Source organism: Vibrio sp. McD22-P3, assembly GCF_021568915.1.
GTDB classification, from domain to species: domain Bacteria; phylum Pseudomonadota; class Gammaproteobacteria; order Enterobacterales; family Vibrionaceae; genus Vibrio; species Vibrio mediterranei.
The window spans coordinates 57672-115342 of the sequence record NZ_JAKGTN010000003.1; the positions used below are offsets into that span (position 1 = coordinate 57672).

Below are 57671 nucleotides of genomic sequence, written 5' to 3' on the forward strand. Positions count from 1 at the left end.
TCGCTCTGCGACAAACGCAGGCATTACGATAGGGATAAACACAAGCTGAACAAAGCCATAGGCAAGGTGAGCGGAGAACCAAAGCTCAATACCCAGTTTATTACATATTTTTTTTAGCATAATCAATCTGCGTTTCCCATTTAGCTTCCCTCGTTCAATCGAAAGAAGATAAAATTTCAACCCGCATCCTTCTAATTAATATTTCAGCCATCGTGGCTGCAATCACACTGATAAGTTTTCAAGAAGTGAATTATTAAAATTAATAAAAAATCTTTTGTTAAAAATATTATTAACAAAAAAACACCTAATAGGATGATAGTCATTTACTTGATAACTGTTACTTAAGTTAGCTAGAGATACTCCTTTTGGATATACCTTAAATAGGTACAAAGTAGTATTATATATTGCTCTATGTCTCAATATCATTTTCCTAAAATAGTATCGATAATTAATTGCAAATAGCTTTGTTTATTTGTTAACTATGATGTTTTTGAAATGTTAATTTATATAAATTACTTTCAATGCCAGGTATTGGCTCTATCTATGTGATATTAAGTTGGATTAAAGTAGGTTCTATTAAATGATCGGATGGAAACAGCTGGTATAATTAATGGAAAACCTAACCAATAGAGAAGTAATGTAGGTTTATGTAATTAGTAGACGGGAAGTTTAGATAATAAAAAGGCTTAGCAATAAGCTAAGCCTTTTAAATAGAACAGCTCATATGACAATTGAGAGGTTTCTATTCCTGATACGTTAAAGCTTACGCTTTAGCGGTTTTCTTTTTAGCGATTTCTGCTTTGGCCTTCTTAAAACGTTCTGGAAGGATTTGAGTAGCGAATACGTCCTCAACTGTTTCTGCACGCTTAATGAGTTCAGCTTGACCATCTTTAACAAGCACGGTTGCTGGACGTGGCAGTGAGTTAAATTGACTCGCTTGAGATTCAGCGTAGTGACCCACATCCATAATTGCTAGCACGTCTTTTGGCTCTAATGCAGGCATTGTTGCAGCGCTTTCCCAGATTGAAGGAATACAGATTGGACCCGCAATTTCTGTTGTTTCCTTAACAAGAGGTTGTGTCATCTTGTTTGCTGGTAGTACAGGGTTCTTCGACTCTTGAGACTCTACTAGCGTTGCTAGATAGGTTGATGCATCAACCATAGTGTAAGTGTAATCCATCTCTTGGTCGTCCTTTACGACGTATACAGATGTCAGTAGAGTACCAATGTTACCTGCAATGTAACGGCCAGGTTCTAGCCATAATTGTGGAACTTCGAAGCCTTCTTTAGTGAACTCTTCTAGCATACCTTCACAGACGATTTTTGCGTAATCTTCGATAGTGTTGGAGTTCATCATGTGCTCTTTGCTACGACACTCTGGCTCACGTTCACGAGGCCAACCACCACCTAGGTCCACTTGGAAAGGTTGTACACCACATTCACGAGAGATCTCGATTACGTTACGTGCATACTCACGGTATAGCGCATCCCAACCTTCAGGCTGCTTAGAGAAGCGACCTAGGTGAGTATGGAAGCCGTAGAATTCGAAGATATCGATTTCTTTAACGCGGTTGATGATTTTTTTCGCTTCTTCTTTAAGTAGACCGAATTTAATCCACTTCATCGCACCGATAAAGTTAGGGAACGGGTAGGCGTCTGGTTCGAAGTCGTTGAAGAAATCTTCAGGGATGACTTTTAGGCGTACCGCGATACGTACTTTCTCAGCAGGCTTCACTTCACGAGCGATACGCTCAACAATCTCGATCTCTTCGTAAGAATCTAGGTGGATAGCGTAGCCGTATTCAATGGCTTTGCGGATGGCAAGCTCAGGCTTCACTGTACCGTTTAGTGCGATAGTTTTTGGATCAGCGCCCGCAATGTGAGTCGCTTCAACTTCACCGGGACCGAAACAGTCGCCACCAACACCTTCCTCATTACAGATAGCGCGAACCGCAAAGTTTGTGTTCGATTTGATAGCAAACATAACGTTTACAGGTTTTGGCCAGTAGTTCCCGAAGGCGTTTTTCACACGGCGTAAGTTACCACGCAGTGTGTCTTCGCTTAGAACGAATAGCGGGCTGCCGTATTGCTCAATAAGGTCAGTCGCTTTACAACCACCAATCAATAGATCGTCGCCCTGTGTGGTTAACTCGTCAGTTGGAGTCAATAGGTTGTTTAGACGCTCAGCGTAGTTTTGGTTAGCTTTGTGCTCTGCAAGTAGTTGTTTTTGTTCTTCAAGAACAACGCTAAGGTTGTTTACACTTTCTTCTAAGCGGTTTTGAATTGTCATCTTCGACCCTTACTATTTAGTCAATGATTATCATGAAGTTACATTCGATTTATTTACTGAGTTTTGGACTCTACAAAGGCTCGAATGCGGTATTGATTTGTTGCTGTTGAGTATATTCTTGGACGTTGTCCCCAAGCACATCACTCAGCGTCAAAAAAACTTACGCTAGCGAAAAATAACAACTTGCATCAGGAAGCAAAATCATTCCTCTGGTGAATGAATGTGGCTTTCTGACTTTGGTGTTGAAGTGGTTATTAGAGCGTGACAATCCATAAATTCCACTAATAAAGGCAAGAACCAGTAATTGTTACCTATTCGCTCTAAAGTAAATTACTCGGTTACTTTGTAGTGTTACCTAAGGCTAGGACAGTAAAAAGTCTATTTTTCTACGCGAAAATATAAGTTGTTTTTGTGATGAAGATCGCCAGTTATAGCCCTGGTTGATACTTCATTGTTTTAATTATTCATCGTCAAATCATTGTTACCGTAAAACGGTCAAAAAAACTGACTCTGAGTGAAGTTTATTTCGACGATACCTGAGATAGATTAATTCCATCCTTTGAAAGGGTTAAAAATAGTCTCAATTTATTGCTCCACAATAATTGATTACTCCCTTTGATGAATATTTATCGAAGATAAAAAGAAGGTTGTTTCCTTCTTCTTAATTAAAAGGTATCGCCCCTATGTACAATAAAGATTTCTTTATTCAGCAAGCTAAAAAGTTCGGCAAGAAGCAACGTATGGTTGTTGCGGCAGCGCACGATGATGCAACGCTTGATGCAGCAAACAATGCATTCCAAGAAGGCATGGCAGACGTCATTCTTGTTGGTGAGCGCGCGTTAATTAACGAAGCAGCGGCGAAAGCAAATGTTGACCTAGCCAACTTTGAGATCATCGAAGCCGACGGTCTTGAAGAAATTGCAACCGCATCAGTTTCAGCTATTGCAGAAGGTAAAGGCGACCTACTAATGAAGGGTCTTATTGACACTTCTGTTCTACTTAAAGAAGTCCTAAAGAAAGAACACGGCCTTCGTACTGGTAATGTACTTAGCCATGCTGGCGTTCTATTCAAAGAAGGTGGCGACAGCTTCCACGTATTTACTGACGCAGCGATGAACATCATGCCTACGCTTGAGCAAAAAGCGGGCATCATCAAAAACGCTGTGAGCCTAGCGCACTCTGTAGGTATCGAAGAGCCTAAAGTCGCTAATCTATGTGCGAAAGAGAAGCCATACGACAAGATGCCAGCGACGATGGACGCGGCAGAGCTTCAAAAAATGAACCAAAACGGTGAAATCGAAGGTTGTATCGTTTCTGGTCCTATCTCTCTAGATATCGCGGTATCTCAGTACGCTGCAAACCTAAAAGGTTATGAGTCTCCAGTAGCGGGCAACGCCGATATCCTAATGGTTCCAAACATCGAAGTAGGCAACGTGTTTGCGAAAGCACTTCAGTACATGGCTGGATTTAGCATGGCGGGTGTTCTACTTGGTGCTCGTATTCCTGTTGTTCTTGTGTCTCGCGCTGACGGCGAAGCAGAGAAGACAGTCTCTATCGCGCTTGCTTGTTCTGTTGCTGCAATGAGCCAACAGAAAACAGCCGCAGAAGCGTCTGCTTAATCATAAATAGCAATAACTAAATTAGGTTTATAAGTGATGAAAATTCTAGCTATCAACCCTGGCTCTACCTCTACAAAAATCGGTGTTTTCGAAGGCACTACTGAGCTGTTCGAGAAAACACTACGTCACAGTGCTGAAGAGTTGGCACCGTTTGGCGCGGTTGTTGCTCACCAGAAAGCATTCCGTAAAGAAGCGATCCTAGCGGCACTAGAAGAAGCTGGTGTTAAAGCGTCTGAACTAGGTGCTATTGCATGTCGTGGCGGTGTTCTTAAGCCAATCGCTGGTGGTACTTACAAAGTTGACGATGCAGTCATCGCTGATCTCCTTGAAGCACAAATTCAACACCCAGCAAGCCTCGCAGGCATCATCGGTAAAGAGATTGCAGACGAGAACGGTATTGAAGCGTTCTTCACTGACGCACCAGTGACTTATGAGTTATCTGAGCTAGCGGCTTTCTCTGGTCACAAAGCCATTAAACGCAAAGGTCGTTTCCATGCGCTTAACCAGAAAGCGATCGCTCGTCAGTTTGCTGAACAGCAAGGTAAGAAATACGAAGACGTGAACGTTATCGTGTGTCACATGGGTGGCGGTATCACAGTTGGTGCTCACATGGGCGGTCGTACTGTTGACGTAAACGACGCGGTTTCTGAAGGCCCTTTCACTCCTGAGCGCTCTGGTGATCTGCCAACTCGTGAGCTAATTGACATCTGCTTCAGCGGTGAGTACACGCATGCTGAGATGAAAGCATTCATCCAAGGTAAAGGCGGCGCCTTTAGCTACACAGGTAGCATTGATATGCGTGAAATCGAAGAGAAAGCGGAAGCAGGCGACGCTGAGTTCAAACTAGTCACTGATGCAATGGCTTACCAAGTGTCTAAGCAAATCGCGGCAATGGGCGCGGTATTCGGTGGTGAGAAAGTTGATGGAATCCTGCTAACAGGTGGTATCGCTTACAGCAAATACATCACAGCTGAAATCACTAAGCGCGTTGAGTTCATTGCTCCGGTAACTAAGTTCCCAGGTGAAGTTGAACTAGAAGCACTTGTACTAGGCACACTGCGTGTGGCTAACGGCGAAGAAGCGGCGAAAACATACGCTTAATGAATTAAAGATTAGGGCAGGTCATCAACCTGCTCTGTAGAAGTGGCTCGCCACTGAATACTTTACAGAAGGTAATTAAAATGTCATTCGATATCAATAACGCACAAGGTGTATTCGAAACTGTTGAAGCAGCAATCGAAGCAACTCACAAAGCTCAAGTTGAATTCTACGCTAACTCTACCAAAGAAGGCCGTGAAGCTATCCTTACTGCTATCCGTGGTGCGGTTCTAGCTAAAGCTGAAGACTTCGCGAAAATGGTTCGTGAAGAAACTAAACTAGGTCGTGTTGAAGACAAGATCGCTAAGCACCAGCTAACTGCTGCTAAGACTCCGGGCACTGAAGTTCTAGAAACTAAAGTATGGTCTGGTGACAACGGTATCTCTCTAGAAGAGCGTGCACCATACGGTGTTATCGGTGCTGTTACTCCTGTAACTAACCCAACTGAAACTATCGTTAACAACGCTATCTCTATGCTAGCGTCTGGTAACGCGGTAACGTTCAACGTTCACCCATCTTCAAAAGTTGTTTCTGCGGTAATGATTGACATGATCAACAAGACTATCGTTGCAGCAGGCGGCCCAGCTAACCTAGTTACTATGGTTAAAGAGCCTACGCTAGAAACTCTTAACGAAATCGCTAAGTCTCCACTAGTAAACATGCTAGTAGGTACTGGTGGCCCAGGTCTAGTTAAAGCAATCCTACAATCTGGTAAGAAAGGTGTAGGCGCTGGCGCGGGTAACCCACCTGTAATCGTAGACGCTTCTGCTAACTTAGACCTAGCTGCGGCAGGCGTTTACGGCGGTGCATCTTTCGATAACAACCTACTATGTATCGGTGAGAAAGAAGTCTTCGTTGAAGATTCAGTAGCTGACGAGTTCCTAGCTAAGTTAGAAGCAACGGGTGCTTACGTTCTTTCTGCAGAAGAAGCTGAGAAGCTAACTGCACAAATCCTAACTATGGATGAAATCGATGGTGCTAAGCCATGTACTGCGCAAGAAATTGCTCGCGTATGGCATCCAGTTAAGCAACACGTTGGTCAAGACGCTGGTGAGATCCTTAAGTCTATCGGTGTTGAGTCTGAGACTCGTCTAGCGGTTATGGTTGTTGAGAACGACCACCCACTAGTACACGTTGAGCAAATGATGCCAGTACTTCCAGTTGTTCGTTGTGCGAACATCGACGAAGCTATCGAACGCGCTGTTGCTGCGGAACGTGGTAACAAACACTCTGCATGTATCTACTCTGGCAATATCGAGAACGTAACTAAGTTCGGTCGTGCTATTAACACAACTATCTTCGCACACAACGGTCCAACACTATCTGGTGTAGGTTACAACGCTGAAGGTACTTCAACGTTCACAATCGCTGGTCCAACTGGTGAAGGTATTACAAACGCGTACTCGTTCACTCGTGCACGTCGTTTCGCAATCGCTCAAGGCGGTCTGCGCATCGTTTAATCGGTTTACCCCAATCGAGAAACGAAAAAGCCGAAGCATTTGCTTCGGCTTTTCTCGTTTATGAAAGTGGATAGTTAAAACAAGTCGTAGATACCTTCTTCGATGCCATCGATCAGTGCTTGTCTTGTCTCTACCGCATGATCGTTCGGGCGTGACATCTCGCCAAAGCTCTCAAAATACATGCCGTTCGGATGCTTCACGACCACTAAATGTTCTTGGCGTAATTCTTGTTTTACCAATGTCTCAGGAATGATCGCCCAACCTAAATTATCGATAACCGCATCCAATACTTCTTGGTAATTAGAAAAGCTCATTGTGCTACTCGAAATAGGGCGAAAATCTTGATGAATCTCTTCAAACAGGTGAGAAAGCACGATTTGCCGATGGGCACTGATGTCGGTACTGGTTACGTTGGTGAGTTTAGCCAATTCATGCTTAGGGGAACATACCGCCATCATTCGAATACGATGCAGAGCACGAACCTTAACTTGAGGGTCATCGCCTGAGCTAAAGACCAAACCATAGCCAAGATCTACGTGATTTTCGCGAACGAGTGTCGGGATATCGGCACTGGAGGCTTTGATTACGGTCAGGGAGACATGTGGAAATTCATCAGACAAAGCAACAAGTTGTTTTCGCCAGAATGAAGACGGTAGTGTGTCGTCATAGGCGATGCGTATTTTGTCACTGTCACCTTGTCGAAACTGCTCGGCTTTTGAGTACAGACTTTCTGCCATATTGAGGATGTTTCGACAATCGGGCAGTAAAGCACTTCCCGCGTCATTTAATACCAGACGATTACGAGTCCGTTCAAACAGCTCTACACCCAATTCATCTTCTAAACTGGATAGCGCCATACTTAGTGAGGTGCGCGTTTTACCCATAATATTAGCAACTTTGGTCAATGAACCATGCTCTGCAGTTAACGCAAACACTCTAAGTTTGGTGAGATTCATAAGGCAAACTCCTACCTTAATAATTAGCGGCAAAGTATATACCCAACACGACTGGGTAGATGACAACTATTCTTTCTGTCAGCATGATTAGAGTATAACAAACTTGACGCTGAGAGAAGTGTGGGCTTAACACTGGAGGCTTTGGGCTATTACGACTTTGTAGGTAGGCTGATATTATCATCACTATAAATAAGCCCAGTATTTTTATGGTTAACAACGGGTCAAACAGAGTGTTTACTCAGTTGATAATTTACCTAGATTTGGCGTGGGCTAGCTATTCGCTCAGTAGAAAACGGATCTTTTTGCTGTGGTTTAATTTATTACCCACAACACTAAGGGTAATGATCTATTGAGGTCTGTGATCATGTTGAAAAAACTTGGCTTAGAGGGCTGGTTTGCCGCGCACTTTGCTTATGGCATTGTGCAAATCGTGTTTATTCCTATGTTAATGCCTTCCTTTATTCTTGCTCGTACTGGTAGTGCGACTCAAGCGGGTCTGGCAATGGCAGTATTTGGTATGGCGGGTCTTGCCGCTCCAATTATTGGAGGCCTCGCTGATAAGTACAAAGCGCATCGACATGCACAGCTTTTCGGTATGATCTGTTATCTGCTTGCTGGGACAAGTTTTGTCGTCGCGGGTGAAAGCTTTCCATTGATGTTAGTGGGTGCTGCATGTTTCGGTGTTGGCTCAGCTATTCTTCTTATGCTCAACCCTGTTTTTATTACGTTTGCGGGCTACGATACAAAAACTGAAGCGATGAAGCTTGGCCGTATGGCTCAAACGCTTATCATTGGTGCTTTATTATCTGGTGTAGCCTTGGCATATATCACTGATTTAGGTTGGTCTTACGAACAACGTTTTGGCGTTATGATGGCGATTGTTGCTGTGCTGTTGGTTATAACCATGTTTACCAATAAAACCGCAGCTCAACGAGTACTAGATAACGCAGAGGCGAGTGCCGAAGCGGATATCGGTGGCAAAGAAGACGTTGGTCTAGCAAAATCACTATTCTCAAATTTCGGTTTGTTCCTACTTGCCGTTGGTTTGCTATGTGCGGGACAAGGGGCATTTCAGGCTCAATATCCGAACTTACTAGAAAACGCTTACGGTGTCGCGCAATCTCTCTCTGCTGCTAACCTATCGGTGGCGTCAGTTGTGGGCCTGTTTATCTTAATCGTGGCTGAGCGCTTTGTGGCACGTTACGGCAACCTTAGCTTGTTCAAAGTGTCAGCGATTGCTTCTATCGTCGTGATTGGTTTGCTTTACGTGATAGCTGAAGCCGGAATGAGTGTGCACTACATTATTACCCTAGGCTTGTTCCTGATTTATCTGCAAGGTATCACTATTACCGATATGATTTCACCAGCGATTGCTGCTCGCTTGACCGTAGTAGGTGGCGGTCTGACTCAAGGCTTAATGATGTTCTTCATCTCATTAGGTTTTGCTGCTGGTAGCGTTATCAGTGGTGTTGCTGTAGATGGGTTTGGTTGGGCGGCGTTGCCATTTGCTATTTTAGCCCTGACGATTGCTGCATATGTATGTATTGTCATTGTTGGCGCGAAACACAAAGCGTCGGTAAAGCATAAGCAGCAACAAGCTGCAGCGTAAACGCAAAATCAAAGTAAAAAAGCTTGGCGATGGCCAAGCTTTTTCTGTTTCTATCTGCTTAAGAAAGGTGAGCTTTCTCATCGATACCGCCGGCACCTTTAAACCATTTGGTTAGATGCAGTTTTAGATCCTTCAACTCATCCGGTCCAATAAGTGCTAAGCCAAGATCTTCTGCACGAGTAATATCGTTGTGACGTAGCGGTCTAAAACTAACCAACATGGCACGGGCTTGCAGGCCACCTAACAAGTCACGCAGCGATTCCAGTTTGTATAGAGTGTCGTCACCATCGTCGCGCATACCTTTGGTCTTACATTCAATAATATGCAATTTATTGTTTACAACGGATGCGACATCCAGTTCGTTGCGAACTTCTCGCTCACCAAGCTGACGGTATACTTGAACATTCAAAGAACGGTCTTGAATGGTCGGTAAGTCGTCTTGGATTTGTTTGACCGTGCTATGAACTAGGTTCTCTAACCATTCCCCATTGGAAAAGCGACGTGCGTCTTCACTGATAAAGGTCAAAATGCCGTTGTCATAAGTCGCTATTTCAGATTCTACCAAATCGCTAAGTAGCATATTGAGTTCGCGATAACCTTGTTGTTTTTCGGAAAGCTCAACATCGAGTTTCTGTTCTTTTCGGCACGTGGTTGCCAAGTAGTTTAGCGTCGCTAGACCCGGACCTAATTCCAGTGCGTTACTCGCCCATTTTTCACCCAGCTCATAAAGTTTTCTGTCAAGTTGTGGGGGAAGATCGTAGTCAGTAAATTCACCACGAGCACCAAAAATCGTGAGGTAATCACCAATGGTGATATGATCTTGTACCTGCGCATCAGTTGCGCCTTCCGGGTATAACCAGCACATCTTATCGCTGTTCGGTTCAACAACGAAGATTGGCCAATGGAAGGTACGGAATACTTCATAGACAGAAAGCAGTCGATGTCTTAAGCCGCAACTGGCATTCAATTTAACTTCGACATTCTTTTCTTTAAGTTGCTTAGCTAAACCGAGAATGGATTGTTTGATAACAGACGTATTGACGATATTGGGAATTTCATAAAATTCTGCAGTAATGTCGCGCTCCGCCAATACTGAGCTCAAACGCTCATACATTTCAAATTGGGATTCGTCACCAATAAAGATGATGTGACGACTAACGGTTCGGTCATCCAGTAAAGGAGTTACCAAACGAATGGGATCTTGATCAATTATGCCTACGTGAACGGCCATTATAGCTTCCTTCAACTATTGGCTTGCTGAAGAAAATGAGAGCATGACATTCGTCATTGATATCGAAACTTGGGCTTTCAAAATCAAAGGTCATGGAAAAGTGAAGCAAGCCATAATTCAGATATAATGCCGTTACTTGTAAAAAACAAGAGCAGGTCTCAACGAAACCTGCTCTTCAGGGGAGAATTTACGTGTTTCTTACACGAAAACTAAAGTTTGAAGCGGTGTACTAGTTCACTTTGCTGATTGGCTAGGCTAGTTAAGCTTTCACTTGTTGCCGCGATTTGCGACATGGCTTGATAGCTTTCATCGGCGATATGATTGATTTCTTCGATGTTTTTAGCGATATCTACGGTAGTTTCACTTTGCTCGCCTGCGGCTTGAGAAATATGCGTACTCATTTGGCTGATTTCGATGATCAACGCTTGTATCTCTTCCATGGCTCCATTAGCGGTAGAGGCTTGCTCAACCGATAGTTCCATATCCTTCATACAGCTTTCAATGACTTGTCCTGCACTCTTAGAGCTGGTTTGTAAGTTACTGATCATAGTTTCGATTTCAGTGGTAGATTCAGTGGTCTTCTGAGCTAGTACGCGAACTTCGTCTGCCACCACTGCAAACCCACGTCCTTGCTCGCCTGCACGTGCTGCTTCAATAGCAGCATTGAGGGCGAGTAGGTTGGTTTGCTCAGCGATGTTGCGAATGACATCTAAAATGCTGCCAATTTGGCTGCTCATCTTCTGAAGTTCGCCAACCGCTTCAACCGATTCATTAAGACGAAGCTCCAACTGATTGATGGTGCTGATATTGGTACTCATGATTTGACGACCAGATTCAGAGGCCGATTCGACTTGATGTACCTTCTCTAACGAGTTTTGCGCACTGTTTGCCACTTCCTGTACTGAATGAGACATTTCGGTCATTGCCGTCGCGACGTTAGCGGTTTGCTCACGCTGCGCACTAAGTTGGCTTTGCGCACTCAAAGACGTGCTTTGGTTGTTGCTTGCAGTATCAGTGAGGTTGTCCGATGCATCATTCAGTTTGACCAACACGTTGTGCAGGCTGTCTGCAAGCGTATTAATGTGGTTGCCTAGACGACGGAACTCATTGTTGTATTTCACTTCAATGCGCTGCGTCATGTCGCCTTCGGTTAAGCTTTCTAGTGTTTTGAGTGTGCTGTTCAGTGGTTGACGTACACTTTGCGCAATGTGGTAACCAATACCGACTGCAATTAAGACAACGACCACACCTATACCAATGGCTTTTATTACGCCTTCGTCATAGATAGTGCCTGCTTGTTCAAGAGATTGGTTTAGATTGGCTGTCGCAGTTTCGGTGAAGCCGTTAAGTGTCGCCATCGCACCGTCTACTTCCAGAGCCAGGTTTTCGATGTTTTGATACAGAGCGGCTCTGGCGATCAAATAATTATTATGTTGGTCTAACACGCCGCCTTTCTGGCCGACATCTTTGGTAAATTGTTCCACAGAGCTCTCAAACACTTTCTTCAACTCTGGCATTTGCGTAACTAAGCCGCGGTAAGCGTAGTTAAGGTGAGTGACGGCTTTGCGGTTTTTATTAACGGCTTCTTGAACGAAGACGGTATCGCTGCTGGCTAGTGCATCTGAAGTGATGAGTTCGGCGTCTTTTAGTTTGATAAAGTAACTTTTTGCCATCACTTTGACAGAAATACTCGACGCGTCATCTACATACTCTTTCATACCAACAGAAAGGTCTGAGTGGAGTTTTTGGAATCGTCGTGTGGAGAGTTGAACTTGTTCTTGAGCTGAGAACATGGATTGGTAGTTATCCATTGCTTCTTGAGCTTCTTCGCTATAGCGAGCTTGAACCTCACGCAGTTCGCCAATTCGGTTTTCTAGTTCAGGGAAACCGGCACTAGCGCTAGCAAGTTGTTCTAAGTCACGACCAAACTCTTCCATTGAAGCGGAAAACTCTTCGCGACGGATAGTCATTCTTTCTTCGTTCTGCGTAGTGAGGAAATCTTTGAAGGATTTGTCCGCAGACAACAATTGCACACTGGTTTGATTCGAAAGAGAAACTAGTGGGAGAGAGGACTTAGAAACAGAGCCAAAATACTGATGAATTTGGTTCATGCCACTGAGCATAATCATAATGGTGATAACAAAAAGAATGACGATGAGCGTGAACCCAGCGTACATCCTCCGTATAACGGAACCCTGCATATATCTCTCCCTAGTAATGTTGCAGCAATACAAAAATCATACAAAATTTAACTGGACGCTTTGCGCTAAACCTTGCACTATCCGTCCACTCGTAACATCAGGTCGGAATTGAGGTTTGGCGCTTTTGTCTCTTTATCGTTACAAATAACAAAAACTGAAATATATATGACTTGTCGTGCTACGTTTTATGACGCACTCGTCAAAAATGTAATAAAAGCCAAGGTTTTGGCGTGAAGTGTTATCTCAAAAAAGTACTTCTAGCGAGATAGAGGTTGAGAATCGAACAATAGTGAAAACAACAAGCTATGTTGGCTTTGCTTTAAATTGTGATTCTATAGACCTTAGTGCATACTTCTAAAGTAAGTATGTGCTGGCGATCCTGTGTCAGTATTATTGGTTTGGTAATTGGAGAACTTCATGGCTGAAGAAACCATTTTTAGCAAAATTATTCGTAAAGAAATTCCTGCCGATGTGTTGTATCAAGACGATCTTGTTACCGCATTTCGTGATATCAATCCGCGTGCTCCAAGCCACGTGTTGATCATTCCAAACAAACTGATTCCCACTGTTAATGAAGTTGAAACTGATGATGAAGCAATGATGGGACGTATGTTCACCGTTGCAAGGAAGATCGCCCATGATGAAGGTATTGCAGAAGATGGCTATCGTTTGATCGTCAACTGTAATTCTCACGGCGGTCAAGAGGTGTACCATATTCACATGCATCTCGTTGGTGGTCGCCCACTTGGCCCATTGTTGATGAGCTAATTTCGAGAGGCTTTGGCAACTTAGTACTAACGTAATTGTCAAAGCCTCACTAAAGGTATCTATTCTCTTCAAAACATATGTTAATACGTAGCGTTAAACACGCACTCATCGTCGTACTTGCTGCATCACTTACCGCTTGTGCGGGACTAAGTGCAGGTAATCTGTTTAGCCATTATACCCAGCAGAATACGGTGGTGTATCAAGCGGTGAAAACTGGCCAATATGAAAAAGCGCAGGCTGCATTGCCTCAAGCTGAAGATGTCGTTGCGGGTGATATCTTGGATAATTTTGAGCGCGGCAGGGTCGAGTTCTTAAACCAATCCTATCCGCAAAGTAAATCAGCGCTTGAAGTTAGTGATAAGGCCGTTAGAGTTCAGCAAGATAAGGCGCTTATCTCTATTACTGACACTGCGACTAGTGTTGGTGCTTTAGCGGTCAATGACAATATTACTGAGTATGTACCGCCAGATTATGAACTCGGTTATTTACACCTGTATCTAGGGCTCAACTATATTCAAAAAAACGACCTAGAGGGTGCTCTGGTTGAGGTGCGTCGAGCAAACCAAGTTCAACAGCGTGCTCGCCAAGCGCGAGAGAAAGACTTACGTTCTGCTGAAGCTGAAATGAAGCAGAAGGGGTTATCACCTAATTTAGGGTCGGTGTTGTCGCGTTATCCTGATGCGGGAAATCAACTGAAAGCGATTCAAAATGGCTATTTGTTGTTTTTGTCAGGCTTGATGTATGAAGCTTCGAATGACCTCAATGGGGCCTATATTGACTATACTCGCGCACTTGCCGTTGCACCAGATAACGAAGCCGTTATCGACGCGGTAATTCGTGTGGCTAAACGCTCAAGTCGGAATCAAGATCTTGCGAAGCTTAAAAAGCAATATGGTGATCGACCAGGTGTTAAAGCTGGTGAAGGTCGTGTCATCCTGCTCGAAGAGCAGGGGGTTGTGAGCGCCATGCAATCTTGGAATCTGACTTTGCCAGTTTATGACAGCCAAGGTAATACTGCGTTGTATACTGTGGCACTGCCGTATTATGTTCCAGCGGTGATGCCTAAATTTTCGAATATTATGTTGGATGGTAAGCCCCTGAAGTCGGATGAATTAGTGGATACTAATTTAATGGCGCAGCAGCAGCTTACCGAGAATATGCCGACCATCTTGTTGCGACAAGCACTGCGCGTGTATGCCAAAGACCAAATTCGTAAGAGTACGGCGAAAGACGATGATGTCGGTAACCTTATCTTCAACGTGTGGAACACCTTGACGGAACAGCCTGATACTAGGAGTTGGCAAACATTACCGGGTGTCGTGAACGGTGCAAGTCAAATCGTTAAAGCGGGCAGCCACAAAATGACGTTAGATGGTCAAGACTATACTTTTGATGTGAGAGACAGACAAACCACTTTGGTTTGGGTGTCGCGCCAGGGCGGCAATGCCACCATTTGGCATAAACAATTAGGAAGAATGTAATGAAAAAATGGTTAGTGAGTATTGGTGTGCTGTTGACGCTGTTTGGCTGTGCTTCAAGTAAAACCTCAGGGATCAAAATCGAAGGCCAAACTCAGGCTGTGCTTTATGGTGACGCACAAATGGGTAAAAAATTCTCTATTGATGATATTTCGACCATTGATACCAATGGTCATGCGAGAGGCGTGGTGCGATTGTCTAATACGACATCTACGGACCAAATCATCCAATATCGATTCTATTGGTATGATGCGCAAGGACTCGAAGTAAATACTAAACAAGCCCCTTGGAAAAGAGCCATCTTACGCGGTGATGAAACTATTACCCTATCTGAGGTGTCTGTAAATCCTAATGGTAAAGAATTCCGTGTGCAATTGCGCGGAGCGGATGAGTAATTTCCACCCGTTGGAAAGTAAGTAAGACTAAGGAAACAAAATGAAAAAAAGTATTATTGCTTTGTTGGGTTTGGCTGTCATTCTCGGTGGCTGTTCAAATAAAGTAAGTTACGGCGACGCGCAAGCTACTGAAACGACAACAATCGATTTCGGTTCAACTGACCTACAGAAGATCGCTGGTGATATGGTTGATAGCATGCTGATGTCTGGTTCAGTTGCGGCAATCACGCGCGACAGTCGCCCAATTGTATTTGTTGAACGTATCAAGAACAAAACAACGGAGCACATTGATACCGAGTCTATCACTGACAGCATCAGCACCAAAATGCTGAACTCTGGTAAGTTCCGTTTCGTAGATATGGATCGTGTTGAGTCTGTACGTGAACAGCTTAACTTCCAAAACAATGATGAGCTAGTGAACCAAAGCACAGCTATCCAATTCGGTAAAATGGTTGGTGCGCAATATATGCTTTACGGTAACCTAAGTAGTATCGTTAAAGAAGCGGGCAGCGATAAAGACGTATACTACAAAATGACAATGCGTCTTATGGATCTAGAAACGGGTCTGATTGAGTGGGCTGACGAAACTGAAATTCGTAAGCAAGAGTCTCGTTCAGTACTAGGTCTATAACAAGCGCTCAATGCTTAATTGGATTGATGCGGTCCAGCAATCACCAGATTTGGCTGGATTATCTTCCTTGTTAAACGAAGTGCCCTTAGGGGCACTTCCGTTATCTGGCGGCCTGACAAATCGGGCGTGGCGTGTATTGACTCCATCTCATGGTTGGGTGATTTGGCGTGCCAACTCATCGCTATGTCAGTCATTTGATATCAGTCGCGACAATGAAGCTGAGGTTTTGAACTCGGTTGCCGGACACCTCCCTACTAACAAAGTCATCGCTCGCGGCCCAAAGGGTATCGCGCTCAGTTGGTGTAATGGCATTCCTGTTAGTCAGTTAGACGATCATTCAAAGGTTATCGCGCTTCTTGCGAATATCCATACCATTCAACCTATCAGTCAGGTACGACGTTTTGATTACCAAGAAAAAGTGGATCATTACTGGTCTCAGCTTGACGATTCTGTTCTAAAGCGGCGCTTTCGTCCGATCTACGAAAGCCTTCGAACGCTACCAAAATTAAGCTGTGCGCAACAAGCGCTTTGTCATTTTGATTTTGGCATTCATAACTTAGTGCAGATTGAAACGGGCCTTGCGGTAATTGACTGGGAATATGCTGCAATTGCCAGCCCCGTTCTGGACCTAACAATGACCTTGGATATGCTTCAAATGGATGTCGTTACAGGAATTGAACTCTACAAACAGCACCAGCCCACGATAGATAGTAGATCTTGGCAAAAGGATGTGGAGATTTGGCAAAGACACTCGCAGATGATGGCTATGCTCTGGTATCTACTTGCAGCGCAGGTGTGGCAAGATGATGGTTTTTTAGTCGAAGCTGAGGCTATTTATCTACGATTATGTTGAGGGGATCACTGTTTAACGTTATCTTTTCTGAAAAATCATCTTACCCCCTATGAAACTAGGGCTTTCGTGGTAGATTTAACGAAAGCGTACCAATAAGGACGGATTGAGAGGTACTATGATTATTTATCTTCACGGCTTCGATTCAACAAGCCCAGGCAACCATGAAAAAGTGCTTCAGTTGCAATTCATTGACGAAGACGTTCGTTTCGTCAACTACAGCACACTTCACCCCAAGCATGATATGCAGCACCTTCTTAAAGAAGTGAACAAGCTGGTTCAAGAGTCAAAAGATGAAGCGCCGATTATTTGCGGTGTAGGTCTGGGAGGCTACTGGTCAGAGCGCATAGGCTTCTTATGTGGCATTAAACAAGTTATCTTCAACCCCAATTTGCACCCTGAAGTAAATATGCAAGGTCGTATTGATCGGCCAGAAGAATATGAAGACATTGCCACTAAGTGTGTTGAAAAGTTCCGCAGTAAAAATGCGGGTCGTTGTATGGTCATTTTGTCCAAAGAAGACGAAATTCACGATAACCAAAAAACGGCGGATGCCCTTAAAGATTATTACGATGTAGTGTGGGATGAAACTCAAACACATAAATTCAAAAAGATCTCTCAGCACCTTCAAACAATGAAGGCGTTTAAAGAATCGTAATGTAAGAAACGTCCGAGTGGCGTGTACTACTTTTTACAAAAGCAGCGGATTTCGCTGCTTTTTTTTGTTCAATACGGTAACAACTTTCACACAACATTAAGATTTTATTATGGTACGCCCAGTTAATTTAGGTTGGTTACTCTTACAAGGTCATTCTCACACTCTTCAGTAGCCTGCCTCACGCTCGTATTAGACGAAAACGGAGGAAGCAGTGGTTTCTACTCATAAAGTACTCAGTTTAGCGATAGTTGTATCGCTCAGCTTTAACGTCCTCGCCGATGAAACGTCGGCTGACAGTGACGCTTTTTCATCGCATTGGTACCTAGGAGGAAAACTAGGTGTAATGAAATACCAAAATGCCTGTGAAGAATGGGCGGTAGATTGTGATGGAACTGATGTTGCGTTAGGGGGCTTTATTGGCTATCAGGTTTGGCAGCACTGGGGACTAGAATTAGGCTACCTCGATTTTGGTGAAGCGAAAGCTTTGTATCCAGAAGGTGGTAAAGTCAACCAATATGCGGGTTCTATGTCAGGCATAGAAATGTCAGTTGTAGGTCGTATTCCTGTGACCGACAATTTGGACGCGTTTGCAAAAGCGGGCACACTCTACTGGCAAGGTAAGAATAGCGGACCAACCAGAACTCTAACAGATGACGGTTGGGCTCCAACAGCTGGTGTCGGCTTGGAATACCACTTCTCAAATCATTGGGCGGGCAGAGTAGAGTACCAATATGTCAATGCGCTTGGCAGCGACAAACTTGGTGGAAGTAACGGGCATCTAGCTACTTTAGGTATTGTGTATCGATTTAGCTCGGCAGAAGACTCCAAGCCAGAGACTCAAACCGAGGCCAAACCAGTTACTCCAATAATAACAACGCGCTTGCCAGAGCTGCATTCTTCGGTTCTCTTCGCATTTGACTCCGAAAAAATCGAGAATGTTGAGGCGCTTAACCCTATTGTCTATCGATTAACTCGCTATCCTGAAACTCGTGCAACCGTATATGGTTACACCGATTCTACTGGACCGAATGAGTACAACCAAAGCTTGTCCGAGCGTCGAGCAAATGCGGTTTATGAGTACCTAAAACATGCGGGCGTAAGTACTGAGCAACTAAGGGTTGCTGGTTATGGAGAAGACTCTCCTGTTGTTCCTAATGACACAACGGAACATCGTCATATGAACCGAAGAGTGACCGTTCATATCGAAGAAATGACTACCCCGTCTAGTACTAATCAAAACTAAAGAGTGACTCATGCAGATGACAAAAACACTTTATCGCTTATGTGTGTTATGGATGACATTCTTTTTGGCGGCATGTAATGGAGATAATAGTGGCTTTCCAACCAGTGAGTGCGGTGGGCCAGATAATCCGTGTGCACCTTATATTACCAGTATCGCTGTTGTGCCACCGGTCAAGGCGATAGCGAAAGGGACACAGTATCAGTTTCAAGCAATAGCGAATTATTCTGACGGCAGCGTTCAAGATATTTCAGCGTTGTCACAGTGGAGTATTATCGATTCCTCTATTGCGACGATTGTCGCTGATGGCACACAAGGCGGACTTGTTGGCGGAAAGCAAGTCGGAATTACGACGGTCAACGCTCAGTATCAAACCTACCAAGCTTCATCGGAACTAACGGTTACCTCTGCGGTTTTGGATTCGTTGTCTATCTCTCCTGTAAACAAGACGGTTCCAGCAGGTATCGCGGTTCAGTACCAAGCGATGGCGCTCTTCTCTGATGCAAGCCAACAAGATGTGACTAAATTCGGTAACTGGCAAAGTGGCACTGCTAATGTTGCAACGATAGGTTCACAAAGCGGTAATGCGGCCACGTTATCTCAAGGTACAACTCAGATCAGTTTTAGCTATCAAGGTAAGTCGGTACAAACGGATTTGAACGTTACCAATGCGGTTGTATCGAGTTTACAGGTCACCCCGAAAAATCTGGCGAAGCCTGTGGGTACCACAGGTAAATACACTGCGACCGCGTATTATTCAGATGGGCATAGTGAAGACGTAACGCAATTAGCCACATGGAATTCGTCAAATGGTAGAGCAGTTTCAATTGTAGTAGATGGCACAGATGGCACAGATGGCGGCTTGGCGACGGCGAACGAGATCGGCACAACCCAAATAACCGCAAGCTATCAAGGCATCGCATCATTCTCGAAAACGAGTAATACCATTTCCGATAGTACAGCTGCGACCGTGACTCAGGTTTCCGTTACCGATTTGGTGGTGACACCAGCAAAAGCCAGCGTAGCGGCGGGTAATATTCAGCAGTATCAGGCGTTCGCTTTATTTAGTGATGGGACAAGTCGAGAGGTAACTGAGCTGGCAAGTTGGCAATCTTCCAACAACAGTGTGGCATCTATTAATCAAAAAGGACTGGCAGATAGTTATCAGAGTGGTGATGTTGTTGTGACGGCTACTTATGCCAGCCAACAGGCGGATGCTTTATTGAATGTGACTCAAGCTCAACTAACAGAGCTGGTGGTAGCTCCAAACAAGGTGACTATACCTGCAGGGCATCAAACTAGGCTACAAGCTTTTGCTGTGTATAGTGATGGGTCATCGAATGATGTAACTCTGCAATCGGTTTGGGCATCGATGGACCAGAGTTTAGTAAACGTTGAAACCGGTAATATAAGCGCCGGAACGGTACATGGTTTAGCTTTAGGCCAAGCGGGTGTCACGGCGAAATTTGGCGGTATGGAGCAGAGCAGCATGATCACGGTAAGTAATGCAACGCTAACTTCGGTATCCATATCACCTGCTAATTCGACGATTCCAAAAGGAACGACACAAAGTTATGTGCTTACTGCCCAGTATTCAGATGGAAGCAAACGAGATATCAGCACTTTGAGTAGCTGGCAATCGAACAATACTGATATCGCTACCATTAACGCCTTTGGCGTGGCACAAGGAGAGGAGCAAGGAACTAGCCAGATCAGCGGATGTTATTTAGGACAGTGCGCTACCGCGAACCTTTCTGTCACTCAAGCGGTAGTAACAGGGCTGCAAGTGACGCCTGCTAGCGCCACTATTGCAGATGGTCAGAGTCAGTACTATCAAGCGACTGCGTTTTACTCTGATGGGACAAGTAAAGTAGTGACTCAGATAGCAACTTGGACTTCTTCGGATATCAATATTGCTACTATTTCTTCTACAGGAATAACAGGGGGAAAAGCGACGGGTGTTGAACAGGGAAATGTTGTTATTTCAGCTCGTTACGGGGGGCAACTGAGTCAGGCAACGTTGACTGTAACAGCTGCAACGGCAGTTAAGTTAATTGTGTCTCCGGCCATTACTAAAGTTCCTGCGGGATTGAGCTTACCGTATCATGCGGATGCGCTCTACACAGATGGAACCTTGCAAGATGTCACCTTGCTGTCTGTTTGGCAAAGCTCGGATAACGATGTTGCTTCTATAGATGCTTCTGCGAATGCGGTGACGTTTATTGCTGGTCAAACGACAATCAGCGCGCAGTACTTGGGTCTTAATGGTGAAGCAAGTTTAACGGTTACCGCGGCGGTAGTTGATCACCTAGAAGTGACGCCAAATGCCGTTACAGTACCAAAAGGCACAAATGGGCATTTCGAGGCAACGGCCATCTATAGTGATGGAAGCAGTATTGATGTGACATCTAGCGCTAATTGGAGCAGCTCGGATTCAAGAGTGGTCAATGTTGATAACAGCTCCGCTAACGCGGGGATAGGTAGTGCCTTGAACATTGGTAATGCAGTCGTCACTGCTACCTACTCTGGCATGAGTGATACTTCGAGTGTCACCGTCGTTGCCCCAAGCTTGGTTGAACTTACTATTAGTCCTCAAAATGAGACCGTACCACTGGGTTTAGAAGTACAATATGAGGCCCATGCTCGCTATTCAGATGGTACTAGTAAGACTGTAACTTTAGAATCCAGTTGGCAAAGCAGTATGACGACGGTAGCGACAATTAGTACTGATGGGATGGCTTCAACCGTTTTTACAGGGGAAACCCAAATCAGCGCGACTTTTGAGTCAATTACCGTGTCGACATCGTTGATAGTTACCGAGCCAATTTTGATGGAGTTACAGGTTACGCCAGCTACAGCTACCATTAACATTCAAGATCTACAGCAATATAAAGCAACAGCGGTATTTTCAGACAAAACCGTGACGGATGTGACGAATGGTGTGACTTGGACGACTGCTGATGATGTGGTTGCCCATGTAGATAACGCGCGCTTTAGAGAAGGATTAGTCACAGGTTTAAACTCTGGACAAACGTCAGTCATCGCGACCTATTATGGTAAAACGGCAAACGCGGAAGTAGTGGTTGGTAGCCTGACCTACTTAGGCGTGAACGTTGAGCCTGCCGATTCCATGGTCAAAGTAGGGGATACAAAGCAACTTACTGCTTATGCAGTATACAAAGACGTTAATACTAATAAGGTTTCATTTAAAGATGTAACAGCGCTAAGTGATTGGCGGGTGCAACAGAGAGATAAACTTGCCGTGAATACGACGGGGTTGATAGAAGGAAAATCTGCGGGTCACAGTGAAGTGTATGCGATCTATCAAAACATCGAAGGAGCAGGTCAGGTTAGTGTTGTTGACACATATATCAGACAGCTAGTCGTTACGCCGGACAATGAGACAGTTCCAGAAGGAACTGTAGGACGATATAAGGCGATTGCTAAATATCATCAAGGCTTGCCTGATGAAGATGTAACTTCAAAAGCGACGTGGTCTTCTAGTGACCCTACTGTGATTCAAGTGGTCACCACAGGGGAGTTAGGAGGTAATGGTGAAGCGTTATCCGCAGGCAGCACGCAGATCAAAGCTGAGTTTGATGGGGTTGAGGATGAGGTGACTACCACGGTTGCTCCTCTAGTTCTAGCACAAGTCGCAATAGAACCAAGACAGGACATCCTCTATTCGGGAACACCATTCCAATACCATGCTATTGCATACTATCAAGGTGGGTCGAGCAAAGATGTTACCTTAGATGCTGAGTGGTCGAGCAGCGATACCACTGCCGCGACGATTGAATCCGGAAATGCCAAGGCGGGTTTAGCGCAAGGTGTTTATGAAGGAGGGCGCGCGACGATTACGATGTCATACCAAGGCATGACAGATTTTGTTGAAACGCAAACCTATCCTGCCACAACGACAAAGGTAGAAATTGTGCCACAAAATATCACGGTTGCTACCGGTGATACTGTTGAGGTAACTGTTAATGTCACTTTCTCTGATGGTCGTGTTGAGAACTACGCCAAATATGTCTCTTGGAGCAGTTCAGACATGGATGTTGCATACCCATCCAAGCAATATGTCAGTGGCATTTCGGCGGGTACTGCTACCATCACTGCATCATTTGAAAATGTCACAGGTGATGCATTAGTTACGGTAACGCCCTAGGTATTGACCTTGAATTATGAAGTTAAAAACGGCTCCTTTGAGGAGCCGTTTTTAGTGATGGAACTATCGATTAACAAATGGCCATTTAATTCACTTAACAAAAATAATTCCATTGAATAGTTGCGGACATTGATTTGCCCTATATAATAAAACCATTCTACATTATTTGATAAATATCAAAAAAAGTTGAGAGCAAGAAGAGAACTTGCCCTAAGATGTTCAAACAAAGACGATTTTGAACAAATTTGTGAAGTGAAACCATGATTGTACCGCGCTAGGGGCTGCCACTTGGAGTCTATATTTGCGCATAATGACCAAATTTTAAGCATTTCGCCTTGGGCGGGATGTAAGACCATTTTCTAACTTTCAAATTTCACTTTTTAGGAGAGCCATTGTGACTAATATTGTCGTTGTTGGTGGTGGCGCAGGCGGACTTGAGCTTGCGACCAAATTAGGCCGAACACTTGGACGTAAAGGGCGCGCCAATATTACGCTTGTTGATCGTAAAGCAAGCCATTTATGGAAGCCACTTCTGCACGAAGTAGCGACCGGCTCATTGGACGAAGGGGTTGATGCGCTAAGCTATCGTGCTCACGCGAAAAACCACCATTTTGACTTTCAAATGGGCAGCCTGAATGAGATTGATCGTGAGCGCAAAAGTATTACGTTAAGTGAATTGAGAGATGAGCACGATGAGCTATTGATGCCAAGCCGCGAGATCGCTTATGACATCTTAGTGCTTGCGATTGGCTCAACATCAAACGACTTCAATACTCCTGGTGTTCGCGATAACTGCATCTTCTTAGATAGCCCAGAACAAGCACACCGTTTCCGTACAGAAATGAACAATGAGTTCCTAAAACTGCATGCGAAAAATGGTCACGGCACTGTCGATATTGCGATCGTTGGTGCTGGTGCAACAGGGGTAGAGCTGTCTGCCGAACTGCACAACGCAGTCAAAGAGCTTCGTACTTATGGTTTCGGTGATCTGGATTCGAGTAAGCTGAACGTAAACTTGATTGAAGCGGGTGAGCGTATTCTTCCAGCGCTTCCTCCACGTATTTCAAGCGCAGCGCATTCTGAACTGACAAAACTGGGTGTAACCGTTCGCACTGCCACTATGGTGACTCAAGCGGACAAAGATGGCTTAACTACGAAAGATGGTGAAAAAATCCCAGCACAAATAATGGTTTGGGCGGCAGGAATCAAAGCGCCAGACTTTATGAAAGACATTGCCGGTTTGGAAACTAACCGTATCAACCAGTTAGTAGTAAAAGACACACTGCAAACCACGCGTGATGATGATATTTTCGTTATCGGTGACTTGGCTCAATGTACCCAAGCTGATGGTAAATTCGTACCACCACGTGCTCAAGCTGCACATCAAATGGCGAGCCGTGCGTTTAGTAACATCGTTGCTAAACTGACAGACAGAGAATTAAAGCCTTACGTATATAATGATCACGGCTCATTAGTATCATTGAGCCGATTCTCAACGGTAGGCAGTTTAATGGGTAACCTAACCAAGGGCTCTATGATGGTGGAAGGCCGAATCGCTCGTGTGGTTTACATTTCGCTTTATCGTATGCACCAGGTGGCGTTACATGGTGTATTAAAGACCGGATTAATGATGTTGGTTGGTCGTATTAACCGTGTATTGAGACCAAACTTGAAATTGCACTAATACCTAGTAACAACGAGAGGTGCTGAAAAGCGCCTCTTTTTTTATCTCATATTCACTGGTTCAGCGGGTGGGAGGAATGAGGGAATAGACTAGTCCTGCTTTTGGTTTACCATCAAAAACAAAGCGATTCTGCGCTAAACATTCGTAGGTTGCTCCGATACGTTCAGCAAGTCTATGGCTAGCGGAGTTGTCTGGGTCGCAAACAATTTCTAGGCGAGTGAGTAATAAATTAGCAAAACTGAATTCCACCAACGCATCGAGCGCTTCCAAGGCATAACCCTGCTTTTGAGCATCATCTCTTAGCCAATAGCCAAGACTTCCCATATTGAAGGTATGATAAAACTCATTGAGCGCCACCATACCCAGAAACTGTTCGGTTTTTCGGTCAAACAATGCAAAGCCAAATGCTACGGCTTTCACCCAGTTAACTCGAGTCGCTCCAATGAATTCCATCGCTTCATGTTGAGTAAAGTCTTTATGACACCAATCTATCCATTGATGCAACGAGGGAGATTCTTGGATTGCAATTGCCAGTTGCTCGGCATCGTTAAGATCCATTAATCGAAGGCATAATCTTTTTGTGTAGATGGTGTAATGCGTATTCATAATGCCTTGGAACGGAAGAAGAAATGAAAAAAGGGCCGTATTTCAGGCCCTTTCTGGATTAGTTCTGCACTCTTCGAACTTGGATGATCATGCCCATTAACGGATGGTCTAGGTAGTGTGTTTCACTACTTCTCATGCGACGTTTCTGATCAAATCGATAGTCCTTAAGAAAGGTTTGAACTTCACGTTGAGGCTCTATGGCCTCTAAGTTGCCAGCAATGACGTTACTGTCTTCAGTCCCCGTCGCTACAGAATTGTCTGCAGACGGTTCCATCGGTTCTGTTGCCGTGACGGAATCAGTAACAATCACCTCTTTGGTGCTTGGCGAGCGAAGGTCTAGTTGGGCTTCTGCATACAAGTAATGCTGCACGTAAATCTGTAGTTTACCGTCAAGCTCGTACAACGGTTTGTCAATGGCCACTTCCGTTACGCCATCAACCGGGCTTGTGGTGTTGCTGTTGCTGCCCTTTTCTGTTCCATCGGCATTAAAACCAGCTGAGTAATCTTTCCCTGCACGAATATGGAAGATTGGAGCAGAGCCTCTACCGTTATCGCCTTGACGCCATGCTTTGTGCATAAGCACCGTATAGCCTGCATGATTTTTTAGTTTTGCCGCTTCATCATTCAATTGGTATGAAGAGTAAGGCAGCATCTGAACGCCTTTCGACGCGCGATAACTGGCATCGTTCATTGAACCAGCGCGGCTAAAGTCTATTTGCGGCATAGTGTTTGGCCAAGACTCGTTTACTTTTTCAGGGTTTACCGCACGTTTGAAAACGATCACTTCTATATCAAATTGTCTCTGCGCCAAACTTGGCATAGAAACCAATAGGAGTAGCAGTGGGATCAGTTTTTTCATTGTTTCTCCATTGATTGCCACTATCATTGAGTGCAATCCCATTATATCAATTAATACAGGACGTTGCTGAAACATTTCACGGTGAAAAATCGTTGCAGCTGTAAGCAATTATGCGTTCGGAAGTTGATTGGCTTCAAACTCGTCAAGCATGTTATTGAGGTAGCTTAAGCGTTTACGCCTATCGGTTAACGCTTCCATAAACTTGAACTTAGTTGGCCCTTCCATCGCAAACTTTGTTGGCTGCGCTTGAAGTAGTTTAACCAAGAAGGCTGGGTTAATGTCAGCATCCGGATAAAATTCAATATAGCCACCTTTATCATGGGCTTCTACTTTTTTAACTTTCAGCGCTCTACCACGAAGCTTCATTTGTGAGACGGCAAGAAGGTGTTTGGCAGCATCCGGCAGCAGGCCAAATCGATCAATAAGTTCCACTTTTAGCTCGTCGAGCTCTTCGTTATCTACAACGCTTGCGATTCGTTTATACATGGATAGACGAGTATTGATATCCGGAATGTAGCCATCAGGGAGCAAAGCGGGGATACGTAATTCCACTTCGGTTTGTTCGCGAAGTAGATCGTCCAAAGAGGGCTCTTTGCCTTCTTTTAGCGCTTCCACGGCTTGCTCTAACATTTCCATATAGAGTGAGAATCCAACGGACTGAATTTGGCCACTCTGTTCATCCCCTAAAAGTTCTCCAGCGCCACGAATTTCAAGGTCATGAGTCGCTAGAGTAAAGCCGGCCCCAAGATCTTCTAGCGAGGCGATAGCGTCTAATCGCTTCACTGCATCTTTTGTCATGGCTTTTGGATGAGGAGTCAGCAGATAAGCATACGCCTGATGGTGCGAGCGACCCACACGTCCACGAAGCTGGTGAAGCTGCGCTAAGCCAAGGTTATCAGCACGATCCATGATGATGGTGTTGGCAGTTGGCACGTCGATGCCCGTCTCAATGATGGTCGTACATACTAGTAAATTAAAACGTTGATGATAGAAATCATTCATAACTCGCTCTAGTTCACGTTCACGCATCTGGCCGTGGGCAACTGTGACGCGTGCTTCGGGGACTAACTTTTCTAAGTCTGCCGCTACCTTTTCAATGGTTTCAACCTGATTGTGGAGGAAATAGACCTGACCACCCCGCATGATTTCACGAAGTATTGCTTCGCGTACAACACTGTCTTCGCTTTGACGCACAAAGGTCTTAATGGCAAGACGTCTCGCTGGCGGTGTAGCAATGATGGAAAGATCGCGCATGCCACTCATGGCCATATTCAGCGTTCGTGGAATAGGCGTTGCTGTTAAGGTCAAAATGTCGACATCGGCTCGCATCGCTTTCACTTTTTCTTTTTGTCTCACACCAAATCGATGTTCTTCATCAACGATGAGTAGGCCAAGATCTTTAAACCGAATGTCACTAGAGAGCAGTTTGTGGGTGCCAACGACAATATCCACCTTTCCATCGGCGACGTCTTGTAGGATGGCTTTTTGCTCTTTGGCCGATTTAAAGCGCGACAAGACTTCAACACGGATTGGCAGGTTGGCAAATCGATCGCGGAAGTTCTCAAAATGCTGCTGTGCCAGCAGTGTGGTAGGAACCAGCACTGCGACTTGTTTACCGTTGTCGGTTGCCACAAATGCTGCGCGCATTGCGACTTCTGTTTTTCCGAAGCCAACATCACCACAAACCAAACGATCCATGGCTTTAGGCTGACACATATCAGACATGACAGCATTGATGGCCTGTGCTTGGTCGTCAGTTTCTTCAAATGGGAAACCAGCTTTAAAGGTCGCATATTGGTCACGATCTAAGCTGAATTTAAAGCCAGGTTTTAACTCGCGCTTGGCGTATACGTCGAGCAACTCTGCCGCAACATCACGCACTTTTTCAGCGGCTTTTCTACGGGCTTTAGCCCAAGATTCACTGCCTAATTTGTTGAGTGGTGCCGATTCTTCCGCACCACCAGAGTAGCGTCCGATTAAGTTTAGTGACGCGACAGGGACGTACAGCTTGGCATCATTTTGGTATTCGAGTGTGACGTATTCTGTCGTCATGCCGCCCGCTTCAAGTGTTTGCAAGCCGACGTAGCGGCCAATACCGTGGTCAATATGAACAACGGGTTGGCCTGGCTTGAGTTCAGCAAGGTTGCGAATGACCGTGTCACTATTAATCGAGCGTTTTTCTTTCTTGCGTCGTTGAATAACGCGATCGCCGAGCATGTCACTTTCGCAGATCAGAGCGAACTGTTGTTGATAAGCAAAACCATGTTCACATTGACCAATAACAAGTGTGAACTTATCGTCACTCTTCAGCGCATCGAGAAAATGTTCTTTCTCTTGTGGCCTCAGTTTTATGCGATGAAGTAATTCAAGCAGCGCCTCTCGACGGCCCTCAGATTCCACCGAGAAAATCACTTTACCAGCGTACTGCTCAGTAAACTGACGGATTTGAGCCATCGGCTCTTTTAATTGATGCTGTACTGCTAAATCAGGAAGTGCCTCGACGGGAGCATTGACGCGTCCTGCTTTTTCATCCACGGAATCAACGGAGCACAGCAATTGTGGATAGGCTTTTAGCTGTGAATAGAACTCATCTTTTTGCAGCCAAAGCGCACTCGGTTCTAACAGTGGGCGCAAAGGGTCGACCTTTCGCTGCTCATAACGTGTTTCCACGTCAGACAAAAAGGTATCTATGGCGGACTCAATATCACCCACCGCAATAATTTGGGAGTCTTGACTGATGTAATCAAATAGCGTTTCAGTATGCTCAAAGAACAGAGGCTGCCAATACTCTATACCCGCTGGCCAAGTGCCTTTTGTTACCTGCATGTAGACTGACTCTGGTTCGCGCCTTGCGTCGAATTGTTGTCTCCAGCGAACACGAAACTCTTCAATCGCGTCTTTTGTCGTAGGAAACTCATGAGCTGGGAGGAGTCGAATCTCGCTAATATCTTCGATGGAACGTTGGTTTTCCGGGTCAAAGGTGCGAATAGTGTCGATTTCATCGTCAAAGAAATCAATGCGATAAGGCGCAGAGCTTCCCATAGGGAAGAGATCGAGAATTGAACCCCTACTTGCATATTCACCGGGACCAAACACTTGGTCTACATGTCGGTAGCCAGAGTTTTCTAGCTGTAGACGTAGTTTATCCAGTGAAAACAAATCACCAGTTTTTACCATCAAGGTATGTTGCATTAAGAAATCGCGAGGACTTTGCCTTTGCAACAAAGTGCTTACCGGAACGATAGTGATCCCTTTTGACTGTTGCGGTAGGGCGTATAGCCGTGCAATACGATCAGAAATTATATCCTGATGTGGCGAGAAATTATCGTATGGCAAGGTTTCCCAGTCAGGGAATAGAGCAATCTCTCCTGGAAAGAACTGTTCTAGTTCACCTTGAAGTTTAAGTGCAAGCTGTGGGTCTGGCACAACCAGTAAAGTATGATCATTATAGGTGTTAGCATGCTCGCTGATAGCAAGGGCTAATGCGCCACCAATCAGGTTACCGAGAAACTTTTTATCACCGGCACCCGTTGGTGCATTAAGAGGAAGTAGTTGACAATTACTCATAGTATTTATTGGTTGTCTCTGTCTAGCGAGCGCTGTCGAAGCAATTTCTGTTGTTGGTACAAAGCGGCTTTAATTAGTAGGTCTTGGTGTTCTTCAAGGATTCGCACAAAACTCAACGTAACCAATTGGCCTGATTCGGAGTTCTGTATATCGGTGACTTCTGCATAACAATATATACCAGCAGGTGGGTGATCTAGGAAAAGCTTCACCTTGGCTACTTGACCAACTTTCAGTGCTTCTGAAGTGATATAGGTAAGTTGACCTGCACCAAAACTGTGAGTCACATGGCGTTGTGCAGGGTCATCTTGTTGCGAAATAATATAATTAAGCAGCAAATTAAGCTTGCTGTTTTGCTGTTCAATTAACTCGGCAACGTGCTTGAGGTTATGTTGATTCAGTTCGTGCTTTGCAGCGTCATTTTGCTGATCGAGCAGACTAAATTCACTCGATGCCATAAACGGAGCTGGAATTTCAGCAATGTATTGGTCTAGGTCGGGTAGAGTACTACCAAGTGCCAATGGCTCAATGTTGGCTTTTAAAGGTCCATTTACGGTGAAGAATTCGTTCTGCTGCATACATTTTTCCTAATCGACTTGAATTAATTATCTCTGTGTATGTCTGAGTTATCAAGAAAATGACCGAATGAAAGGTCAAAAGTACGTAATTTAAAAGGAAATTTACAATCGGGGCTACAACCCAATGGGTTTTCTGGTTACATTACTCATAGATTTCGTCCCATGGCCATTATTATGTTTCACCCTTTGCCCGTTTTTATTGGATTACGTTACCTAAGAGGTCGCTCAGGCGATCGCTTTAGTCGGTTCGTATCTTATATGTCGACCGCAGGAATCACTATCGGTGTTTTGTCGCTCGTTACTGTTCTCTCAGTAATGAACGGATTTGAAGCTCAACTGAAAGGTCGAATTCTTGGCGTTTTGCCTCAAGCGGTTATTTCACATGATTCAGGTCGAGTCGACTTAAATGACAAGCCAGATGCGTTGCTGAATAGTTTTGCTACTAGTCAGCCAGCGGTCCCTATTGTCCGCAGTGAGGCTGTGGTCCAAAGCCATCAGGGATTGTCTGCTGCCATGATGATTGGAATTGAGCCCGAAACTGATGATCCGATTCGCTATCGTCTGGTAAGTGGTAGCCTAGATAATTTACAAGCAGGAAAGTATCAGGTTTTGTTGGGTCATACGCTTGCCCGAGAGCTCGATGTGCGCGTTGGCGATAAGGTAAGACTAATGGTTACCAGTGCTAGCCAGTATACGCCGCTTGGGCGAATCCCGAGTCAGCGAATGTTTACTGTTGCTGGGCTTTATAGCACTGGCTCCGATGTGGATGGCCAATTAGTCGTAACTCATTTGAAAGATGCCGCCAAGTTAATGCGTTACAAAGCCGATGAAGCGAGTGGATGGAGACTGTTTTTTAATGACCCGTTCGTTGTTTCCAATTTAAGTGAACAGCCATTGCCGGATGGTTGGTTATGGAGTGACTGGCGCGATCAACGTGGCGAATTATTCCAAGCAGTAAAAATGGAAAAGAATATGATGGGGCTGATGCTTGGGCTCATTATCGGCGTAGCGGCGTTCAATATTATTTCCGCACTGATTATGGTGGTGATGGAGAAACAATCAGAAGTCGCCATTTTGAAAACGCAAGGCATGACTGACCGTCAAGTGCTCGCCATCTTTATGGTTCAGGGGGCCAGCAGTGGTGCACTAGGAGCCATTGTTGGTGGCATTCTTGGTGTGTTGTTGGCAAACAACCTTAATAGCCTATTGGAAGTCATGGGTGTCGCTTTATTTAGCTTTGGTGGACAGTTGCCGATAGTGGTGAATCCTAGCCAAATTATTGTCGTTGTTATTTGCGCTGTGTTGCTGAGTTTAGCAGCCACACTGTTTCCTTCTTTCCGAGCATCATCCGTTAAACCAGCAGAGGCTTTAAGATATGAGTAGTCCGTTAATCGCCTGTCAAAACATTCGAAAAACGTATCACGATGGGGCGGTGGATACCGAGGTACTTAAAGGCGTGAGTTTTGAGATCTCCAAAGGTGAGCTGGTGTCTATAATTGGTTCTTCTGGCTCCGGTAAGTCAACGCTACTTCACATACTAGGTGCTTTGGATGAGGCAACGGAAGGGGAGGTTACTTTCCTTGGTGAGCCTCTACTGACTTTAAGCAGCAACCAACAAGCCAAGCTTCGTAATGAACACTTAGGGTTCGTATATCAGTTCCATCATCTACTCAGTGACTTTACAGCGGTAGAAAACGTGGCGATGCCGTTACTCATTGGTGGTATGGGAACCAAACTTGCGAAGGCCGAAGCGAGTGCATTACTAGAGCGTGTGGGGCTAAAACATCGTTTAGAGCATCGACCTTCTGAGCTTTCGGGAGGAGAGCGCCAACGAGTTGCCATCGCTAGAGCTTTGGTCAATAAGCCTGCGTTAGTGTTGGCTGATGAGCCGACCGGTAACCTTGACCATACTACGGCTTTATCTATATATGATTTGATGCGAACACTTAACCAAGAATACGGAACCGCTTTTCTAGTGGTGACTCATGATAATGAGTTAGCCGCGAAAATGGATAGGCAGATGCATATGCAAGATGGCCTGCTACTCGATGCCAAAATTGCGTAATTCAAGGAGCTAATGTGTCACTATCGTTTTTTATTGGTAAACGTTTTAGCAAAGCCAAACAACGTAACAAAATGGTGTCGTTTATTTCGATTTCATCCATTGTTGGCATCGCCGTTGGGGTGGCGGTGATTGTCATTGGTTTGTCTGCGATGAATGGCTTTGAGCGCGAGCTGAAGAATAGAGTGTTATCCGTAATTGCCCATGGTGAGTTTGAAGGTGTGAATGCTCCGATCAAAAATTGGCAAAAGGTGATGGACTCGGCAATGAAACACTCAAAAGTAGAGGCGGCTGCACCCTATATTCGAATGACAGCTTTAGTTGAAAAGGGCAGCCTACTCAAAGCTGTTGAAGTTCGCGGCGTTGACCCCGAACTTGAAACCAAAGTGTCGACACTACCAGGCTTTGTGAAAGGCACTGCTTGGCAAAATTTTCATGCCGGTGAACAGCAAGTGATCCTCGGCAAAGGGGTCGCAGATCAAGTGGGTGCAAAAGTAGGTGACTACGTAACGTTAATGATCCCAACCACTAGCAACACCAGCAAAGTGCAAGCACCAAGACGAGTTCGAGTCCAAGTATCTGGTTTGCTCGAGTTAAATGGACAGATTGACCATAGCTTGGCGATTGTTCCGTTAGCAGATGCTCAGCAGTATGCTCGACTAGGTAATCAAGTTACTGGCGTTTCTATAAAAGTAGATGACGTATTCAATGCCCCTTTGATTGTTAGAGAGGTGGGCAATACCTTAACGGAGTATGTCTATTTACGTAGCTGGAAACAAAAATATGGTTTCCTATATCGAGATATTCAGTTAGTTCGAACCATTATGTATTTGGTGATGGTTCTGGTTATTGGTGTTGCGTGCTTCAATATTGTTTCAACACTGATGATGGCGGTAAAAGATCGCGCATCTGAAATCGCAATATTACGTACGATGGGCGCCACAGATGGCCTCATAAAACGCATCTTTATCTGGCAAGGTGTATTTTCTGGCGTAGTGGGTAGTATTGTCGGTGGTATGCTGGGTAGTTTAGTGGCACTGAATCTCACTCCATTGGTTTCTGGCCTTGAGTCTCTCATTGGTCATAAGTTTTTATCTGGCGATATTTACTTTGTAGACTTTCTGCCATCTGAGTTGGTTTGGAGTGATGTGGCTTTAGTGGCGGGGACTGCAACGGTGTTAAGTCTGATTGCGACATGGTATCCAGCAACTAAGGCAAGTCAGTTAAACCCTGCTTCAGTATTGAGCGCCAAGTAATTTAATCTCAAGAAAAAGCCCGTCAATGATATTCATTGACGGGCTTTTTCATATTTGGTCGACAGTCTTGTTGCTTAGAAGTGTCGTCACACTCGTAGTTTCTGTTTACGACTCTGTTGTCAGTTTCAAGCTAACGTTATCTTGTAGCGCGTTGCTGCCAACTGCGAACCACAGAGTAACGCCAAAGGCCACGAATGCCGAAATACCCAGCAACAGAAGCAACAATACCACATATCGCGCACCCTAAGAGGAACGGGGGGCCAATGGTGGTCATTTGGTCGGATAAATATTGCCAAGACAACTCAAAATGGAATGGCTGCGGAGGCGTATTCAAGCAAAATGCGCCGATCTTGTACGCAAAATAAAATAGTACTGGCATGGTCACAGGGTTACTAATCCATACAAGTGCGACCGATAAAGGAAGGTTTACACCAAACAGGATAGCTAACCCTGCCGCCATAATCATTTGGCTAGGTAGTGGGACAAAAGCCATAAACAAACCAACCGCAAAAGCGCCTGCCGCTGAGCGTCGATTTAAACACCAAAGGTTTGGGTTATAGAGGACATTGCCGAACACTTTCAATGCCTTTTGTCGCTTGATCATCTCGTGATCGGGCATGAAACGTTTAATGAACTTTCTTGGCATAGGGAAACATGACTCTCTTAACAGGCATTGTTGCACCGTTGGTTTTTTCACTAACACTTATCAGTGTTGCATGGTGGCCAATGATGCCTCATTACTACTGGTTGATTCCTACATCCTTAATTAGCATAGCCTTACTAATAAAACGCTGCTCGATAATTGCAGTGGTTTTTATTGCAATGTCCGTGGCTTTGATACAAGGGAATCTTTACAAGCACCAATCAGAGGTGCTTTACCGATTTGGCACAGATATTACCATAAAAGGACGAGTTGACAGCTATTTTAAAAAAATAACTCGTGGATATGAGGTTGAATTGACGATTTTATCGATTAATGGAGAAAAATTGTCATTCTTTGAGAGGCCTAGCGTTAAGTTATATGCACCGATAGCGTTAACAATGGGCGATGAACTCCAAGCTTTGGTTCAACTAAAACCCGTTGTTGGTGTTCTTAATCAGGTTGGTTTCGACAAAGAGCGATACTATTTTTCTAATCGGTTTTTAGCCGATGGTGTTCTATCGGATGACAGTCATTTTATGGTTCGTAGTACGTATGATTGGCGTTCGAAAATACATCGGTTGGTAACGTCTGTGACCGCAAACAGCCTACATCAAGGTTATTATTTAGCGTTAATTTTCGGTGACAGAAGCAAACTCGCGGGTGAAGACTGGTTGCGATTAAAACAGAGCGGACTGTCTCATCTAGTTGCCATCTCTGGCCTACATATAGGAATAGTTTTTGCCGTTGGGTATTTGGTTGGGCGAGGGGCACTGCTGGTGTTGACTTTGCTTCTACCAACAGAACTACGTTATAAAACGACGAAGTTACGTTTATTGTTAGGTATCTTCACAGGATTAGTGTTAGCGTTTTTTTATGCGGCTTTAGGTGGGTTTGCTACGCCAACAGTTCGCGCTCTACTCATGCTTGTCATTGCCAATTCGCTTAGCATTATTCACATCCGGATAATGAGTATGACCACTTTATTAGTAGCGGCCTCTCTCATACTCACCTTGATGCCTTTTTCTTCCGCAAGTGCCAGTTTTTGGCTTTCCTTTCTCGCTGTCTCCGCACTCATGGTGACCAACTCGGTTGTTTCCTATCAATTTGGTGTTCGCACTGTGTTGTATACCCATGTTTTGCTCTGCTTACTGTTCATTCCAATTGTGGTCAGCTTATTTCAAGGGGTTGCTGTCGCGTCGCCTTTCTATAACTTGTTGTTTGTCCCATGGTTTAGTTTTTTAGTCGTACCTTTATTGCTCTTAGCGACTGTAGTGACCGTACTGTCGGAGAAGGAGAATTTAATCTGGGCATTGGTCGAAATGCTGATGATGCCCTTTGATTACTCTTTGAACCTATCAAACTGGTTCTGGCTTAACGCTCCAGCTTATTTTGCTTTCTATGCAATACCTTTAATTTTCACGTTGGTCCTGAGAAAAGTAGTGTCATTGAAGTGGCTGACACTATTACTGATATTATGTGCTGTCACATTGCCATTAAAACAAAGCGGGCAAAAAGTTAGTGTCCACTTTTTTGATGTGGCCCACGGGCTCTCTGTTGCCATCAAACAGGGAGAACAAGCGGTACTTTATGATACAGGACGTGCGAGTCCAACTTTCTCTATGGCGAGCGCAGTAGTGACTCCCAATCTTTTAGCAATAGGGGTTAGAGACCTGCACGGAGTTATTATTAGTCATGCTGATAATGACCACGCTGGTGGTGAAATTGAACTCCGTAATTATTGGAAGCCTGATTGGGTCAAGAAGCCAGATGGATTGACAGAAGAGCAACTCTGTATTCGAGGTAGAACTTGGCAATGGAAGGCAGTTCGATTTGAGGCACTGTGGCCTCCGAAGAGAGTGGATAGAGCTTACAACCCACACTCTTGTGTGGTTCTGATTAGTTTTGTTCAGGGAGACAATTCAGTTCATCGAATATTGCTTACAGGCGATATTGAGAAAGTCAGTGAAATATTGATCGCCAGAACACTCTCTGAACTAGATGTTGATGTTATGAGTGTTCCTCATCATGGCAGCCGGACCTGCTCTTCTACGTTTTTGACACAATTGATTCATGCTGAGCACGTTGTGGCCTCTACGAAATTTCGTTCCCACTGGCAACTGCCTAACGACTTGGTTAAACAACGATACCTAGAGCAAGGTGCTCAATGGTATGAAACAGGTACGCTGGGGCAGATTAATTTTGTCTTTTTTGATGGAGAATTAACCGTTTCAACGCTTCGCAACCAGAACCTCGACCCTTGGTATAGGCAGATGTTGCGAAGCAGAGTAGAATGAACAGATAGATAAAAGAAAACGAACAATAATTATGTCGCTAAATCAAGATGAAACGACGCTGCAGACCTTTAAGCGTCTTTGGACTTATATTCGAGAGTACAAAGCGGGTCTCGTCGTTGCGGTGATCGCACTGGTGATCAATGCTGCTGCAGATACCTACATGCTATCACTACTTAAGCCTCTACTCGATGAAGGTTTTGGTGATGTCGAATCGAATTTCTTAAAAGTCCTTCCTTTTATCATTCTTGGAATGATGTTCATACGTGGCACCAGTGGATTTGTCTCGACCTACTGTTTGAGTTGGGTATCCGGCAAAGTCGTCATGGAACTACGACGCAAAATATTCAGTCACTTTATGCACATGCCAGTCTCCTTTTTTGATAAAGAGTCTACTGGTGGGCTGCTCTCTCGGATTACTTATGACTCAGAACAAGTTGCAGGAGCGACGAGTCGCTCGCTAGTCAGTATTGTCCGAGAAGGGGCAAGTATCATGGGTTTATTGATACTGATGTTCTGGAGCAGCTGGCAGTTATCGCTGGTTCTTTTCGCTGTCGCTCCTGTCGTAGCTTGGGCGATTAGCTTTGTATCTAAGCGTTTTAGAAAGATCTCTCGCAACATGCAAACCTCGATGGGTCATATGACCACCTCAGCCGAGCAGATGCTAAAAGGTCATAAGGTAGTGTTGAGTTACGGTGGTCAGCAAGTTGAGAAAGAGCGTTTTGATCAGATGAGTAACCAAATGAGGCAGCAAACCATGAAGATGGTAGCAGCCTCAGCGGTAGCGAATCCTGTGATTCAAATGATTGCCTCATTAGCATTGGTTGCGGTCCTTTATTTGGCAAGTTTCGATGAGATTCGTGAGCAACTTACCGCGGGTACTTTTACGGTTATTTTCTCGGCTATGTTCTCATTGATGCGTCCATTGAAAGCACTGACTGGTGTTACGGCTGAGTTCCAGCGTGGTATGGCCGCGAGCCAAACTTTATTTGGGTTAATGGACCTAGATACGGAGCGTGATACTGGTAAAGTTGAGCTGTCGAAAGTGAAAGGCGACATTAAAGTTAACGATATCACTTTCACTTATCAGGGAACCGAAAAGCCAGCGTTACGCCATGTTAGTTTTGAGCTTCCTGCGGGTAAAACCATTGCGCTTGTAGGGCGTTCAGGTTCGGGCAAAAGTACCATCGCTAACTTGTTTACACGCTTCTATGACGTCGATAGTGGACATATTGAACTTGACGGTCACAAGATTGATGATATCAAGCTGACCAACTTGCGTAAGCATTTCGGGTTGGTTTCTCAAAATGTTCATCTGTTTAACGATACTATCGCCAACAACATTGCCTATGCAACTGATGGCGAATATAGCCGAGAGCAAATCGAGCATGCGGCTAAATTAGCTCATGCTATGGAGTTCATTAATGGTCTCGACAACGGCCTTGATACCGTGATTGGAGAAAATGGCGCAAGCTTGTCAGGTGGTCAGAGGCAACGTCTCGCGATTGCACGAGCTTTGTTGCGTGATGCTCCCGTTCTGATTTTGGACGAGGCAACCTCGGCATTAGATACTGAATCTGAGCGCGCGATTCAATCTGCGTTGGATGAACTTCAAAAGGATAAAACGGTGCTAGTTATAGCTCATCGCTTATCAACAATCGAAGAAGCTGACGAAATTCTCGTTGTTGATGACGGTGAGATCATCGAAAGAGGTGATCACAATACGTTACTTGCACATAAAGGTGCGTACGCTCAACTGCATAAAATTCAGTTTGGTGACAACGAGTGATTGAGAAACTGTGGTTTGGTCGTAATCCACTAAACTACTTATGGTGGCCGCTTTTGTGGCCACTTAGTGCGTTATATAGAGCGATTGCGAAGCGACGTAGGAAAGCTTTCAGTGATGGTTCAAAAGAATGCTACCGCGCTTCTGTGCCTGTGATTGTCGTTGGTAATATTACCGCTGGTGGTAATGGTAAGACACCGATCGTTATTTGGCTGGTTGAGAATTTGCAACGTCAAGGTTTCAAACCTGGAGTAGTCTCTCGAGGTTATGGGGGTAAATCTAATCATTATCCTCTGCAAGTGGAAACCCAGACCAGTACTAAAGCCTGTGGCGATGAGCCGAAGCTTATTTATGAAAGAACCAAAGTCCCTGTTGTTGTGGATCCGATAAGATCGAATGCAGTCAAGGCACTAGAAAGTCTTGGTGTTGATGTGATTATCACCGATGATGGTCTACAGCACTATGCGCTTGATAGAGCAATGGAAATTGTAGTGGTTGATGGAGTGCGCCGCTTTGGTAATGAGCAATCTATTCCACTAGGACCACTACGAGAAACGCTGTCTCGCTTGGAAGAAGTAGACCTTGTTGTTACCAATGGCGGGGAGCCTCGTTTAGGGCAAGAGAAGCGTTTTGAATTACAGCCTGAGCTTGCTATCAATCTAACAACCAATGAGAGCAAAGCTGTGACCGAACTAGGGCAACTCACTGCGTTTGCTGGTATTGGCCATCCTCCACGTTTTTTTAAGACGTTGAATGATCTTGATGCAGATGTGGTGCGCAGCCAAGGCTTTGCAGACCATAAAGATTTTCAACCGGAACAATTATATGCCCTAAGTGATGGGTCTGATAACGTCATTATGACGGAGAAAGATGCCGTAAAATGTCGTTCATTTGCACAAAACAATTGGTGGTATTTACCTGTATCGGCTCAATTTACTGAGCAAGACGGTAGGGAAATACTCAAAAAAATAAACAAGGTAATAGAAAGTTATGGATCACAGACTTCTTGAAATCGTGGCATGCCCAGTATGTAAAGGAAAACTCACTTTTGATAAAGATAAGCAAGAGCTTATCTGTAAGCTTGATCGTCTTGCTTATCCGATTAAAGAGGGTATTCCGGTTTTACTAGAGCCTGAAGCGAGACAAATGAGTATGGAAGAGGGACGCTAATGTCTTTTACGGTCATTATCCCAGCAAGGTATGAATCTTCTCGTTTGCCAGGTAAGCCGTTAGCGGATATTGGTGGCAAACCGATGATCCAGCACGTTTATGAGAAGTCACTACAATCTGGTGCCGATCGCGTGATCATCGCAACCGATGACCAAAGAGTGGAGCTCGCTGCAAAACAATTTGGTGCCGAAGTTTGTATGACTTCTCCATCTCACGAGTCTGGCACCGAGCGGTTAGCGGAAGTGGTTGCGTCGATGAAAATCGCACCCGATCACATCGTTGTGAACGTACAAGGTGATGAACCTTTGATTCCAGCATGCATTATTAAGCAAGTTGCTAATAATCTTGAGAGCAGCACGGCGCCAATGGCTACCCTCGGTGTAACGATTGAGAATGAATCAGAAGTCTTTAACCCGAATGCGGTAAAAGTAGTGACGGATGAGCAAGGTTATGCGCTGTACTTCAGTAGAGCAACGATACCTTGGGATCGAGATGCTTACGCTGCAGAGCCGAAAAAACGTGCAACTAACCCTCTACTGAGACACATTGGCATCTATGCTTATCGTGCTGGGTTTATTAAGACTTATGTAGAATGGGAGCCGAGTGCACTTGAACGAATTGAGTGCCTAGAGCAGCTTCGAGTGCTGTGGTATGGAGAAAAAATCCACGTCGCAACGGCTCAGGAAGCACCACCTGCTGGGGTAGATACTCCTGAAGACCTTGAGCATGTGAGGGCGATTGTTGCTCAGCAATAATAGCTTTGCTTTGGATTACTTATCTCTTTAAAGCTGGGTGATCGGTGGGGATTTCCAACCAATCACCTGGCTGCAAGCCTCCAATCTCAAACCCTGCCATCGAAGCACGAATAAGCCTTAATGTTGGGAAACCAATATTGGCTGTCATTCGACGTACTTGTCGATTTCTTCCTTCAATAATTGTAATGCTTAACCATGTGGTAGGAATGTTGGCACGAAAGCGCACCGGTGGGTGACGCTCCCAAACGTCAGGCGTTTCCATAAGGCTTACTTTCGCAGGCAATGTAGGCCCATCTTTAAGCACTACACCGCGTCGCAGCTTATCTAAGTCATCCTCACTGGGCGCTCCATCGACCTGAACCCAATAGGTTTTTTCTGACTTGGATTTTGGTTGAGTCAGTCTAGCTTGCAAAATACCATCGTTGGTAAGAACCATCAGCCCTTCGCTGTCTCTGTCGAGGCGTCCGGCGGCGTATACATCTTTGACAGCTATGTAATCGGCAAGTGTTTTACGTCCGTCACCATCTGTGAATTGACTTAAAGTGTCATAAGGTTTGTTGAAGAGGATCACTTTGCGTTCTTCAATGGGTAGTCTGCTTCGGTTAGTGTCTGTTTTTCGTTTAACCGCAGGTTTCGAAGTGGACTTTCGCGGTCTACTTCCTGGACCTGAGTGCTGTTTGAAACGTGTAGAAGCAGCACGGCTTTTCGACTTACTACGAGGTGCCGCTGTTTTATTCGTCATGTTAACTACCTTGCAAAAATGTAAACAAACTGTGTGGTGTAGTTTTGTCTACGGTTGTTTTGAGCTATCATAAGCGCGCTCAAAAACAGGAATAACGCACAAGATAATAGACTAATTGCCCAAATTTGTTTAATTATAAGTGCTTAGGATTTCGTTTGACTGAACAAAAAAAGCCCAATTGAGAGGGTTTTCATGTGCAAACTTTTTGTATCAACCACTCAATCGCGTTCCGTCATAACGTTTACGTGTCCTTGATGAAGGCACGTTGATTAATAAGGGTACTCATACCCAATTAGAACGATAGGGAAATTTCATGCCTACAGAAAAGCCGACAATTATCTATACCATCACTGATGAAGCTCCAGCGCTCGCAACTTACTCGTTGCTGCCAATCATTCAGTCATTTACTGCTTCATCTGGTATCAGTGTTGAAACGAGAGACATTTCACTAGCAGGGCGTATTATTGCTAACTTCCCTGAATACCTCAAAGAAGAGCAACGTATTGGTGATGCACTAGCTGAACTTGGTGAGCTGGCGAAAACACCAGAAGCGAACATCATCAAGCTACCAAACATCTCTGCGTCTATCCCACAGCTACAGGCTGCTATTAAAGAACTTCAAGCAAATGGCTATGATTTGCCAAACTACCCAGAAGAGCCAAGCACGCCAGAACAAGAAGCTATCAAAGCTACTTATGACAAGATCAAAGGCAGTGCGGTAAACCCGGTTTTACGTGAAGGTAACTCAGACCGACGTGCACCGCTATCTGTGAAGAACTATGCTAAGAAAAACCCGCATTCAATGGGAGCATGGTCGAAAGATTCTAAGTCTCATGTTTCTAGCATGGCAGATAAAGACTTCTTCGGTAGTGAAAAATCGGTCACAGTTGCTGATGCGACGGATGTGAAGATTCAATTTACTTCAGCTACTGGCGAGACTAGCGTTCTTAAAGAGAAGGTTGCCCTACAAGCGGGTGAAATCATCGACGCATCTGTAATGAACAAGAAAGCGTTGGTGTCTTTCTTTGAAGAGCAAATTGCAGAGGCGAAACAGCAAGATGTTCTGCTTTCATTGCACATGAAAGCGACGATGATGAAGGTCTCTGACCCAGTTATTTTTGGTCACGCAGTTAAAGTTTACTACAAAGATGTATTTGCAAAACACGGTCAGCTATTTGAAGAACTAGGTGTTGATGTAAACAACGGTATTGGTGATGTATACGCAAAAATCGCCTCACTACCAGCCGCTCAAAAAGCTGAGATTGAAGCCGATCTAGCAGCTGTTTATGAAACTCAACCTGCACTTGCAATGGTTGATTCTGACCGTGGTATTACCAACCTACACGTACCAAGTGACATTATCGTTGATGCTTCTATGCCAGCGATGCTTCGTTCATCTGGCCAAATGTGGGGCCCGGATGGTAAGCAGAAAGATACCAAAGCAATGATCCCTGATCGTAGCTATGCAAGTATCTATCAAGCAGTTATCGACTTCTGTAAAGAGAATGGTGCATTTGATCCAACGACGATGGGTAGTGTGCCAAACGTAGGTCTAATGGCTCAAAAAGCAGAAGAGTACGGTTCACACGATAAGACCTTCATCCTAAAAGGTGATGGCAAAGTTGAAGTTATCGATACAGCCGGCAATGTGCTTATTGAGCAGTCAGTTGAAGAAGGCGATATCTTCCGTATGTGTCAGGTGAAAGACGCTCCGATTCAAGATTGGGTGAAACTGGCTGTGACACGCGCTCGTGCATCAAGTACGCCAGCGGTATTCTGGCTCGACGAGAACCGTGCCCACGATGCTGAGTTGATCAAAAAAGTGAATCAATATCTTCCAGAGCACGATACGTCAGGTCTAGAAATTTATGTGAAAGCTCCACTGGAAGCAACACTGTTCTCACTAGACCGAATCAAGAAGGGTGAAGACACCATTTCTGTCACTGGTAACGTTTTACGTGACTACCTCACAGACTTGTTCCCAATTCTTGAACTTGGCACATCGGCGAAGATGCTATCTATTGTTCCATTGATGAACGGTGGTGGCCTATTTGAAACAGGCGCTGGTGGCTCTGCGCCTAAGCACGTTCAACAGGTTCAAAAAGAAAATCACTTACGCTGGGACTCTTTAGGTGAATTCTTAGCACTAGCAGCTTCTCTAGAGCATCTAGCGGTCGTTTCTGGTAAAGAAAAAGCGAATGTACTAGCGAAAGCTCTTGATGAAGCAACAGGCAAGTTCCTAGACAACAACAAGTCGCCATCACGTCGCGTTGGTGAGTTAGACAACCGTGGTTCTCACTACTATCTAGCTCTATACTGGGCTCAAGCACTAGCTCTTCAAACAGAAGACAAAGCACTAGCAGACGAGTTCGCGCCAATTGCAGAGCACCTTGCATCAAACGAGAGTGTTATTGTTTCTGAGCTAAACAATGCTCAAGGCGTTGCAGGCGATCTTGGTGGTTACTATCAATTTGACGATGTAAAGACTTCAACGTTAATGCGTCCAAGCTCCACATTGAATAACATTGTTGGCTAATCGCTAAACATCGAATTGTGAAAGGCATAAAAAAACCACCGAAAGGTGGTTTTTTTATAGGTCGTGTCTTCTGTAATGGGTGATTGTTTTGTGAAACTACTTCGCTATGTCACCTTCGACAGGCGTAACTGAGCTAGCGTGGTAGCCCTTTGGCCCTTCTTCTACTTCGTAATTCACTTGTTGACCCGCTTTCAGAGTACGGTAGCCATCCATCTTAATCGTGGAGTAGTGTGCGAAAATGTCACCATCTTCGCCTTCTGGACAAATAAACCCAAATCCTTTGGCGTTGTTAAACCATTTTACTGTACCTGTAGCCATGCTATACATCCCTCATGCATTTTTTGTTACTGAAGTCGCTTTGAAGACACTGACCAATCGTGTTTGCTTCTTCTTTGCTGTGATTCAAACTAACTAACCACAACCTAAGTCGTGGCTCTAAACTACATTCATCCGTTTTGAATGTGTTTTTTGCTGTAAGGGTATTCTTACTCTGTGGGGAATACCGATGCAAAACTTGTTAAATTTTAGTCACTAATTAACCACTGTAGTCAAACATTGAGCGGAGTCAATAGGAAAGTCGTATAAATAACTACATATTCTATACATATGCGCTTTGGTTTTAACAAAAGTGTAAAATCTACCTTCTGTTTGCATGAGCTTCATGTATTCTATTTATGAGGGAGGCGAAAGTTTTTTCAACTTGGCTCATATGTGACACACACTAATAGCATTGTTTTGTTTGCAGCGATACAATTGGTGCATTAGTCTCTTAATAGAGATGTTTTTTGAGTGTTGGGTCTTAGGTGTTTCTAGCGAAGCTTTGAGCATTGAAATTCAGCACAGTGTTTTGAAATTAAAAGAAAACTCTCAACATTTGGCCATGAGTAAAAATTTTGAATGGGTGACTCCAGACTCAGACTTACTGGAGAAAGAAAAAACTAAGGTTGAGCCGCCGGCAATGTACAACGTTGTGTTAAACAACGATGACTATACGCCGATGGACTTTGTAGTAGAAATCTTGGAACGCTTTTTTTCACTCAACGAAGATAAAGCGACTCAAGTGATGTTAGCGGTGCATTATGAAGGTAAAGCTGTCTGTGGCACCTACACATCTGAAGTCGCGGAAACGAAAGTTGCTCAAGTGACCATGTATTCAAGGGAAAATGAACACCCACTTTTGTGTACCATGGAAAAAGCCTAATTTTCGCATGAATGACGTTTGTCATTCCTTAGGAGGTACTTATGCTTAATAAAGAATTAGAATCGAGTCTGAACGGCGCATTTGCTCGTGCACGTGACAAAAGACATGAATTCATGACCGTAGAGCATCTCCTTTTAGCTTTGTTGGAAAATGACTCGGCTAAAGAGGCACTAACTGCTTGTAACGCAAATTTAGAGAATCTGCGTAATGAGCTCGACATTTTCATTGATCAAACAACTCCTCTTATCCCTGATGCCGACGACACGCGAGAAACACAACCTACTTTAAGTTTCCAACGTGTTCTTCAACGCGCCGTATTCCATGTACAGTCTTCTGGGCGCAGTGAAGTAACAGGCGCTAACGTCTTAGTAGCGATTTTTAGTGAACAAGAATCACATGCTGCTTACCTTCTTAAGAAAAATGACATTAGCCGTTTAGATATCGTTAATTTTATTTCTCACGGCATCACCAAAAACATCGGTCCAACTGGTGACGAACCATCGAGTGGCTCACTTGGTGGTGGTAGTGAGAACATTGAAGAAGCCAACGGTGAAGATCGTCTCGAAAGCTTTGCAACGAATCTGAACCAAGTGGCGAAAGCGGGCAACATAGACCCTCTTATTGGCCGTGATAAAGAGCTTGAGCGTACGATTCAAGTGCTATGCCGTCGTCGTAAGAACAACCCACTGTTGGTGGGTGAGGCCGGTGTTGGTAAAACTGCTATCGCTGAAGGTTTGGCTTGGAGAATCGTTGAAGGTCAAGTGCCTGATGTTATCCAAAACAGTGTTATTTACTCGCTCGATATCGGCTCGCTACTTGCGGGTACTAAATACCGTGGTGATTTCGAGAAACGCTTCAAAGCAATTCTCAAGCAACTGGAAAAAGAAGATGACGCCATTCTATTCATTGATGAGATCCATACAATTATCGGTGCGGGTGCGGCTTCTGGTGGACAAGTAGACGCAGCAAACCTTATTAAACCTCTTCTAAGCAGCGGCAAACTGCGCTGTATTGGCTCTACAACTTACCAAGAATACAGCAACATTTTTGATAAAGAGCGTGCACTATCACGTCGATTCCAGAAAATTGATGTAGTGGAACCCTCTTTAGATGATACGACTAAGATCTTGATGGGCCTTAAGCCTAAATATGAAGAGCACCATGAGGTTCGTTACACTAACAAAGCGTTGCGTGCTGCCGTTGAATTGTCAGCGAAGTACATCAACGAGCGCCATTTACCTGATAAGGCTATTGACGTTATCGATGAGGCGGGCGCACGCAGTCGTTTGGTTCCGGTGAGCCGTCGTAAGAAAACGGTTGGTGTGGCGGATATCGAAGCGATGGTTGCTAAGATGGCACGCATTCCAGAGAAGTCTGTATCTTCTTCAGACAAGGATATTCTTCAAAACCTTGATGACAAGATGAAGATGCTGGTCTTTGGTCAAGACAAAGCCATTGACGTGCTTTGTGAAGCAATCAAGATGACTCGCGCTGGATTAGGTAATGATGATAGACCTGTTGGCTCATTCTTGTTTGCTGGCCCAACTGGGGTTGGTAAAACGGAAGTGACCGTTCAATTGTCTAAGCTATTGGGTATCGAGTTGCTTCGTTTTGACATGTCGGAGTACGGTGAGCGTCACTCAGTAAGCCGTTTGATCGGTGCTCCTCCAGGTTATGTAGGCTACGATCAAGGTGGATTGCTAACCGATGCGGTTATCAAGCATCCACATTCTGTAGTATTACTGGATGAGATTGAGAAGGCGCACCCTGATATCTTCAACTTGCTACTGCAAGTCATGGATAACGGTACGCTAACGGATAACAATGGCCGAAAAGCTGACTTCCGCAATGTAATTTTGGTAATGACGAGTAACGCAGGTGTTGCTGAGACTGAGAAGAAATCTATTGGTCTGATTCAACAAGATCACAAACCAGACGCGATGGGTGCCATTAAACGTGTGTTCACTCCGGAGTTCCGCAACCGTCTTGATGGTATCATCTGGTTCAACAGCCTAGATGACACGGTTATACATCAAGTGGTTGATAAGTTTATTGTTGAACTTCAAGCGCAGTTGGATTCTCGAGGCGTTTCGTTAGAAGTGTCTGATGATGCTCGCGATTGGCTTGCGATTAAGGGTTACGACAAGACAATGGGTGCAAGACCTATGGGTCGTGTTATTCAAGACAAGCTTAAGAAACCACTGGCGAATGAACTCTTATTTGGTTCGTTGGTTGATGGCGGAACGGTGAAAGTGTCCCTTAAAGATGATGATTTAGCGTTTGAATATGTGGGCGCTAAGGAAGAAGCAGAAGCGCATCACTAGCGCTTCTTCATCTGAATCGCTACTTAGTGGATAACAAAAAACGGAGCCTAAGCTCCGTTTTTTTGTGTTCGTTTAAACGTTGAGATTAACGAGCACGGAAGACGATGCGGCCTTTAGTTAGGTCGTATGGAGTCATCTCTACAGTTACTTTGTCACCAGTAAGGATACGGATGTAGTTTTTACGCATCTTACCAGAGATGTGCGCAGTAACTACGTGACCGTTTTCTAGTTCAACACGGAACATTGTGTTTGGTAGAGTATCAAGGACTGTACCTTGCATCTCAATTACGTCTTCTTTAGCCATTTAATCCTCTTTCGAAATGCGGCGTTTTAACGGCAGGCATTGTGCCGTTAAAATCTTAATAAGTAAAGTTGCGGTGTATTCTACCCTCGCCATCGCTGATTTACTAGCCTTTGATGACGTTGGAACCGTGTTTTGTAGTTCATTGCTGAACAATCATCGATTTGGTAGCCCAAATAGAGCCACTGTTTGTTATATCGTTGGCAGTATTCAATTTGACACAAAACAGCGTACGTACCGAGAGATAATGTGTAGTCAGGGTCGAAGAAGGTATAAAAAGCACTGGCGCTATCAGAGAGAATATCGGTGATGGCGATCCCTATCAGCTTATCATCGTCAAAGATGTGCAGATAGTGCAAGGTCATCCATGAACACTGTGCAAACTCAAAAAACTCTTGTTGTCTTGGTGGATACATACTGCCTGTTGAATGACGTTTCTCAATATAGCGAGAGTAAAGATCAAACCATTCTTCGTCTAATGTTGGTCTTATCTCCCAGTGAAATGATTTGGTTTTGGCAAGCAGACGTTTCTGGCTCTTAGATAGCTTAAAATCATCGATAGCTACTCTCAACGCATGACAGGCACTGCAATGGTCACATTGAGGCTTATAAATGGCGTCCCCACTTCTTCTAAAGCCATTAGCTAATAACATTTCGTATTGATTGGCTTCATGCAGTTCTTTTTCCAAAACAATAGCCACTCGCTCCTGTTGAGCGGGCAAATAGCTACAGTCTTGTTTGCGACTCAGACCAATTCGGATCTGTTGGACAGCCATGTTCATCAACTCATCTCCTGTTGTATAGGAAATGATAGCTCTTGTTGAGAAAAACAGGAATCTTGTACGGTTTGTTCACGTAAATCATGCAAAGCCGTTATAAACTGCTCGCGGGTCAGTTCTTGTGCTCCTAGTGAGTTCAAGTGCGGATTCATAACTTGGCAGTCGATGAGTTTGCCTCCATGGTTTTTAAAGTGATGACAAAAGTACCAGAGAGCAATCTTGGAAGCATTAGTTTCCAGAGAAAACATCGATTCGCCACAAAAGACTTGGCCAATGGAAAGTCCGTAAAGCCCACCAACTAGGGCATTATCGTTCCAAACTTCGACGGAATGACAATGACCTTTTTTTGCTAACTCTCCATACGCAGAACGCATATCCTCATTTAGCCAAGTTTCTTCGATAGGACGTGTACTTGCGCAATATTCTATAACTTGCGATGTGCATGTATTCATCGTGACTCGATAATCTGCTTTGCGCTGAAATTTACGCAGGCTTTTTGCCGGACGGAAAAGAGATGGATCAAATACGGCTCTCGGGGCTGGACTCCACCATAGAAGTGGTTCATTTGGGCCAAACCATGGGAAAACGCCATGTTGATAGGCAGACAGCAGTCGTTGTGGGTTGAGATCACCGCCAAACGCTAGCAAGCCATTGGGCTCATCAAGCGCTTCGAAAGGAGAGGGAAATGTAAAGTCATTGCTGTCTAGTTCTGTCAGGTAGATCGTCATAGTGTTGTAATGTCGCGTTCCTTTCTATTAATTATAAGCAATACCGACTCATTTATTAATTTTCATCAGTACTAGTTGGCTAGTACTGAGTGTCGAGATATTGACCATCTAGAGGTGTATTAGCTCTGGTGTTTACCTTGTATTTTAGTTACGCTGCAACTACCAAGAATTATTTAAGACGCTTCATTACAAGGACTGAAGTGTCTACAAAGGATTAGATTCAACTAATGGAAAGCTTAACACTCCAACCCATCCAAAAAGTATCCGGAACGGTTAACCTTCCAGGTTCAAAAAGTGTCTCGAATCGTGCTTTATTGCTTGCTGCACTGGCAGAAGGTACGACCACACTAACCAATCTTCTAGATAGTGATGATATTCGTCATATGCTTAACGCCCTCACCAGTTTGGGAGTCGAGTATCAGTTATCCGAAGACAAAACTCAATGCATCGTTAAAGGTTTAGGCCAGCCATTCAGTGTCTCGGAACCAAAAGAACTATTTCTTGGCAATGCGGGTACCGCGATGCGTCCTCTAGCAGCTGCGCTTTGCCTTGGTGAAGGCGAATATGTTCTTACTGGCGAACCAAGGATGAAGGAAAGACCCATTGGTCACTTGGTTGATGCGCTTAAGCAAGCTGGTGCGGACGTCGAATATCTAGAAGCAGAAAACTATCCGCCTCTAAAGATCGTTGGTACCGGTTTGACAGGTGGACTGGTCAAAATTGATGGTTCCATTTCCAGTCAGTTTTTAACAGCATTCTTGATGTCTGCACCACTAGCAAAGGCTGATGTCACTATCGAAATAGTCGGTGAATTGGTATCAAAACCATATATCGATATTACGCTGCATATAATGGAGCAGTTTGGTGTCAAAGTTGAAAATCGTGACTATCAACAGTTTATTATTAAGTGTGGTCAACAATACCAGTCTCCAGGCCAGTTTTTGGTAGAAGGGGATGCGTCTTCAGCCTCCTATTTCCTTGCTGCTGCAGCCATTAAAGGCGGTGAGATAAAGGTGACGGGTATCGGTAAGAACAGTATTCAGGGTGATATTAGATTTGCCGACGCACTAGAAAAAATGGGTGCAGAGATTGAATGGGGTGATGACTACATTCTGTGTCGTAAAGGTGAATTAGTGGGTATTGATATGGACTATAATCATATCCCTGATGCCGCCATGACTATTGCTACGACGGCACTCTTTGCAAAGGGCACAACTGCAATTCGTAACGTATATAATTGGCGAGTAAAAGAAACAGATCGTCTTGCGGCTATGGCTACCGAATTGAGAAAAGTAGGTGCCACAGTAGAAGAAGGTGAAGACTATATTATCGTCGAGCCAACCGATGACCTAAAACATGCTGCGATTGACACGTATGATGATCACCGAATGGCAATGTGTTTCTCTCTCGTTGCGTTGAGTGACACACCAGTGACGATCAACGATCCTAAGTGTACGTCAAAAACGTTCCCTGACTACTTTGATAAGTTGGCAGATTTAAGCCAGTAACATAGTGAACAATAACGCCCCTGAATCGGGGCGTTATTATTTAGTTCTGTAGAGTAAACTCTTTCGAAAGGTGGTGTGCAAGGTATTTAAACATATTAAATACCGCCGTTGTTTTCTCGGTTGGTAGCCCTTTATCATCGAGGAAGTAGTTACCTTTGAAAACTAGGACACCGTCTTTTTCTTCGACGCTGTCTGCACGCATTCCTTCAATGAAATCATCATGTTCCTGAATGATTTGGTTGGCGATGAGCAACAAGTCAAACTCTGTGATGGCGGTTTTCTGTGACATATTGATGTCCTCTATATAAAACATTACCGCGTAGTGTATGAGTGCCAACACATTTTGCAAGGACAAATATCTCGGCTATAGTTAGCAGCAATTTGTGATAAGCAACAAATTTTGGTGAATGTTGCTAGGCAACAATCATAAATGGCGTTTAATATTGCGCCATTTTTCAAGCGATGAGTTCTATTTGATCGGACATTTGTCGAGCAATCAGAATCTAATTGCAAAAAAACTGGTTGATCTTCTTTTGTTCTCGCTCAATAGTAAAAAGAAGCATAAATTTCGAACATCGTGCGATTAAATGTCGCAATGTGATATAGGACGTTAGTGTCATTATGGGAAAGTCACTGGTTATAGTGGAGTCACCCGCTAAGGCTAAAACCATTAACAAATACCTCGGTAAAGACTTTATAGTGAAGTCGAGTGTAGGTCACGTGCGTGACTTACCAACTGCAGGGCAAAGTACTGGTAAAAAAGCAGCAGCTGTCTCTACAAAAGGCTTAAGTGCTGAAGAAAAAGCACGTATTAAAAAAGAAAAAGACCGCAAAGCGCTAATTAAAAAAATGGGTATTAACCCATATGATGATTGGGCAGCAAACTATCAAGTATTGCCTGGCAAAGAAAAAGTAGTTGCCGAGCTACAAAAACTTGCGAAAGACGCTGACCATGTTTATCTCGCAACCGATTTGGACCGCGAAGGAGAGGCTATCGCATGGCACCTTCGTGAGATCATCGGTGGCGATGAAGAGCGATATAAACGAGTAGTATTTAACGAAATTACCAAAAACGCGATCCAACAGGCATTCCAAGATCCTGGTGAACTGAATATGGATGGCGTGAATGCACAGCAAGCACGACGTTTCTTAGACCGTGTTGTTGGTTTTATGGTGTCTCCGCTTCTTTGGAAGAAGGTCGCACGAGGCCTATCTGCTGGTCGAGTCCAGTCAGTTGCCGTTAAGCTTCTAGTAGAGCGTGAGCGTGAAATTAATGCGTTTATCCCAGAAGAATTTTGGGATATTCATGCGGATACTAAAACTTCGGATAAAACAGATTTCCGACTACTAGTTGCACAAAAAGCGGGCAAGGCGTTCAAACCATCTAATGAAACAGAAGCGCAAGCCGCTGTTTCTGTATTGGACAAGGCGACGTACGAAGTATGTAAACGTGAAGACCGTCCAACTCAAAGTAAGCCATCAGCACCTTACATCACTTCTACACTGCAGCAGGCAGCAAGTACGCGCCTAGGTTATGGTGTTAAAAAGACCATGATGCTGGCTCAGAGGCTGTATGAAGCGGGTTATATTACCTATATGCGTACCGACTCTACCAACTTGAGTACAGAAGCCGTTGATGCAGTCCGTGGTTATATTGATAGTGAGTTTGGTGGTGCCTATCTTCCTGAAAAACCAAACTTCTACGGAAGCAAAGAAGGTGCTCAGGAAGCGCACGAAGCGATTCGTCCTTCAGACGTTAACGTGAAAGTTGATGATCTTTCAGGTATGGAAGCCGACGCTCATAAGCTATATGCACTTATCTGGAATCAGTTCGTGGCTTGTCAAATGACACCAGCGAAGTACGACTCCACAACGATCAGCGTGAAAGCTGATGAGTATACGTTGAAAGCGAAGGGACGTATTCTTAAGTTTGATGGTTGGACTCGTGTTCAGCGTCCAATGGGCAAAAACGAAGATGCTATCCTTCCTGCAGTACAGCTGGGCGATAAGCTTGACCTTGTTGCGTTAGATCCTAAGCAACACTTTACCAAGCCACCTGCACGTTACACCGAAGCGGCTTTAGTTAAAGAGCTAGAGAAACGTGGAATTGGTCGTCCTTCTACTTATGCGTCAATCATCTCAACGATTCAAGATCGTGGTTATGTAAAAGTTGACCAGCGTCGTTTCTATGCTGAGAAGATGGGTGAGATAGTGACCGATCGTCTTGATGACAGCTTCACTGATTTGATGAACTACGACTTTACTGCTCGCATGGAGCAGAAGCTCGATCAAATCGCCGAAGGTGATGCAAGCTGGAAAAATGTATTGAACGAATTCTTCGAAGAGTTCACTACTGATTTAGGCAAAGCTGAGCAAGACGAAGAGCATGGCGGTATGAAGCCAAATCATATCGTTATGACAGAAATTGAATGTCCTACATGTTCACGCCCTATGGGTATTCGTACTGCTTCAACTGGCGTATTCTTGGGCTGTTCTGGCTATGCTTTACCACCTAAAGAGCGTTGTAAAACGACGATTAACTTGGGTGATGAAGAAGGCATTATTAACGTTCTTGAAGAAGACGTCGAAACGGCAGCTCTGCGTGCTAAGAAACGTTGCCCAATTTGTGAAACGGCAATGGATGCTTATCTGATCGATGATAAGCGCAAGCTTCATGTTTGCGGTAATAACCCAAATTGTGAAGGCCATGTGGTTGAACAGGGCGAGTTTAAAGTTAAAGGCTACGATGGTCCGACGGTCGAGTGTGACAAGTGTGGCTCTGAAATGGTACTCAAGAATGGCCGTTTTGGTAAGTACATGGACTGCACAAGTGAGACCTGTAAAAACACCCGTAAGATCCTTAAAAACGGTGAAATAGCGCCTCCTAAGGAGGACCCGGTTCATTTCCCAGAGCTTCCTTGTGAAAACTCGGATGCTTACTTTGTACTGCGTGATGGTGCATCTGGCCTATTTATGGCTGCTAGCAACTTCCCTAAATCTCGTGAGACTCGCGCACCGCTTGTGAGTGAACTTGCGAAATACAAAGAACGTTTATCGCCGAAGTTCCACTATCTTGCGGATGCACCAACAGAAGATCCAGATGGTAGACCAACGGTAGTTCGTTTCAGTCGTAAGACTAAAGAGAATTATGTTCGTTCTGAAATCGACGGTAAACCATCGGGTTGGACGGGGTTATATGTTGATGGTAAATGGGAAATTACCGATAAGCGCAAAAAGCCTAAAAAATAATCTCTGAACGTTCTAATTAACAGCACTCATTTGAGTGCTGTTTTTTTATCCTCACTATTAAATCCTTAATTTTGTAAATGATTGTATATATTTAGTACATTCATTATCTATATATATCCATTAAACTGGTCATAGCAGTTTAGCTCATTGTTTTTCAGGCAGTTTTCATCAAAGAGTGGTTGAGGTGAATTGCATGTTAACAATATGTGTTGATAAGGTGATGTCGGTATGCCATTCTGTGATTAAAGGCATAAGTTTTGATGCAACTGTGTTCAATGCCAAATAATGCGTCATGATGCATTGTAATCTTATTTCAAAACGATAATTTAGATAAAAACCATATTAAAAAAATGGTTGGCCCTAGGTTGATAATTAAACAACTTGGCCTCAAGCCTATTTTATATACAAGATTCAACGTTTGAATGGTCGATGAAATAATCGACATTGTCATCCGTTAATAAAGAAGTCGGGTACCCCCAAATGTAATTTAACTACCCGACAATAAATGGAAAAAAGCTGTAATAAAACGGAGATATCAATGGCTGGTGTATTGGGAATGATTCTTGCTGGTGGAGAAGGCTCTCGCCTACGTCCTTTAACCGAATCACGTAGCAAACCTGCGGTACCATTTGGAGGAAGCTATCGTCTGATTGACTTCGCTCTGAACAACTTTATCAATGCTGACTTAATGCGAATTTATGTCCTCACTCAATTTAAGTCTCAATCACTTTATCAACACATGCGTAAAGGTTGGAATCTAACGGGAATCACCGATAGATTCATTGACCCCATTCCTGCACAAATGCGTGATGGTAAACGTTGGTATGAAGGTACTGCGGATGCGATTTATCAAAACGTTCGTTTTATCGAGTTAGCCAATCCTGAGCACGTATGTATCTTTGGGTCTGATCATATCTATAAAATGGACATTCGCCAGATGCTAGACTTTCACAAACGCAAGGAAGCGAAACTAACCGTTTCAGCACTGCGAATGCCATTAGAGGAAGCGTCAGAATTTGGCGTGATTGAAGTTGATGAAGAAGGCAAAATGATTGGCTTTGAAGAAAAGCCACAAAACCCGAAGTCAATTCCTGGTCACCCTGATATGGCGTTAGTGTCTATGGGTAACTATATCTTCGAAGCAGAAAGTCTTTGCAAAGAGCTACGAATAGATGCCGAGAATACTGAGTCTAGCCATGATTTTGGTAAAGATATTATTCCTAAGATGTTCCCTGAAGGTGATGTCTATGTTTATGATTTCTCTACCAACAAAATCAGCGGTGAGAAAGACACTACTTACTGGCGTGATGTAGGTACGATCGACTCGTACTGGGCGGCTCATATGGATCTACTTCAAGAAGACGCTCAGTTCTCGCTATACAACCGTAAATGGCCGCTTCACACTTATTATCCACCATTGCCGCCAGCAACGTTCGTTGACGCTGAGCATCAAAAGATCAAGATTACTGACAGCTTGATTGCGGGCGGTAGTTATGTTCGTGGCTCATCAATCTATCGCTCTGTATTAGGTTTTAGAAGTAATATTGCCGCTGGTTCTGTGGTGAGTGAATCTGTTATCCTAGGTGACGTTAAGATTGGTGCTGGTTGTACAATCAAGCGCGCGATCATTGATAAGAACGTAGAAATTGCCCCTGGGACTGTGATTGGTGAAGATCTTGAGTTGGACGCGAAACGTTTCCATGTCTCCCCGGGTGGCGTTGTAGTCATCAAGAAAGGGACGAAAGTTGGATTCTAAAATGCGAAACATAGATGTATGGTTTCCAGTTTCAGAAGCGCAAGGACTTGTAAAAAGTGGAGGCTTGGCAGATGTTGCCAAGGCTCTGCCTAAAGCTCTGCAAGAACTGGGTAAAAACGTAGCCATTACTTTACCCGGTTACCAGTCACTGCCTAACAAGGATCAGTATGAGTTTGTACTAGCTACGGAGTTAGAGCACTGGCCACATACACCGTACCAAGTTAAGAAAACGCAACTCGACGGCGTTGATGTGTTCGTGATCGAATGTGATCGATACTTCGATAGGCTGGAATTGTATGCTGAGCACAATCGAGCTTATGCTGACAATGGGGAACGATTTGGTTTCTTCGCGGCAGCGAGTCTGGATGTGTTACCGAAACTCGGTATTCGACCTTCTATTGTTCATGCCAACGACTGGCATACTGGTTTGATCCCATTCTTGCTTAAAACACGCTACGCTGATGACGAGCGTTTTGCAGGAATGAAGTCAGTTCTAACGGTTCACAATGCTATTTTTAAAGGCATCTTTTCCTACAGTCAGCTGGAAATCATTCCGGAACTTCGTCTTTCTGGAATGGAATTTCTACAGTATGGGGACGGTTGGGTAAGCACACTTCGTGCTGGAATTGCCTTCGCAGATAAAATCAACGCAGTAAGCCCTAACTATGCCGCTGAACTAGTGACCCCTCTAGGTTCGCATGGTTTGGTAGACGATTTTGTTCATCGTTCCAAAGATCTTCATGGCATCGTTAATGGCTGTGACTACTCAGAGTGGAACCCTAAGCTTGACGACTTTCTACCGGTCAATTACGACGACGAGTTAGAGAGAATGCTAAATGGTAAGCTCGCCGCTAAGCAGGCGTTGCAAAAGGAGCTATCGCTGCCAGAACGCAATGTTCCAATGGTTGGCATGGTATGTCGATTGACTCACCAAAAAGGTTTTCATTACATACTGCCAATATTGGATAAGTTTCTGAAAAACGATGTTCAGGTTGTCATTATCGGAACTGGTGAACCACAAATCGCTTCCCATCTTAACGATATTGCTGAGCAGTTTTCTGATAAGTTGGCGTTTGTAGAGGCGTATAGCAACCGATTTGCTCATCTAGTAGAGGCTGGCTCAGACTTTTTCCTAATGCCTTCTGAATTTGAAGCATGTGGTCTGAACCAAATCTACAGTATGGCTTATGGTACCTTGCCTATTGTACGTAAAGTTGGTGGGCTGAAAGATACGGTAATCGACTTTGATGACAATCCACAGCAGGCAACGGGCTTTGGGTTTGATGAGCCTTGCCATGACGCGCTGTTGATTGTCTTACAGCGAGCGCTTCTGTTCTATTTGCAACACCCAGAAGAGATGCGTGAGATGCAACTTCGAGCAATGCGCAAAGACTTTAGTTGGATAGAATCTGCCAAGGAATACATCAAAATGTATGATTTGGCGCTTGAAGCCTCACATTGCTAATATCATTGGAAGAGCGGCGTAATGCCGCTCTTTTATATGCACTTGTTGGCATTTTTTGACACAATTGGAAATCATTTTTTCTAAATTTCCGCGCAATTTTCTCCTGAGACGTGTAGAGTTGTGATAACTTTATTTTCGTACTACTAACCAATCCGAGAACTATGTCCGAAAGCCTACTATTTCATAAAACGTATACCCATCCTACAAGTGATGAATGGGTGGTATTTGTGCATGGGGCAGGGGGCAGCTCATCTATATGGTTTAAGCAGATACGAGCTTATCGTGAGCACTTCAACTTACTGTTCATTGATTTGCGTGGACATGGTAAATCAAATCAGTTCTTAAAAGATATCATGGCCAACAAGTACACATTCAAAACGGTAACAATGGATATCGTTCGTGTACTGGACCACCTTAAAATACAATCGGCCCATTTTGTCGGCATGTCTCTTGGTACCATCATCGTGCGCAATATTGCTGAACTGGCAATGCCAAGAGTGCGCTCGATGGTTCTGGGTGGAGCGGTAACGCGCTTTAACACACGTTCACAAATACTGGTAAAAATTGGCAACATGAGTAAGCACATAATCCCTTATATGTGGCTCTACAGCTTATTTGCGTACATTGTGATGCCTCAGAGGGGACAGAAAGAGTCTCGCCACTTGTTTGTTAGAGAAGCTAAGAAACTGTGCCAAAACGAATTTAAGCGTTGGTATCGACTAACTACGGAAGTTAACCCACTGAATCGTTACTTCAAGGAGAGGGAACTACCGATTCCGACCCTGTACCTAATGGGTGAGAAAGACTACATGTTCATCAAGCCGGTGAAAGAAATGGTGGCTGAACATAAGTCCAGCCAACTATTAGAGATTAAAGATTGTGGTCATGTTTGTAATGTCGAGAACCCCGAAGAGTTCAATCGTCACTCAATTGCCTTTATTAAGTCGGTGACACCTAAGTAGGTGCTAACGCTTGGCAACTCCAACAGGCGCCAAACTGCGCTTCATTCACTTCATGACACCTTGGACACACCCAATCCCTTTTTTCCAAATCTGCTTTTAACTGTTCTTGCCACTCGGCTATGATAGCTTTCGCTTTAACATGTTGTTTGTTATCGATTAGCCAGACATAAGGCAAGGTATTTTCATCAAATGGCACTTCACCTCGAAGCGTGTA

General features: G+C 44.3%; 46 protein-coding genes (2 of these 46 cut by a window edge). 29 read left to right on the top strand and 17 right to left on the bottom strand.

All coding sequences use genetic code 11. The features are described from left to right. On the bottom strand, positions 1-120 hold the 5' end (the start) of the coding sequence (locus tag L2W36_RS04245; RefSeq protein WP_236109413.1) for an MFS transporter. Its footprint begins 1137 nt before the window's first position; the window shows 120 of its 1257 coding nt (coding positions 1-120); it begins with the start codon at positions 118-120; its stop codon lies beyond the left edge, outside the window. Positions 121-763: 643 nt separating this feature from the next. Further along, positions 764-2290 carry a diaminopimelate decarboxylase family protein gene (locus tag L2W36_RS04250; RefSeq protein ID WP_236109414.1) on the bottom strand — a complete coding sequence of 509 codons (1527 nt, stop codon included), beginning with the start codon at positions 2288-2290 and terminating at the stop codon, positions 764-766. A gap of 683 nt (positions 2291-2973) precedes the next feature. On the opposite strand from L2W36_RS04250, the gene L2W36_RS04255 reads away from it, so the two are divergent. The 3 genes from L2W36_RS04255 to L2W36_RS04265 all read left to right on the top strand — a co-directional run bounded on the left by L2W36_RS04255 (position 2974) and on the right by L2W36_RS04265 (position 6467). Beyond that, the gene (locus L2W36_RS04255) at positions 2974-3909 is read left to right on the top strand and encodes a bifunctional enoyl-CoA hydratase/phosphate acetyltransferase (RefSeq protein WP_236109415.1); all 936 of its coding nucleotides are present in this window, start codon (positions 2974-2976) and stop codon (positions 3907-3909) included. Between the two features lie 36 nt (positions 3910-3945). After that, the gene (buk, locus tag L2W36_RS04260) at positions 3946-5010 is read left to right on the top strand and encodes a butyrate kinase (protein WP_006072974.1); all 1065 of its coding nucleotides are present in this window, start codon (positions 3946-3948) and stop codon (positions 5008-5010) included. An 80-nt stretch (positions 5011-5090) separates the two neighbouring features. After that, complete coding sequence (locus L2W36_RS04265) at positions 5091-6467, top strand: aldehyde dehydrogenase (protein ID WP_006072975.1); 1377 nt, start codon at positions 5091-5093, stop codon at positions 6465-6467. 74 nt (positions 6468-6541) lie between these two features. Here the strand turns inward: L2W36_RS04265 and L2W36_RS04270 are convergent, their stop codons facing one another. Further along, on the bottom strand, positions 6542-7423 hold the full coding sequence (locus tag L2W36_RS04270) for a LysR family transcriptional regulator (RefSeq protein WP_006072976.1): 882 nt from the start codon (positions 7421-7423) through the stop codon (positions 6542-6544). Between the two features lie 364 nt (positions 7424-7787). Between L2W36_RS04270 and L2W36_RS04275 the strand changes: the two genes are divergently transcribed. After that, positions 7788-9032, top strand: coding sequence for an MFS transporter (locus tag L2W36_RS04275; RefSeq protein WP_236109416.1), 1245 nt, complete (start codon positions 7788-7790; stop codon positions 9030-9032). Positions 9033-9090: 58 nt separating this feature from the next. Here L2W36_RS04275 and L2W36_RS04280 read toward each other — a convergent pair whose 3' ends face one another. Continuing rightward, a complete protein-coding gene (locus L2W36_RS04280) occupies positions 9091-10263 on the bottom strand; it encodes a DUF1887 family protein (protein ID WP_006072978.1) in 1173 nt (390 codons plus the stop codon). Between the two features lie 209 nt (positions 10264-10472). After that, entirely contained in the window at positions 10473-12464 is a 1992-nt protein-coding gene (locus tag L2W36_RS04285) for a methyl-accepting chemotaxis protein (protein WP_038229553.1), read from the bottom strand. A gap of 417 nt (positions 12465-12881) precedes the next feature. Here L2W36_RS04285 and hinT point away from each other — a divergent pair, with 417 nt between their 5' ends. From hinT to L2W36_RS04330, 9 genes are all read left to right on the top strand, one after another. After that, a complete protein-coding gene (gene hinT, locus L2W36_RS04290; RefSeq protein WP_006072981.1) occupies positions 12882-13232 on the top strand; it encodes a purine nucleoside phosphoramidase in 351 nt (116 codons plus the stop codon). Positions 13233-13309: 77 nt separating this feature from the next. Continuing rightward, on the top strand, positions 13310-14713 hold the full coding sequence (locus tag L2W36_RS04295; protein ID WP_236109417.1) for a COG3014 family protein: 1404 nt from the start codon (positions 13310-13312) through the stop codon (positions 14711-14713). After that, a complete protein-coding gene (locus tag L2W36_RS04300; protein ID WP_006072983.1) occupies positions 14713-15105 on the top strand; it encodes a YcfL family protein in 393 nt (130 codons plus the stop codon). The genes L2W36_RS04295 and L2W36_RS04300 overlap by 1 nt, the downstream gene beginning before the upstream one ends. A gap of 40 nt (positions 15106-15145) precedes the next feature. Beyond that, positions 15146-15736, top strand: coding sequence for a penicillin-binding protein activator LpoB (lpoB, locus tag L2W36_RS04305; RefSeq protein WP_006072984.1), 591 nt, complete (start codon positions 15146-15148; stop codon positions 15734-15736). Between the two features lie 10 nt (positions 15737-15746). Then, entirely contained in the window at positions 15747-16589 is an 843-nt protein-coding gene (locus L2W36_RS04310; RefSeq protein ID WP_062462861.1) for a phosphotransferase, read from the top strand. Between the two features lie 115 nt (positions 16590-16704). Then, on the top strand, positions 16705-17244 hold the full coding sequence (gene ycfP / locus L2W36_RS04315; protein ID WP_006072986.1) for an alpha/beta hydrolase YcfP: 540 nt from the start codon (positions 16705-16707) through the stop codon (positions 17242-17244). Between the two features lie 211 nt (positions 17245-17455). Then, positions 17456-18487 carry an outer membrane beta-barrel protein gene (locus L2W36_RS27415; protein ID WP_236109418.1) on the top strand — a complete coding sequence of 344 codons (1032 nt, stop codon included), beginning with the start codon at positions 17456-17458 and terminating at the stop codon, positions 18485-18487. A 10-nt stretch (positions 18488-18497) separates the two neighbouring features. Further along, positions 18498-22652 carry an Ig-like domain-containing protein gene (locus L2W36_RS04325; protein WP_236109419.1) on the top strand — a complete coding sequence of 1385 codons (4155 nt, stop codon included), beginning with the start codon at positions 18498-18500 and terminating at the stop codon, positions 22650-22652. 394 nt (positions 22653-23046) lie between these two features. Further along, positions 23047-24336: an NAD(P)/FAD-dependent oxidoreductase gene (locus L2W36_RS04330; protein WP_031497041.1), complete on the top strand. Its 1290-nt coding sequence runs from the start codon at positions 23047-23049 to the stop codon at positions 24334-24336. A 60-nt stretch (positions 24337-24396) separates the two neighbouring features. Here the strand turns inward: L2W36_RS04330 and L2W36_RS04335 are convergent, their stop codons facing one another. The 4 genes from L2W36_RS04335 to L2W36_RS04350 form a co-directional block, all read right to left on the bottom strand. After that, complete coding sequence (locus L2W36_RS04335; protein ID WP_038223390.1) at positions 24397-24942, bottom strand: GNAT family N-acetyltransferase; 546 nt, start codon at positions 24940-24942, stop codon at positions 24397-24399. Between the two features lie 58 nt (positions 24943-25000). Next, the gene (locus tag L2W36_RS04340; protein ID WP_236109420.1) at positions 25001-25801 is read right to left on the bottom strand and encodes a peptidoglycan binding protein CsiV; all 801 of its coding nucleotides are present in this window, start codon (positions 25799-25801) and stop codon (positions 25001-25003) included. A gap of 108 nt (positions 25802-25909) precedes the next feature. Beyond that, on the bottom strand, positions 25910-29368 hold the full coding sequence (gene mfd / locus L2W36_RS04345) for a transcription-repair coupling factor (RefSeq protein ID WP_236109421.1): 3459 nt from the start codon (positions 29366-29368) through the stop codon (positions 25910-25912). Positions 29369-29373: 5 nt separating this feature from the next. After that, positions 29374-29943, bottom strand: a complete 570-nt coding sequence (locus L2W36_RS04350; protein ID WP_006075597.1) for a PilZ domain-containing protein — start codon at positions 29941-29943, stop codon at positions 29374-29376. A 174-nt stretch (positions 29944-30117) separates the two neighbouring features. Here L2W36_RS04350 and lolC point away from each other — a divergent pair, with 174 nt between their 5' ends. The 3 genes from lolC to lolE are packed head-to-tail and all read left to right on the top strand — an operon-like array spanning position 30118 to position 33261. After that, positions 30118-31326, top strand: a complete 1209-nt coding sequence (gene lolC / locus L2W36_RS04355; protein ID WP_038223394.1) for a lipoprotein-releasing ABC transporter permease subunit LolC — start codon at positions 30118-30120, stop codon at positions 31324-31326. Further along, entirely contained in the window at positions 31319-32008 is a 690-nt protein-coding gene (gene lolD, locus L2W36_RS04360) for a lipoprotein-releasing ABC transporter ATP-binding protein LolD (protein ID WP_236109422.1), read from the top strand. The genes lolC and lolD overlap by 8 nt, the downstream gene beginning before the upstream one ends. A 14-nt stretch (positions 32009-32022) precedes the next feature. Then, the gene (gene lolE, locus L2W36_RS04365; protein ID WP_063606526.1) at positions 32023-33261 is read left to right on the top strand and encodes a lipoprotein-releasing ABC transporter permease subunit LolE; all 1239 of its coding nucleotides are present in this window, start codon (positions 32023-32025) and stop codon (positions 33259-33261) included. 136 nt (positions 33262-33397) lie between these two features. Here lolE and L2W36_RS04370 read toward each other — a convergent pair whose 3' ends face one another. Continuing rightward, a complete protein-coding gene (locus tag L2W36_RS04370) occupies positions 33398-33907 on the bottom strand; it encodes a DUF2062 domain-containing protein (RefSeq protein ID WP_006075333.1) in 510 nt (169 codons plus the stop codon). Positions 33908-33915: 8 nt separating this feature from the next. Between L2W36_RS04370 and L2W36_RS04375 the strand changes: the two genes are divergently transcribed. The 5 genes from L2W36_RS04375 to kdsB are packed head-to-tail and all read left to right on the top strand — an operon-like array spanning position 33916 to position 39906. Next, positions 33916-36198, top strand: a complete 2283-nt coding sequence (locus tag L2W36_RS04375) for a DNA internalization-related competence protein ComEC/Rec2 (protein ID WP_236109423.1) — start codon at positions 33916-33918, stop codon at positions 36196-36198. Between the two features lie 31 nt (positions 36199-36229). Beyond that, positions 36230-37984 (top strand): lipid A ABC transporter ATP-binding protein/permease MsbA, encoded by a 1755-nt coding sequence (gene msbA, locus L2W36_RS04380; protein WP_236109424.1) that lies wholly within the window; start codon positions 36230-36232, stop codon positions 37982-37984. After that, positions 37981-38991 (top strand): tetraacyldisaccharide 4'-kinase, encoded by a 1011-nt coding sequence (gene lpxK / locus L2W36_RS04385; RefSeq protein WP_236109425.1) that lies wholly within the window; start codon positions 37981-37983, stop codon positions 38989-38991. The genes msbA and lpxK overlap by 4 nt, the downstream gene beginning before the upstream one ends. Next, positions 38972-39151: a Trm112 family protein gene (locus L2W36_RS04390; protein WP_006075338.1), complete on the top strand. Its 180-nt coding sequence runs from the start codon at positions 38972-38974 to the stop codon at positions 39149-39151. The genes lpxK and L2W36_RS04390 overlap by 20 nt, the downstream gene beginning before the upstream one ends. Continuing rightward, positions 39151-39906 (top strand): 3-deoxy-manno-octulosonate cytidylyltransferase, encoded by a 756-nt coding sequence (kdsB, locus tag L2W36_RS04395; protein WP_198558060.1) that lies wholly within the window; start codon positions 39151-39153, stop codon positions 39904-39906. The genes L2W36_RS04390 and kdsB overlap by 1 nt, the downstream gene beginning before the upstream one ends. A 19-nt stretch (positions 39907-39925) precedes the next feature. Here kdsB and L2W36_RS04400 read toward each other — a convergent pair whose 3' ends face one another. Then, positions 39926-40648, bottom strand: a complete 723-nt coding sequence (locus L2W36_RS04400) for a pseudouridine synthase (RefSeq protein WP_236109426.1) — start codon at positions 40646-40648, stop codon at positions 39926-39928. A gap of 313 nt (positions 40649-40961) precedes the next feature. Here L2W36_RS04400 and L2W36_RS04405 point away from each other — a divergent pair, with 313 nt between their 5' ends. Further along, positions 40962-43184 carry an NADP-dependent isocitrate dehydrogenase gene (locus L2W36_RS04405; RefSeq protein ID WP_006075341.1) on the top strand — a complete coding sequence of 741 codons (2223 nt, stop codon included), beginning with the start codon at positions 40962-40964 and terminating at the stop codon, positions 43182-43184. A 96-nt stretch (positions 43185-43280) separates the two neighbouring features. Here the strand turns inward: L2W36_RS04405 and cspD are convergent, their stop codons facing one another. Then, complete coding sequence (gene cspD / locus L2W36_RS04410; protein ID WP_006075342.1) at positions 43281-43502, bottom strand: cold shock domain-containing protein CspD; 222 nt, start codon at positions 43500-43502, stop codon at positions 43281-43283. A 562-nt stretch (positions 43503-44064) separates the two neighbouring features. On the opposite strand from cspD, the gene clpS reads away from it, so the two are divergent. Continuing rightward, the gene (clpS, locus tag L2W36_RS04415; RefSeq protein ID WP_031494481.1) at positions 44065-44385 is read left to right on the top strand and encodes an ATP-dependent Clp protease adapter ClpS; all 321 of its coding nucleotides are present in this window, start codon (positions 44065-44067) and stop codon (positions 44383-44385) included. 41 nt (positions 44386-44426) lie between these two features. Further along, positions 44427-46709: an ATP-dependent Clp protease ATP-binding subunit ClpA gene (gene clpA, locus L2W36_RS04420; RefSeq protein ID WP_006075346.1), complete on the top strand. Its 2283-nt coding sequence runs from the start codon at positions 44427-44429 to the stop codon at positions 46707-46709. Between the two features lie 85 nt (positions 46710-46794). Here clpA and infA read toward each other — a convergent pair whose 3' ends face one another. The 3 genes from infA to aat all read right to left on the bottom strand — a co-directional run bounded on the left by infA (position 46795) and on the right by aat (position 48517). Continuing rightward, positions 46795-47013, bottom strand: coding sequence for a translation initiation factor IF-1 (gene infA / locus L2W36_RS04425; protein ID WP_006075347.1), 219 nt, complete (start codon positions 47011-47013; stop codon positions 46795-46797). Positions 47014-47093: 80 nt separating this feature from the next. Further along, positions 47094-47792 carry an arginyltransferase gene (locus L2W36_RS04430; protein WP_198558059.1) on the bottom strand — a complete coding sequence of 233 codons (699 nt, stop codon included), beginning with the start codon at positions 47790-47792 and terminating at the stop codon, positions 47094-47096. Beyond that, complete coding sequence (gene aat / locus L2W36_RS04435) at positions 47792-48517, bottom strand: leucyl/phenylalanyl-tRNA--protein transferase (RefSeq protein ID WP_198558058.1); 726 nt, start codon at positions 48515-48517, stop codon at positions 47792-47794. Before aat ends, L2W36_RS04430 begins: the two co-directional genes overlap by 1 nt. Positions 48518-48744: 227 nt before the next feature. Between aat and aroA the strand changes: the two genes are divergently transcribed. Beyond that, entirely contained in the window at positions 48745-50025 is a 1281-nt protein-coding gene (aroA, locus tag L2W36_RS04440; protein WP_236109427.1) for a 3-phosphoshikimate 1-carboxyvinyltransferase, read from the top strand. A gap of 40 nt (positions 50026-50065) precedes the next feature. Here the strand turns inward: aroA and L2W36_RS04445 are convergent, their stop codons facing one another. Continuing rightward, on the bottom strand, positions 50066-50314 hold the full coding sequence (locus L2W36_RS04445; protein ID WP_031494484.1) for a YciN family protein: 249 nt from the start codon (positions 50312-50314) through the stop codon (positions 50066-50068). 332 nt (positions 50315-50646) lie between these two features. Between L2W36_RS04445 and topA the strand changes: the two genes are divergently transcribed. The 4 genes from topA to L2W36_RS04465 all read left to right on the top strand — a co-directional run bounded on the left by topA (position 50647) and on the right by L2W36_RS04465 (position 57457). After that, positions 50647-53274: a type I DNA topoisomerase gene (gene topA, locus L2W36_RS04450; RefSeq protein ID WP_236109428.1), complete on the top strand. Its 2628-nt coding sequence runs from the start codon at positions 50647-50649 to the stop codon at positions 53272-53274. Positions 53275-53812: 538 nt separating this feature from the next. Next, positions 53813-55030 carry a glucose-1-phosphate adenylyltransferase gene (gene glgC / locus L2W36_RS04455; protein WP_236109429.1) on the top strand — a complete coding sequence of 406 codons (1218 nt, stop codon included), beginning with the start codon at positions 53813-53815 and terminating at the stop codon, positions 55028-55030. 1 nt (position 55031) lies between these two features. Continuing rightward, positions 55032-56495, top strand: a complete 1464-nt coding sequence (gene glgA, locus L2W36_RS04460; protein WP_236109430.1) for a glycogen synthase GlgA — start codon at positions 55032-55034, stop codon at positions 56493-56495. A gap of 161 nt (positions 56496-56656) precedes the next feature. Next, entirely contained in the window at positions 56657-57457 is an 801-nt protein-coding gene (locus L2W36_RS04465; RefSeq protein ID WP_031496328.1) for an alpha/beta fold hydrolase, read from the top strand. Here the strand turns inward: L2W36_RS04465 and L2W36_RS04470 are convergent. Next, positions 57450-57671, bottom strand: partial view of a putative signal transducing protein gene (locus tag L2W36_RS04470; RefSeq protein WP_031496326.1) — the 3' portion only. The gene runs 99 nt beyond the window's last position; only the last 222 of its 321 coding nucleotides appear in the window; its start codon lies off the right edge, out of view — the gene reads right to left on this strand; its stop codon occupies positions 57450-57452. The two genes, L2W36_RS04465 and L2W36_RS04470, sit on opposite strands and share 8 nt — an antisense overlap.

Coding starts and splice junctions, on each gene's coding strand:
- ycfP (WP_006072986.1), top strand. CDS start 16,705: ATGATTATTTATCTTCACGGCTTCGATTCAACAAGCCCAGGCAACCAT.
- L2W36_RS04430 (WP_198558059.1), bottom strand. CDS start 47,792: ATGAACATGGCTGTCCAACAGATCCGAATTGGTCTGAGTCGCAAACAA.
- buk (WP_006072974.1), top strand. CDS start 3,946: ATGAAAATTCTAGCTATCAACCCTGGCTCTACCTCTACAAAAATCGGT.
- glgA (WP_236109430.1), top strand. CDS start 55,032: ATGCGAAACATAGATGTATGGTTTCCAGTTTCAGAAGCGCAAGGACTT.
- L2W36_RS04270 (WP_006072976.1), bottom strand. CDS start 7,423: ATGAATCTCACCAAACTTAGAGTGTTTGCGTTAACTGCAGAGCATGGT.
- topA (WP_236109428.1), top strand. CDS start 50,647: ATGGGAAAGTCACTGGTTATAGTGGAGTCACCCGCTAAGGCTAAAACC.
- infA (WP_006075347.1), bottom strand. CDS start 47,013: ATGGCTAAAGAAGACGTAATTGAGATGCAAGGTACAGTCCTTGATACT.
- clpA (WP_006075346.1), top strand. CDS start 44,427: ATGCTTAATAAAGAATTAGAATCGAGTCTGAACGGCGCATTTGCTCGT.
- glgC (WP_236109429.1), top strand. CDS start 53,813: ATGGCTGGTGTATTGGGAATGATTCTTGCTGGTGGAGAAGGCTCTCGC.
- L2W36_RS04310 (WP_062462861.1), top strand. CDS start 15,747: ATGCTTAATTGGATTGATGCGGTCCAGCAATCACCAGATTTGGCTGGA.
- L2W36_RS04265 (WP_006072975.1), top strand. CDS start 5,091: ATGTCATTCGATATCAATAACGCACAAGGTGTATTCGAAACTGTTGAA.
- L2W36_RS04375 (WP_236109423.1), top strand. CDS start 33,916: ATGACTCTCTTAACAGGCATTGTTGCACCGTTGGTTTTTTCACTAACA.
- lolD (WP_236109422.1), top strand. CDS start 31,319: ATGAGTAGTCCGTTAATCGCCTGTCAAAACATTCGAAAAACGTATCAC.
- aroA (WP_236109427.1), top strand. CDS start 48,745: ATGGAAAGCTTAACACTCCAACCCATCCAAAAAGTATCCGGAACGGTT.
- cspD (WP_006075342.1), bottom strand. CDS start 43,502: ATGGCTACAGGTACAGTAAAATGGTTTAACAACGCCAAAGGATTTGGG.
- L2W36_RS04465 (WP_031496328.1), top strand. CDS start 56,657: ATGTCCGAAAGCCTACTATTTCATAAAACGTATACCCATCCTACAAGT.
- L2W36_RS04255 (WP_236109415.1), top strand. CDS start 2,974: ATGTACAATAAAGATTTCTTTATTCAGCAAGCTAAAAAGTTCGGCAAG.
- L2W36_RS04390 (WP_006075338.1), top strand. CDS start 38,972: ATGGATCACAGACTTCTTGAAATCGTGGCATGCCCAGTATGTAAAGGA.
- lpoB (WP_006072984.1), top strand. CDS start 15,146: ATGAAAAAAAGTATTATTGCTTTGTTGGGTTTGGCTGTCATTCTCGGT.
- L2W36_RS04350 (WP_006075597.1), bottom strand. CDS start 29,943: ATGCAGCAGAACGAATTCTTCACCGTAAATGGACCTTTAAAAGCCAAC.
- lolC (WP_038223394.1), top strand. CDS start 30,118: ATGTTTCACCCTTTGCCCGTTTTTATTGGATTACGTTACCTAAGAGGT.
- L2W36_RS04325 (WP_236109419.1), top strand. CDS start 18,498: ATGCAGATGACAAAAACACTTTATCGCTTATGTGTGTTATGGATGACA.
- mfd (WP_236109421.1), bottom strand. CDS start 29,368: ATGAGTAATTGTCAACTACTTCCTCTTAATGCACCAACGGGTGCCGGT.
- hinT (WP_006072981.1), top strand. CDS start 12,882: ATGGCTGAAGAAACCATTTTTAGCAAAATTATTCGTAAAGAAATTCCT.
- kdsB (WP_198558060.1), top strand. CDS start 39,151: ATGTCTTTTACGGTCATTATCCCAGCAAGGTATGAATCTTCTCGTTTG.
- msbA (WP_236109424.1), top strand. CDS start 36,230: ATGTCGCTAAATCAAGATGAAACGACGCTGCAGACCTTTAAGCGTCTT.
- L2W36_RS04250 (WP_236109414.1), bottom strand. CDS start 2,290: ATGACAATTCAAAACCGCTTAGAAGAAAGTGTAAACAACCTTAGCGTT.
- clpS (WP_031494481.1), top strand. CDS start 44,065: ATGAGTAAAAATTTTGAATGGGTGACTCCAGACTCAGACTTACTGGAG.
- L2W36_RS04370 (WP_006075333.1), bottom strand. CDS start 33,907: ATGCCAAGAAAGTTCATTAAACGTTTCATGCCCGATCACGAGATGATC.
- L2W36_RS04400 (WP_236109426.1), bottom strand. CDS start 40,648: ATGACGAATAAAACAGCGGCACCTCGTAGTAAGTCGAAAAGCCGTGCT.
- L2W36_RS04340 (WP_236109420.1), bottom strand. CDS start 25,801: ATGAAAAAACTGATCCCACTGCTACTCCTATTGGTTTCTATGCCAAGT.
- L2W36_RS04300 (WP_006072983.1), top strand. CDS start 14,713: ATGAAAAAATGGTTAGTGAGTATTGGTGTGCTGTTGACGCTGTTTGGC.
- L2W36_RS04285 (WP_038229553.1), bottom strand. CDS start 12,464: ATGCAGGGTTCCGTTATACGGAGGATGTACGCTGGGTTCACGCTCATC.
- L2W36_RS04445 (WP_031494484.1), bottom strand. CDS start 50,314: ATGTCACAGAAAACCGCCATCACAGAGTTTGACTTGTTGCTCATCGCC.
- L2W36_RS04275 (WP_236109416.1), top strand. CDS start 7,788: ATGTTGAAAAAACTTGGCTTAGAGGGCTGGTTTGCCGCGCACTTTGCT.
- L2W36_RS04405 (WP_006075341.1), top strand. CDS start 40,962: ATGCCTACAGAAAAGCCGACAATTATCTATACCATCACTGATGAAGCT.
- L2W36_RS04295 (WP_236109417.1), top strand. CDS start 13,310: ATGTTAATACGTAGCGTTAAACACGCACTCATCGTCGTACTTGCTGCA.
- aat (WP_198558058.1), bottom strand. CDS start 48,517: ATGACGATCTACCTGACAGAACTAGACAGCAATGACTTTACATTTCCC.
- L2W36_RS04335 (WP_038223390.1), bottom strand. CDS start 24,942: ATGAATACGCATTACACCATCTACACAAAAAGATTATGCCTTCGATTA.
- L2W36_RS04280 (WP_006072978.1), bottom strand. CDS start 10,263: ATGGCCGTTCACGTAGGCATAATTGATCAAGATCCCATTCGTTTGGTA.